Here is a 42,176-nt window from a genome sequence, read left to right as displayed (position 1 = left end):
CCAAACGCCATAACAAATACAGACGGCACTTACACCATTAACAATATCCCAGCAGGAAATTACACAGTTAGGGAAGTACAACAAACAGGTTTCACTCAAACTACACCAGACCCCATTGTTACAGTAGTAGCAGACCAAAATATCTCCAATATCAATTTCGGAAATTTCCAACAGGAGACTGTTGATGCTTTTATTGTTAACAGCATAGGGGATGAAGGAGATGCCAACTTAAATGATGGAGTTCCCCTAACAGCAACGGGTGTAGTTACGCTCAGGTCTGCTATCGAACAAGCAAACTTCTTGCCGGGTGAGAATACAATAGACTTCGACCCGAATATACTATTTGGTCAAACAATTACTCTAAATACTCAACTAGATATTACCAGCGATATTATTATTAATGGGTTAGGGGCAAATAATCTGACTATTAGCGGTAACAATACCAGTCGTGTTTTCAATATTCAAGCACCCCCACCACCAATAATTGACGCTCCAATTTTGAATGCCTTGCAATTAAATACTGTATTGCCAACAGTTACTATTAGCGGTCTAACTATTACTGATGGAGTAGTTGGTAACGAAGGTGGAGGAGGTATCAGAAATATTGAAGGGAATGTGACATTAGCAAATAGTACAGTCACAGGTAATACAGCTATTTCAGGAGGAGGAGTATATACTAGAGGTGGGACTTTAACGATCGGTAATAGTCTCATTTCTAATAACACTGCTAGTTTTGGAGCTGGCATTATTAATAATAATACTTTCGCTTCTGATACTTATGGCAACTCTATTTTAGTTAACACAGGTGTCCTAGAAGTAAATAACACGACCATCAGTAATAACATAGCTACAAATGCTGAACTAAGTGGTGGTGGTATTGATAACGATGGTATTGCTACAGTTAATGACAGTAGTGTTTCTGGAAATACTTCGGGTTTTGATGGTGGCGGTATTTATAATAATGGTACAGCTACAGTTACTAATAGCAGTATTTCTGAGAATGTTGCTAGTCGTTTTGGTGGAAGTATCAATAATGATGGTACAGTTACAGTGACTGACAGTACTATTTCTGGCAACAGTGCAAATGCTAGTGGTGGAAGTATCAATAATGATGGTACAGCTACAGTTACTAACAGTACTATTTCTGGCAACAGTGCAAATGCTAGTGGTGGTGGTATTTATAATAATGGTCGTAATACTTTCTATGATGGGATTAACTTTGTTGGAGCTACTGCCACAATTACTAACAGTACTATTACTCAAAATATTGCTGACAATGATGGCGACAACATTGGGAATGGTGGTAGGATTACTAATGTTGGGACTGTTAATGTTAGCAACAGTATTATTGCTGGAAATTTTGATGCTTCATCAACAATTATTCTGTCGGATGTTTCAGAGAATTTCAACGACACTTTAGTAGGAGTTTTTAATAGCAATGATTCTAACCTGGTTGGCGATCTTCTTGGCAGTAGCGGTTTTGCTCCTAGTGAAGTATTGCAGGTTCCAGTGAGTTCTGTACTCGATCCAAATTTAGTCAATAATGGTGGTTCGACGTTAACCCATGCTTTAATTCAGGATATTAATAACCCTGCCATTGATGGGGGAAATAATGCTAATATTCTGCCTGGGGTACAATTTGACCAACGTGGTAATGGTTTTCCCCGGACTCTTGATGGTGATGGAGATGGTATAGCAGTTGTTGATGTCGGTGCGTTTGAAGCATCTCAGATAGAAACAGAACTATTGGTCAATATTAGCGGTACAAAATTTAACGACCTCGATAATGATGGTAGCTTAGATATTGGCGAACCGAGTTTGCCAGGGGTTACTGTCTATATTGACATCAATAATAATAATTTTCCCGACAACGATGAACCGACAGCAGTAACAGATGCTTTTGGTTTCTATTCCTTTAATAATATTAGTCTATTACCAGATACATATAATATTCGAGATATTCCACCTACTGGTTTTATTCAAGTTGCTCCAATTCCTACTATTACGGTTGATATTGCATCTACAAATTTTCCAAATTTTAATATTGCAAATATTGAGGTCAGTTCTTTCATCGTTAATGATACGAGGGATGCAGGAGACCTTATTCCCGGAAATGGAATAGTTGAAACTGCTCTTGGGGATAATATAGTTACATTGAGAGCAGCAATTGAAGAAGCTAATGCTTTCCCTGGTGAAAATACAATTGAATTCGAGTCTAGTTTATCCGGTCAAACAATTACTCTGTCAAATGCTGAACTAGATATTACTAGCAATATTATTATTAATGGTCTAGGAGCAAATAATCTGACTATTAGCGGTAATAATGCCAGTCGTATTTTTGATCTTCAAGAGTCAACAGTTACTATTAATGATTTAGCGATCGCTGAGGGATTTGTTTTTGGTGACGAAGAAGGAGGAGGTATCAGAAATATTGGTGGTATTGTCACGGTAAATAATAGTACCATCAGAAATAGTCAAGGATTCAATGGTGGTGGTATTTCTAACAAGGACGGTGTACTCACAGTCAACAATAGCACCGTATCTGGTAATAACAGTAGTGGTAATGGTGGTGCTATATCTAGTCAAGGTGGTGCTGATGGCGAACTGACAATTAATAATAGTACAATTTCGGGCAATACAAGTATTGGTTTAGGTGGAGGAATATATATAAATACTCCAGCATCAATTAGCGATATTGTTAGCAACACAATTGTTTTAAATACAGCTATTGACGGAGGTGGTGTGTTTATAGCAGGTGGTGCTACTCGAATTGAGCAAAGTATTATTGTGGGGAATAATAGCAATAATGTATCAGGAAGTTTTTTGGGCATTGAGAATGTTATAGATGTTCCCATTGAGTCGGTACTAGAAACTGCTCTACAAAATAATGGTGGTCCGACGGAAACCCATAACTTAATTCCAGGTAGTCCTGCTATTGATACTGCTCTGGGCAATACTTTTAATCTGGATCAGAGGGGAATTCAACGACCTATTGATGGAGATGGAGATGGTAGTGCTATTGCAGATATTGGTGCAGTTGAAGCATCTCAAATAACACCTGTAGGCAGCATCAGTGGGATAAAATTCAACGACCTTGACAGTGATGGTTTTTTTGATGCAGGGGAACCAGGGTTAGCGGGTGTAACAATTTACCTAGACCTCAATGAAAACCAACAATTCGACCCAGAGGAACCATCTGAAATTACAAATGATACTGGGAATTATAGTTTCAGTAACCTAAACTCTGGTACATATAACGTTCGGGAAGTTGTACCAGAAAATTTCAGACCGACTCTTGCTCCAGAAACACCAATTACTATTACTGCTGCTGGGGAAAATTTCACCAATATTAATTTCGGTAACACTACTAACATTGCCGGAATTTCTATTACTCAAACAGGTGGCATTACTGATGTCGCAGAGGAAGGAACTACGAGTGACACTTATGAAATTGCTCTTAATAGTATTCCTACTGCTCCAGTTGATATGACAATTATTTCGGATGGTCAGACAGTTCTCAGTGATGTTGATGAAACACTAAGCAATACAATTAACCTCACATTTAATGACTTAACTCCTCAAACCGTTACTGTTACAGCAGTAGATAATGAAATAGAAGATCCTGATATTAGCAATATTACCCATACTATTAGCAGTAATGACGAAAACTATAATGGCGCGAATGTACCATTTACTATAGATGACATTCCCAGTAACAATATACTCCCTGTCAATATTATTGATAGCGACATTGAAAATTTAGCTCCAGACGCTATAGATGATACAGCTTTCACTACAGTTAATAACCAGGTAAATATAGATGTCCTAGATAACGATACAGACCCCGAACTCGACCAGATCGATATTATTGATTTTGATGCAACTTCTACAGCAGGTGGTACAGTTACTCTCAGCACCGATGAAAATGAAAATCCCTCCTTATTATTATACTTTCCTCCCGATGGGTTCATAGGTGAAGACACATTTACCTATACGATTAGTGACGGTAATAATAATACAGACATCGCCACCGTTACTATTAATGTTATATCACCAGGAGAACAGCGTCCAATAGCTAACTCTGATACTGCCACGACAACTCAAGGTAACCCTGTAACTATTAATGTTCTCGAAAATGACACTGACCCCCAAGACAGTCCGGTAGAGATTTTGGCAACGACCGACCCAAGCAATGGAGCGATCGCTAATAACAACAATGGTACAATTACCTACACGCCATTACCAGAAGCGATCGGTGAAGATACATTTACCTACACTATTATTGACCCCGAAGGAAATATTTCCGAACCTGCAACGGTAACTGTGGCAGTTGACCCCCTCCCTCCAGGTAGTATCAGTGGCACAATATTCGACGACCTCAATAATAATGAGATTATCGACCCTGGAGAAACTGGACTCAATAATGTCAGTGTAACTCTCAGTGGAATTGAGAACGATATTCCGATCCAACAAACAACTGTTACTGACTCATCAGGTATTTACAATTTCTCTAATTTATTACCAAATATTGAATATACTCTCACAGCAGTTCGTTCTCCCGACCTACCTCTGCAAGAGTTTCCATTTCCTGTAACTATTCCTGCTGGTCAGAGTGCTAGTAATATTAACTTTGCCTACGATGTATCAGACCAACAAATTCCCATCGCCGAAAATGACACCGCCTCTACTACAGCAAATACTCCCATAACTATAGATGTCTTAGCGAACGACACAGGAGAATCTCTCAATATTATTACTGTAGATAATTTCACCACCGCAGGAAATAATGCCACTATCAATAACAACCAAATTATCTATACCCCATTACCAGAGTTCAGTGGGACAGATACTTTTACTTACGAAATTTCAGATGGCAATAATAATACTCCTAACTCTAGCGCTACAGTTACCATTACAGTCACACCAAACCAAGTAGTTCCCATAGCTGAAAATGACACCGCCTCTACTACTGCAAATACTCCCATAACTATAGATGTCTTAGCAAACGATACAGGAGAATTTCTCAATATTATTACTGTAGATAATTTCACCACCGCAGGAAATAATGCCACTATCAATAACAACCAAATTATCTATACCCCATTACCAGAGTTCAGTGGGACAGATACTTTTACTTACGAAATTTCAGATGGCAATAATAATACTCCTAACTCTAGCGCTACAGTTAATGTGACTGTAGACTCCCCACCTTCCGGCAGTATTAGTGGAATTATATTTAACGACACTAACCAAAATGGTTTTCTCGAACTAGGAGAAACAGCATTATCAGGTGTCACAGTTTTTATAGATACCAATCAAAATGGCATTCCTGACCCCAACGAACAAACAGCAGTTACAAACCAGTCTGGTCTATACACTTTATCTAACTTATTACCAAATACTTATACCGTCAGAACCATTACTCCTCAACCTGATGCTACTCTCACAACTCAAGAGTTTTCTGTCACCCTGTCTTCTGGGGAAAACCTCAATAATATTGACTTTGGTTATAGCACTGCCAACCCAGGTATTCTCCAATTTAGCAATCCCACTTTTAGCGTGACAGAAAATGAACCCACTGCTACAGTTACAGTTATTCGTACTGGTGGAAATGATGGAGTAGTTAGTGCCAATATTAACCTTTCCAATGGCACAGCAACTCAGGGTATTGATTATGGCAACCCTGTTCCTGAAACTATTTTCTTTGCAGATGAGCAAACCCAACAAACTATTAATATTCCTATTGTGAATGACAACTCAGTCGAAAATACGGAAACTGTCAATTTAAGTTTAAGTAACGCTACAGGTGGAGCGACTATTGGTCAACCTGCTACTTTAGAAATTATTGATGATGATGAAATTATATCCTCACCACCTCCACCTTTTACTACTAGGGTGTTGGGTTTTGATGGTGAATTTAACAATTTTGATTTTGTGAGGTCTGTTCAAGTTAATCCCCCTCAAGGTCCTGCGAACCTACGATTTTCTCCTAATACTGTAGCTTTAGTAAGCAGGAATCAAGGAGGTCAAGGAAGATTTGATGGTACTACTAACAATAGTACTGTTATTGCCTACGATATACCAGACCGACAATTCGGGTTTGAGTTAGATGCTATTGTCATTGATTTAGCTGAAGTTATCGAGCGGATAGGTGAAATTGAGTTTGGTAATTTTTCGTTGGATTATGCTTCTCCTAACAGAAGTCACAATGTGAGGTTTTTCAATGAAAGTCGTCAAGATATTGGCCAAGGAGCAACTTTAAGTCGGACTATTCCGGTTCCTGGCCAACCAAATAATTTTAGTAACTTTAGCCGTCAAGGTATTTCAATTCCAGAGGATACCCAGTTTATTGCCATTGGCAGTGAATCTACGGAAATTGGAATTGATAATTTGCAGTTTACATTACAACCAAAGGGAGACAGCGATCGCTCCTTTAGTCAAATAAGTCTAGCATCTATGCCTGATACTCAGTTAGTTGGGAACATTACTACCATTGATAGTTTACTAGATAGTATGTTTTTTGCTTCAGCTATCTAGTGGTCAAGAGGGAATTAACGGATGGACTTGAATAAGGAGTCAGGAGTCAGGAGTCAGGAGTCAGGAGTCAGGAGTCAGGAGTCAGGAGTCAGGAGTCAGGAGAAAAGAAGAAAGAGGAGGAGAAGGAGAAAGTTTTTTGATCACTAATTATCCGGACATGATATAATCCCATGTTCCCTAGCATCGGTATTGTATAGCAAAGTTCAATAATGAATAATTAATAATGAATAATTAATAATTACCTCTCCTTGAAAAGAAGAGGATTGACTAATCATGAAAATTTTTATTTATTATCCCCTTATATAGAATCCGGGTAATTAGTTATCGTATTACTGAGGATTAACTATTCTCAACTCCCAAACCTTATAAAATGCAAAATTCAATATTAGCCGTTCATCTCTTCAACGATTACAGTGGTAGCCGGAAAGTACTGGCTAAACAAATACGAGAATGNCATTTTCCAACAAACGTTGGCTTCACTTCTTCATGTTATTTGTACCAGTAACAGGATTGTGGATGAGTTCCATCGGTATAGTAGGTTTAGGATTAAACCTACGAGCTTATGACTTCGTATCCCAAGAGTTACGGGCAGCAGAAGACCCAGAGTTTGAAACATTTTATACCAAAAACATTTTGTTGAACGAGGGTATCCGAGCATGGATGGCACCTCAAGATCAACCACATCAAAACTTTATATTCCCTGAGGAGGTTCTACCACGTGGTAACGCTCTCTAATTCTTCCATGATGGGAGGTCGCGATATCGAGTCCACCGGTTTTGCTTGGTGGTCTGGAAACGCCCGTCTGATCAATCTATCCGGTAAACTACTAGGCGCTCACGTTGCTCACGCAGGTCTAATCGTATTCTGGGCAGGAGCAATGACTTTATTTGAAGTTGCTCACTTTGTCCCAGAAAAGCCAATGTATGAACAAGGCTTAATCCTAATGCCTCACGTTGCTACTCTAGGCTGGGGTATAGGTCCTGGTGGTGAAGTAACTGACATATTTCCATACTTTGTAGTAGGTGTTTTACACCTAATTTCATCTGCTGTTCTTGGTTTAGGCGGTATTTATCATGCCGTTCGTGGTCCAGAAACTCTTGAAGAATATTCTTCTTTCTTTGGATATGACTGGAAAGATAAGAACCAGATGACTAACATCATCGGTTACCACTTAATCCTATTAGGTTGTGGTGCCCTGTTGTTGGTATTTAAGGCCATGTTCTTCGGTGGTGTCTATGATTCTTGGGCACCAGGTGGTGGAGATGTCAGGGTAATTACGAATCCTACTCTCGATCCTGCTGTGATTTTCGGTTATCTGCTCAAAGCACCTTTTGGTGGTGAAGGTTGGATCATCGGTGTTAACAACATGGAAGATATCATCGGCGGTCATATCTGGATTGGTCTGATTTGTATCTTCGGTGGTGTTTGGCACATTCTAACTAAGCCTTTTGGTTGGGCACGTCGTGCTTTCATTTGGTCTGGAGAGGCTTATCTTTCCTACAGTTTAGGCGCTCTATCCTTAATGGGTTTGATTGCTGCGTGTTTCGTATGGTTTAACAACACAGCTTATCCTAGCGAATTCTACGGCCCAACTAACGCTGAAGCTTCTCAAGCTCAGTCTTTTGTATTCTTAGTCCGTGACCAAAAGTTAGGTGCTAACATTGGTTCTGCTCAAGGTCCAACTGGTCTTGGTAAGTACCTAATGCGTTCTCCTACTGGTGAAATCATCTTCGGTGGTGAAACAATGCGTTTTTGGGACTTCCGTGGTCCTTGGTTAGAGCCTCTTCGTGGTCCTAACGGTCTCGACTTAAATAAGTTAAAGAACGATATTCAGCCTTGGCAAGTACGTCGTGCTGCTGAGTACATGACTCATGCTCCTAACGGTTCCATCAACTCCGTAGGTGGAATTATCACTGATATTAACGGGTTCAACTATGTTAACCCTCGTGCTTGGTTAGCTGCAGCTCACTTCATTCTTGGCTTTTTCTTCTTAATTGGTCACTTATGGCACGCGGGACGCGCTCGTGCTGCTGAAGGTGGTTTTGAGAAAGGTCTCGACCGTGAAACAGAGCCAGTACTATCTATGACTAACCTTGACTAATATCTAGTTACTGTAGGTTACTTATAGCTAAATTTATTTAAGAACCTCGCCAAATATCTGGTGAGGTTCTTATTTTTTTATAGAACCCATTTGGGATCTTGGCTCGCTGTAGGGGTTTTTATAGCGCTGTGCGCAGGCAACAGGCAACAGACAACAGCTCATCTGGGGGAATAAATTGCCGATAATATAAGATTTTTAGCTATTTGGCCACTCCTGCAATTTGTAAATATACCAGCGCTCATTGCTATATAGCAGGCAACAGGCAACAGGCAAAAGTGGGAAAAATTTCCCTGTCTAAGGTTTATTACCAGTCTATTTCTTAACCAACCCATTTTTTCCTATAGCAAAGGAGTCAGGAGATCAAGCAATAGAATAGGGGAAAAAGGTAGAAATTTGCCCCCAGATTCACTATCTGCCCACATTCCCCACCCTCTTTATCTAATTACACTGATGCTACCGGATTTGATATGACTTCAGTCTTTCAATATGGCATTAAATTCACCTGCTTCAAACCTTTTTCTGAGTTCCTGACGCTGAATTTTGCCGATCGCTGTTTTCGGAATGGTCTCTTTGGGAACCGGAATTAGGAAATCTGGATTCACCCCAATCTTTTCGACAACGTTGTTCTGAATTTTCTGTATCAGTGCCTTTAAGGAATTATCCTTAGTTTCAGTTGCACTGAAAAAGATTGCTAATCTATCAGTATTGTCTCCAGGTTTTCTGACTCCACAGGCAGCAGTATAAGTAACTTCAACTCCTTTCACTTCTTCCACGGCAGCTTCAATATCGTGGCTATAATAGTTGTTACCACAAATAATAATTACATCTTTCTGTCGCCCGGTAATAGTTAAACGCCCATCCTTAAGAAACCCCAAGTCTCCCGTGTTGAACCATCCATCCTCAGTGAAAGCTTGTTGGTTCGCCTCCTGATTTTGGTAATAACCAGATGTTACCGTTAACCCCTTAACCTGTAATGCACCAATTTCTCCCTCTGCAACTACCTGGTTTTGGTCATCTACAATTCGCAGGTCAACTCCAGGAATGGGCGCTCCAACTTCCACAAATAGATCATCATCTGTGGTTACGGTGATAACATAATTTTTCTCCTGTTGTATTTTCTCAGCTATTTTTTGAGTTATAAATTAGCATATTTTAAGCAAGATGTCAATTAAATGGTGCTAGGTTTGAATTGATAGTAAAAATCGAAAAGTGGAGATTTATTGACAAAATCGGGAAGTATAAATATGGGAAAATCCTAATAGTTAATCTGGGGAAAATGTATTGCTGGGATTTATTTTAGATGTGACATAAATTTGGGATTAGGTAATTGGAAGTTATCATACTGTAGCTTGGGTTCAACGGTAGTGCAACCCCAAAAAAAAATCAAATATCGTGTTGTTTTTATCCTGCGAATAACCGCTCTAAAAATTTTCAACCCAAGCTACTAAATTTCAAGAATTAAGAATTAAGAATTTAGAATTACCTCTTCTTATAAATAAGAGGATTGAATCAAAGGATTTTTTTTCTTCTCTTGGTCTCATGGATATGGCGAGGATAACTTGCCATCCCACCCTTCGGGAAGCTGCGCTTTTTCCTAGGTCATGCTCCGCAAAGATGTCGCGCGGCGTTAACGTAGTTATGCGCCAGCAAAACGACCGCTTTTTTCTCCATGAATGGAGAGGCTTTATACCTGAATTTTTCGGTAAAATCTTGCTTTAAATCTAGCTATAATCAATCGCTCCCACCTTTTAATTGATAGAATTAGGGAAATAAATAAGCTGACTACTGATAGCTGGGTGCCAATTTATGATGAAACAATACCAGAAAATTAAAATCCAAGAATGTCACGAACCACTCATCCCAATTCCCTTAGAAAAATTTGCCATTGAATCACCTCATCCCTATCAAAAATTAGGCGCACCTTATCATTTATCTCGAGCAAATTCACCTTATTTTTTACGTCAAAAAGTATTAGATAGTTTGATAGCAGCTCAAACAAAACTACAACAAAAATATCCCAGTTGGCACATCCAAATATTTGATGCTTATCGCCCCATTGCTGTACAACAATTTATGGTAGATTACACTTTTGTAGAAACAGTAAAAGCTGAAGGTTTAACATTAGATAGTCCGGAGTTGACAGAAGTAAAACGTCAAAAAATTTTAGAGTTAGTTTATCAGTTTTGGGCAGCTCCTAGTCTAGACCCAGCTACCCCACCACCTCATAGTACGGGTGCTGCTGTGGATGTAACTTTAGTGGATGCTAATGGCAAAACTGTTGATATGGGTTCTCCTATTGATGAGTTATCACCCCGTTCTTATCCCAATCATTTTTTTGATAGTAAAAATGAGGAAGATCGGGAGTATCATCAACATCGAAAGTTATTGGCAGAAGTAATGTTATCGGTGGGATTTCAGCAACATCAACAGGAATGGTGGCATTTTTCTCTAGGCGACCAAATGTGGGCTTGGTTGACAAGTCATGAGAATGGTGGAGGTGAGGTTGTGGCAAGGTATGGACGAGTAAATTGAAACAGTTATAGTAGAGGAAAGAAGGAAGAAGGAAAAATCTTGTATTGTCTGAGTTTTAAGCTTTTGATCTGTCCGCGCCCTTTGCTTCGACTGCTATATCAGTTAGCCTCCTGGGTTGAAACTGCGTTAACAGGCGTTATGGTGTAGAATTCAAACCTGCCACCAAGGTGTATCACTAACTTTAAAAATATAGTTGGGATTTTAAAGCCAATGTTAAAAATATCAACTTTTAATTGATGATTGATTAATGATAAATTAAAGACTAATATTTACTCGCGCTTAAAACAACCGTGAAATTTTTTATCCCCTAGTTAAAAATGGGGATTTTCAAATTCTTTAACTTTTCTGGTTAATTAAAGAAAATTTAAAATTATCATAAGCTGTAACATTTTGATAGTGAGAAGTTACAGCTTATATAAAAGTCTTTTCAGAAAAATAACTTGTTTATGAGTTTTGAAAATCAAATATTATCTCCGCTTCGATAGAATAAATTATCGACCTAGCTCGCTCCACAAAGAAGCTGGATGGGGGATAACATTAGATTCAACTTGAGGGCTTTGTTCAGAGGATTGAGTTAGATAAACACGGGTTGCACTATAACTAACAATGAACATAGAAAAAGCTACCAAGAATGTTACCACAACTCGATCTAAACCAGATATATTATCTAAATTCTGAGAGTTTTGAGAGTTCATAGAGCTAAGTCTCCTCAATTACTTACTTTCTCAGTATCTCAGATATTTCTGTATTAACAGATACTTTTAATAAAAATTTATCTTTATGGTTCTGGGAATTGACCAATTTGTAGGGACAAGACAACTTGCTTGGTCAAAGATACTGGAAGGTCTGCGTTATGGGAAATGATTCCGTGACCAACTCCAGTTATTAGTCCTAAGATGGCTGGCAATACTAAAGAAGCGAAGTTATTCATTGATGATTACTAGGAAAATTGCTGCCATAGTATCTCAATTTCACTATGTTTAATTCTGTAACAAAGTTTACTTTTTAATTTATTTTTGTTAAGCAGTCTAGTACAATTTTCCAATCAGACAAATCTCAGGAATTCTGAGTCCCTAAATTAAACCTAAATAATTAATCTAATAGACATCTGGTGAAAAAGATATAGATTTTTTGCAGGAGTAGGCAACAGCTCATCTGGCAACAGGCAACAGGTAAGATATTTTTACGCGCGAAGGCACGAAAAAGGATTTTTTAGGGTTAATTTTTTGTATCCTTAGCCTGTTCTAATTAAGCAGTTTGGAGCGCCACAAAAAATAATTATAACTCTTACACAAGCTGATTTTTTACATCACAACAAAACTCAAAAAGAATTAGCTCAAGAATGGCAAAAGACAATTAGTTCAAAGATGAGTGAAGGAATAAGGGAAAAAGACCCTAGATTTTCTACTGAAGAACAATTGAATGACTTCAAAAAAAGTATATTTTTTATTTTAGTGACATTAGTTCTGAGCTTTGATGTATTTTGGCTACAAAGAATTTGTAAAATTTTCTACCTCAATACTAGAAATCAATTAAAAATTTTAGAAAAGTCGATAAATCTCGATCAATAATTTGCCCAAGCCCAAATAGAAGACTTAAAAACTATTGTATCTCAACTCAACTCAGAGACAAATCAACAGCAAAATCCTTTAATTACTGACTCCAAAAATACGAAGTCAAATATCATCCTCAACTCAGCAATAGCCAATCAAATATTACTGAGTATTCAGCTAAAATTAATTTTACAAATCATACCAAAAATTTCTTTGAGACAACAAAACTTTCTCAAGCAAGAACTAAACATCATAATTTTCATCCGACGCTTACTAAGATGGGTACTTGTGTTTATTTGGGGTTCTAGGCATTTTGAGGGTATTGACGTAATTCCCTTATCTAGACTGACTCTTCCATAAAATGTTTAAGTCCCATTAGGACATAGACTAATCATAAACCTCAGACAGGAAAATGTTTTTTCCCCTATTCCCTATTCCCTGCTATAGCATTGATTATAATTACTTTAACATCAACAAAATTTTGGAGTAGAAGCTGCAATGAAAAGACTCAAAGTAATCTTTTTGGGAATTTATATTTGGGTAGGGATACTGCTGATGCAACCTTATTTAAAGGCTAATTCTACCTCGCCAGAAAATTTTTCTACCTTTAGAGAATGGTGTTTAAATCAAACAAATATTTCTCCCACTTCTCAATATACAGTTAAAATTCTATTGCAAAAAGCCAGAACGAATAACTGTATTGAAGCAGACAAAAAACTTTCTAGTCTTTCTGCTCTCTCCCTCAATAATAATTATATTGTAAATCTTGCTCCTGTATCCAGCCTTAAAAATCTCACAAAACTATCCCTAAATGCTAATCAAATTCAAGAATTATCCCCTCTATCTAACCTTCCTAAGTTAACTCATTTATTTCTCGATAGTAATAAAATTGAAGATATTTATGACTTGTCTGAATTAACTAATTTAACTTATCTAGAACTCAACGATAATAGAATAAAAAATATATCTCCTCTATCTGATTTAACTAAATTAACTAATCTTAGCCTAATTTTTAATCAAATTGAAAATGTATCTTCTCTATCCAATTTAACAACATTAACTGAACTAAATCTCGGAGTTAATCGCGTTACAAATATTAAACCTCTAGCTAATTTAACCAATTTAACTCACCTATATCTTAACGATAATCAGCTCAGAAAAATTGCGCCCTTATCTAACTTAACTAACCTTACTAATTTGTATTTATATCGCAATCAAATTAGTGACATTTCTTCTCTTTCTAACCTCACTAATCTAACTTATCTTAACCTGAGTGATAATTACATTGCTGAAGTTTCCAATCTTTCTAGTTTAAGGAATCTGAAAATTCTGATCCTGGTTTTCAATCAAATTCAAAAAATTGATTCTTTATCCACTTTGACTAACCTTAATTTACTAGATTTAAGTCGCAACAAAATAACAGATATTAATTCCCTCTCAACTTTAATTAAATTAGATGTACTGAATTTGCGAAATAACCCAGTTGCCAGAATTTGCCCCCTCCAACCAGAATCAATTTGTCGTTTCTAAAAGAAGGAAGAAGGAAGAAGGAAGAGGGAAGAGGGAAGAGGGAAGAGGGAAGAGGGAAGAGGGAAGAGGGAAGAGGGAAGAAGAAAGAATCTTGCGTTTCAAGTTTTTTTTGATTTTTTGAACTACTACTTGCAGAGTAAAATTATTAGCTGATTTTCGATCTAACGCCTGTATTTAGGGTTTGCTGAAAAAGTCTTTTAGTAGGGGGTAGGAGACAGGAGACAACCCACCCCTCGCCCCTCCCCCTCCCAGGAGGGGAAGACAGGAGAAAAGGGTCGGGAGCGAGGAGGTAGGAGCTAAGTTTTGTCCCAAGATTGTTCTGCCCAACTATGCGCCTAAAATACTAACTTTTTGAGCCTTTTAGACTGAAACAGGCGCACTTTTTTCGTTCCCAAAAAGGCTAAAATCTTTATATGTAAATGCTTTTATATTTAATCAGCAAGCCCTATTTAAGAGCTTAAAAATAGAGTATAGTTTGGCTTTTAACTGCCAATTTAAAGTATAAACTCCTGAATTGACTAAAAAAATCAAGATATATAATTGGTTAAAGATTACCCTTATATCATGTCCGGTAGCATCGTTTGTGTATAGAATTAGGTTGAAATTGCGGGAAACCCTTCTGCCTCCTGCCTCCTGCCTCCTGCCTTACCTTCTCCAAAGTGTAAGTATTCAACCGGACATGATATTAGATATGAGGAATAATTATGTGACCAACTTGTATAAATAAGCGATACCTTTAAAAGGTATCGCTAAAATCCTTGACTTGCAAGGTTTTTGCTTTTATCAAAATTAAAAATAACTTATTATCTCAATAATAAAAGCGTTTATTATTACAACGCAACTCGACTATCGCCCATCGGTCCAATATTAATTCGCCAGAGCGCGATCGCGACAAAGCATCAACTTTTCTGCTAAAACCCGCACTTGAGGTTCCCGGATAATTGAGAAATGTTCTCCGGGAATCTCGTGGATTTCAATTTCTCCCGCAACAAAATCCCGCCAACCTAAAGTCCGATCGCCCCCTACATCTATTAGCTGCTGGCTGGCATTCAACAGCACAATATTACCTGAATAAGGTCGCGCTTCATAGTTATAAGACGCAATAGCCGTGGCTTGAAAAACTTCAAACAAATTTTCCAAATCCTCAACTCTAACTTCCTCCGGCAAGAGATCGAATATCTTAGCTTGTTCGAGGACATACCCCAATCGCTCCTCTGGCATCAGTTGTTGTAGTTGCTCGCAGGATACGGGTACTTCTTTCCCGCGAGGAGCGCTCATTTCTTCAGCAAATAATCTGGAATAAAAAATATCAGGACCTAGCATCCTTCCTGGCGTGCTATCAATCAAAAGTCTGTGGTGTTCTGGAGCAGAAGATTCTATTAGTGCTAGCAATGCCAGGGTATCCCCTTGTTGGTGTAACTGTTGTGCCATTTCTAAGGCTAAGTGACCACCCACGCAAAAACCAACCAAGTAATAAGGACCGTGAGGTTGAATGGTTTTAATTGCTTGTAGGTGGTGAGTGGCGAGTTCTTTAAGAGTAGTAAAAGGCGATCGCTCTCCATTGAGACCAGGCGCTTGCAAACCATAAATCGGTTGTTCGCTCCCCAAATTGCGGGCTAAATCTAGATAAAATAAGACAGTGCCGCTGCTGGGAGGGATTAAGAATAGAGGCGGTAAATCTCCATCGGACTGCATCTTAACTAGAGGCGAAGTTGACTCATAATCTTTACCCGAACGCAGAGAAATAGCGAGCTGCTCAATAGTCGGACTTTGCAAAAGTGCTGCCAAAGAGAGATTTTTGCCTAACTGTTGTTGCACCCTAGCAATTAAGCCGATCGCTAACAAAGAATGACCGCCGATGTCAAAGAAATTATCTCGGATGCCTATGGGAGAAACTTCCAAAACATCAGACCAGATTTGTGTCAGTTGCAATTCTAGGGTATCGCGGGGTGCAATCAAAGTGGCATCGCTACCGCTGCTAGTCCCCTTCGGTGCAGGGAGTGCCCGCCGGTCAATTTTGCCGTTGGGAGTTAGGGGTAGGGAGTCTAGCATCACAAAAGCCGAAGGCATCATATAGTCCGGCAGCTTTTCCTGGAGAAAAGCGCGCAGTTTAGGTGTTAGTTTCTGCATTTGCTTCCCATACAAGGGGTTATTGACAAAGTCGCTACAATTTTTCTGGGAAGATGGAGAAAAAGATTGATTGGGAACTACATAAGCCACCAGGCGCTTGTTACTCGGTTGGTCTCCGAGAACTATAACTACAGCTTGCTGCACTTCTAGGCGTTTCGCCAGTAGCGCCTCGATTTCTCCTGGTTCGATCCGAAAGCCGCGAATTTTTACCTGGTTGTCGATGCGACTGAGAAGTTCGATGTTGCCGTCCGGGAGATAGCGTGCCTTATCTCCAGTTTTGTACAGACGCGCTCCCTCTTCTTGGCTAAAAGGATTAGCAATAAACTTTTTTGCACTTAACTCCGGACGGTTGAGATAGTCTCTGGCTAAACCGATGCCACCGATATGCAGTTCTCCTGGTACGCCAATGGGAACTGGTTGGAGACGATCGTCGAGAATATAGAGAAGAGTGTTGGCGAAGGGTTTACCGATAGGAACTAGAGACTCAAGGGGTCGCTGGATATTAGCATTTTCAAAATAGCAACTGTCAATAGTTGCTTCGCTGACTCCATAAGAATTCACTAACCGAGTTCCCGAACCGCAGAATTGGCGAAATCGTTGGTATTCTTGCACGGACCAGCTATCCGAACCGATCGCCATTACCTTCATGAAATCTAGGTTTTGCTCGGTGTTCTCCAAATACTCGATTAAGTTTCTCATTACCGCTGGCACAAATTCTGCGTAATTGACTTGCTCTTGGAGCATCAATTGATACAGCTTTTCTGGCTCTAACAAAAAGTCCCTCGGACATAGAACTAATTTGGCTCCCGAGCAAAGGGCGCGAACCCAATCTCCCGTAAAGACATCAAAGGAGAAACTCGCCATTTGCAGATGGCTGCTCTGGGGACGTAGCTGGTAGGCTTGCTCCCAGGAACGATAGGCATTTACCAAACTTTTATGCTCGATTTCCACCCCTTTTGGCTTTCCGGTAGAACCTGAAGTGTAGATGACGTAAGCTAAAGAAGCTGGTTTGGTACGAAGGGCAAGATTTTCCGCGCTATTCTGAGAAATGACCGGCCAATCTTTATCCAAGAAAACAACCTGTCCCTTGCTTTCTGGGAGTCGAGCCACTGACTTTTCGGAAGCTAACAGCAAAGTCACTCCCGAATCTTCTAGCAAATAAGCCAGGCGATCGCGCGGATAGCTCGGGTCTAAGGGTAAATACGCCCCACCCGCTTTGAGAATGCCCAACAATCCCACCAGCATTTCCACCGAGCGCTCTATGCAAATCCCCACTATTACATCTGGACCTACTCCCAGAGATTGCAAATAATAGGCCAATTGATTTGCCTTAGCGTTCAGATCCCGATAGGTAATTTGTTCGTTCCCAAAGACTACCGCGATATTGTCTGTCCTCCGTTTTACCTGCTCTGCAAACAACTGATGAATGCACTTATCTTGGGGATAATCTGTCTGAGTATTGTTCCAGGAAACCAACAATTGATGTCGTTCTTCTGCCGTCAGCATGGGTAAAAACGCAACCCTCTGTTCTGGATTGGCGACAATCGACTCTAGCAAGCATTCTAAATGTCTCGCCCAGCGGCGAATAGTGTTGGCATCAAACAGGTCGGCACTATATTCCCAGATGAAATGGAGAGATTGGTCAAGTTCCTCAATTGCCAAACTCAGATCAAATACCGAACCCTGTTGGTGTACGGCTAAGTATGGCTCGATAGACAGTGCTTTCTCACCTGCTGTGAGTTCGGGTCTCTCAGGTTTGTACCAGCGATGCTTGCGCCAAGTGAAATCGACTTGAATTAGAGGGTGTCGGTTAGCATCTCGACGAGGGTTGAGTCGTTTTACTAATAAGTCGAAGGGATAATCTTGATGAGTCTGTGCCTCCGTTACCGTGTGATGGATGCGGGCGATAAATTCTACGAAGGTGGGGTTATCCGTAAGAGTTGCCCGCAACACGACCTCGTTGTTAAAGTAACCGACAATGCTTTTAAGCTCCTCAGCGCTCCACCTTGCCGCCATTGCGCTTCCTAGCAGGATGTCTTCTTGACCCGATAAGCGATGTAGCAGGACAAAGAAGGCAGCCAGCATAGTCCGGTAAAGACTGAATCCGATATCAGCAGCGAGTTGTAGCAGTTTCTCTCGGAGTCGTTGGTTGAGTTCGACAATATGAAATTCATTCTGACCGCTCAAATCCCTTGGTCGCGCTTTGTCTGTTGGTATATTCAAAATCGGCAAGCAGTCGGCTAGTTTTTTCTGCCAGTAGCGAAAGAGTTGTTCTCCTCGTGCAGACAAGAGCATCTCGGACTGCCAGGACACATAGTCCGCGTATTGCCAGGGAGAATCTGCCAGCAAGTTAGCTATTTTTGCTTCTGGGAGGTTCTCGACGGAAGCCGCGTATAATATCCGGAGTTCTTTGAGCAGCAAGTCAAATGACCACCCATCCCCGGCAATGTGGTGCATGGTTATTAATTGGACAAAGTCTTGGGACGATCGGGCAAACAGATCCAAGCGCATTATCGGACCCGTTTCTAAATTGAAGGGACTCTCTACTGCTGCCATAATTTTGGCCTTTAATTCGTCGGACCCCCACCCAGAAGCATCTGTTACCTCAATCTTGACACTACAGTCTTGACTAACTACTGCAATGGGTTTGCCATCCTGAGTCCTATAGGTAGTTCGCAGGATCGAATGTCGTCTGACCAGCTTTTGCCAAGCCTTTCGCCAAGCCTCTAGGTTTAACTCTCCAGCCAGACGAGTGGTTATAAATATGTTGTAAGCTACGCTTTCTAGATCCTTCTGGTAGATGAACCATAAGGCTTGCTGTCCCCGCGAGAGAGGGGAAGGGAATTGGGAGTTTTCTAGAGATTGGTTCTGCATCAAGATGCCTTTTACGTCTGAAAAATAAATCACAGGCTATTTTACAGCGCTTTTCAGATTGATAAACCACATCGCCACAACCAAAACCCTGTAGGAGCGAATGGCCATTCGCCCCTACTGTGGTCTACCCAAATGAAAACCGCTGTAAGCTATATTCCGCAGGTTAAAATCAAAAAGGGTAGTCCTGTATATGGGTAGTCCTGCTATCCCCTGCTCAAATATTGAATTAAATAATCAGCTATTTTCTCACTACCACCCGGTCTACCCATCCTTTGAATACCATTGCGAATACAAGCTTCTAAATACTCCTTATCTGCCAAAGTTTCTTTTACTTTTTGAGCTGCTTCTTCCAGAGTAAAATTATTAGCTGATTTTCGAGCGATCGCTTGTATTGAATAGCTTAAAAATAGAGTATAGTTTGCCTTTTAACTATCAATTTAAAGTATAAACCTAACTTGATTTTTGAGTTGACTAAAATTTCAAATAAGATATATAATTAGGTAAAGATTACTCTTAAATATCAAGAATAATTATGTGGCCTAAATGTATAAACAATCTATCTCCTATCAAAGGCAACTTTAGGGAAGAAATGCCAAAGTTGTTGAAGGTTGCTTTCAATGAAAAGGGGATATTTAATGAATATGAAATGTTTATACCTATTCGTATAGTTAATATTTTAGGTTGTTGCAGTACAGGGATGTACCTTGACTGTCCTAATATCCCCGACCACCATTTTTCTGGTGCCGAAATAGAAGAAGACAATCCAGACTATGATACAGGAAGATACTACTGGTTTGATTTTGATATTGTAGGAATGGATGGATTATTGTTGCCCCTAAGAATGGTTTTTAATGAAGGTGATGCTGATTGTAATGATGGCTTTTGGGGGGTTGTTTTCGAGCGCAATACAGAAGAGATTATTGCCAATATTATTAGTAGTGGTGATTGCGAAACAACGATAGAAGCAATTTCAAAACAACACATAAATATGTATGAATCTCAGGAAATTTTAATTCCTACAATTTTCGATAGTGATGAGGGTCATGGTCTTTTAGATGATATTATACCTGCTCATAGTACAAAGCTAGAAAAAATTATACGTTTGACGATTCAGTTTTTCTATGAATGGAAGTTATATAACCAATCTATATGAAGAGAAATGATGGTATAAAATTCATAGATGACGATGATGAATTAGAGGATTAACTGAATTGAAAAATTGCCTGCTCGAACAAAATAGTCGGTAGTCTCAATTGAAATGGAAATTCAACTTTAATCTGTTATTATTAGACATCTCCAGAAAAGAGGGAGTAGGGAGTAAGGAGTAGGAGGAAAGGATTGATAATTTCTGTGCAATAATTGATTTGATATTTTATTATTAGAGATGTCTATTGTGTGACTATTTGTATCCTTTTTACTAAGTAGGGCTTGCTGATTAATTCTAAAAGTATTGACTGATATTGGTTTTAGCTTTTTAGAGTTGAAAAAAGTACCAGCTTTTGGGTGGCAAGAGCTGCATAAAGCTAGTATTTTGGGATGATTATGGCAGAAAAATTGAGAGACAAAACGCCCGCTCCTACCTCCTCCTTCATTCCCCTAACTCCTCTCTCCTGTCTCCGACCCCAACAAAAAGACTTTCCATACGCAAACCCTAAGTAAGTAGGTAGGTGAGGAAATTTACAACTATGTCATTGCGACTGGAACGGAGTGGAAGGAAGCAATCTCAAGGGTTTCGACGGCATAAACATTTTGTTACATAGTGACATTTATTTGCGTCTACCTACTTAGTAAAAATTCAGTCAAAGTAATTCAGAGTAAAATCAAATAATTCTATTTTACTATAAAATTTTCCCGAAATATCCTAATTTTAATTATCTTTTTATTTTGGGTTTAATACCAAGCGTGATAAATGTTTGCTACAAATAGGGGGTTGCACATTATGGAATGATGCTGCAAAAAATTGGCTCGAACTTTGACTAAAAAAACCATTAACTAATCATTTTAGTAATTCCCCAATTCCAAATTCAGGCATCCAAAATCTAGAATCATTCGTCACTGTGCAACGCCACAAATAGTTAGGGTATTTCTTAGGAGTCGGGAGTCAGCGAGTCAGAATGAATGGCTTCAATACGATTTTTTAGGTCATAAATTCTCTTTTTTTGTCAAAGGGACATTTCTTGCAAAATCTTTCGGTCGCGTCAGCGGAAGGGAGTTCTATCGCACTTATTATTCGTAATATTCTTTTTTCAAATTGGTATAATACCTCGCTGTCTACACAGTGTTTACAATTGCTTAGGGTTTGAGTCCCCATCCATTTTTTCCTTTTTTTCTTCTTCCTTCTTCCTTTTTTCTTCTTCCTTCTTCCTTCTTCAAGGGGATTTTTTGCTTCCTATTCCCTAGTTAAATATTGCATCAAATAATCAGCTATTTTTTCACTACCACCAGGTCTGCCCATCCTTTGAATACCATTACGAATACAAGCTTCTAAATACTCCTTATCTGCCAAAGTTTCTTTGACTTTTTGAGCTGCTTCTTGCAGAGTAAAACTATTAGCTGGCTGTTTACCAATAACCTTTACTGAACAACCTAAAAGTCTGGTTTGAGCTTCCGCAAATCGATAAGTAAATGAAGGACCTTGACCGGGAATAGTAATCACAGGTTTTCCTAATCCTACTGCTTGTTCAATTGCAGTTCCCGCCATCCCAATTACCAAATTTGATTGTTGTAAAATATCGGCAAAAGCATCCTCATAACAAATTACTTCTATCCCACATTCCTCAGTTAAAAATGTAAATTTGCCTGCTTTATATTGCCAATTTTCAAAATTAGTGATTCCTGCGGAATGCGGTACAAAAGCTTCTAATTCAGACATTAAAATAGGAACAGCAGCTACTCGAAACTGACAAACATTTTCTCCCATAACTTTGACAATTTCTCTGACCAATTTAAGTAGTAAAGATAAATTTATGCCAGCCTCCGGTAAACGAGAACCAGGTAAAATACCAATAGTAAATAATCCTGGTTTAAGCTGTAAATCTTTTCCTGTAGAAATTAAATTATCCATCACAGGCGTACCGACAAATTCTGCCTTTTTAATTCCTTGTCGGTTTAAATCTGTTGCAGTCAAAGCATCTCTAACAAAAACTTTTAAACATCTAGAATTATTCAGTAATTTTGGCAATATTAAACCCAAATTAATTCGACCTTCATAATAACTAGAATCAGCCGAAAGAAATACCACATAAGGTAACTTTGTCCAATAAGCGATCGCTGCGACTACAATATCTCCAGTAGCCATAACTAAATCACAGTTTTTCGCAAATTGCCGAACTATTTGTAACTGTCGCCAAGTTAAACTAATTAATCCCTGTCCCAAGTCTTTAAATAATAATAAAGGGTTCAAATAAAAAAAACCCCCTGATGGCATATTTGCTGTGGGTCCAATAATTGGTATTCCTAAATTTTTATAGTTATTACCAGCACCAACAATAGGCATAGCTGATATAGTTGTATCTGAGCAAATTTTTGTAAAAGCTTTAATAATTTGACAATTATGTGTATCTTCTCCATGACCATTACTTAAAAATAGAATATTTTTTGTTTTCATAATTATTATTGAGATAAATATAGCAATTCCCATACTGGTGAGGTACAAAATTTTAGGTTTGAGGGGATAGGGAAAAGGGAAGGGGGAATAGGGAACAGGAAATAAAAAGATAAAAAGATAACTGTATCTCACTAATTTGAGAAACGCTATATAAATTTTTTAAGTTTTCCCATTGTCAAAATTAAACATAAGAAGGATTCAAGAAGTCAGAAATCACAAGTGTTTTTGTGCAGCATTCGGACCGAAAATCAGAAGTTAAAATTAGTGGGAGGTTGTTACTCACCACTAATTTTCAACCGCTAAAATGAGATTTATAGCGGGGGTCGCGTTATCCTATTTCTCAGTCTAGAAATAGAGAGTATTAACCTAAAATTATTGCGGGAAAACACTTCTGAATTGTGACTTCCTATTTCTGACTTTCCATGTGTCATACTGCACAAACTAGCCCAGAGATAAGGTCAATTTAAAAATATATTTCAACCGCTTTTATCAAAAAAGTAAAGTTCAAAGAAAATCACCTTATATCACTTTATTTATCAAACTTAAAATTGTTAGAAGTAGTACTTATAATTTTCAAATAATTTTCAAATTATGACACATTCAATCAATGTACAACCTAATGCTCATGAATTACCTTCAGAGGAAGAAGAATCTTATGTTGACTATTATTATGACGATCCAGAAGATTTACCTGGAACTCTTGATTTAGAACCTGATGCTCCACCACCAGAAATTGCTCTAATAGATTATACAGAAAATGTAGCTACCAGAATAAAAATAGTAAACCCAGAAGTTTGTATTTCCTACCTAAAATCAGAATCAGTTTCTTGGATTAATGTACTTGGTTTGGGCAATCAAACATCTTGGCAACAGATGGCAAAAGTATTTCAAATACATCCTCTGAGTGTTGGAGATATTGTTAATGTACCACAAAGACCTAAAGTTATACATGAGAAAAATCAACTCATAATTATTACCTGGATTGTCAGAATAAAATCAGATTCAGAACCATTTGACAAAGAGCAAGTCAGTATTATTTTAGGAGAAAAACATTTAATCACAGTCCAAGAAAATCCTAAATATGATTGTCTCGAACCTGTACGAGAAAGAATCAAAAATAATCAAGGAATTATTCGGAAACAAAAAGTAGATTATTTAGCTTACTCTCTAGTAGATACAATTATTGATGGATTTTTTCCTGTATTAGAAGAATATGGAGAATGGATAGAGATATTAGAAGATGAAGTAGTATTTAAACCAGACCGTCATACCATGCAAAAAATCTATAAACTGAGGCGAGAATTATTAACACTACGTCGAGCTATTTGGTCATCAAGAGAAGCAATGAATATTCTGATTCGAGATGGTAGTAATTTAATCAATCCTGATGTATTGGTTTATTTTAGAGACTGTTATGAACATACAATTCAACTCAGAGATATAGTAGAAACTTACAGAGATTTAGCTTCTGATTTAATGGATATTTATTTGTCCTCTGTCAATAATAAAATGAATGAAGTAATGAAGCTACTAACTGTTATTTCATCAATTTTTATTCCTTTAACTTTTATCGCCGGAATTTATGGGATGAATTTTGACCCAGCAGATTCTCCTTGGAATATGCCAGAATTAGATTGGTATTATGGTTATCCTCTTTGCTTAGTAATAATGTTTTCTACTGCTATTAGTTTGATTTACTTCTTTTGGTGAAGAGGATGGTTTGAAAATCTTTCAACTACTATCGAAGCAGAAGATTAGGAGACATTAAGTAAGCATTTCCTACGGAATGCTGCGCAAACAGCGGTCAGCTATCAGCTATGAGCTATAAGTTATTAACTCATTATTTTGACAGGAATAATTAGTCTAGAAGAAGAATGAAAAGTTATTAATGAAATTGGTCATTAGCGAACCTTAGTCGTTGCTTGAATATGTTCAATAGCTGAATGCTCACGACATTAAAGTCTACATTAGCTACTTCAAAATGTAGCATTAAAAATCATAATTCTGAATTCAGGAGTCAGGAGAAAATAAAAGTCTTAACTCACCAATAAGCAACTTTTTAGCATCCCTAATAAATTATTTTAATAGATACCTTATAGTCGCAAAATAGTAGTTATTTATAAAAACAAAATACATTTATACATTAATACTGGATGATATTAAATTTCAGATAGATGATTAATAACAATTGGATAAATGTTTGTTACATAAGGTAGAAGTAAGAAGGAAGGAAGAAGCGGTGCGACTCCGCGTCGGCGACAAACGCAAGGGAATGCACACCACGAGAGGAAAAAGTGGTATATTTGAAAAAAAGGGAAAAATGATAGATATAACTATCTAAAATGAACTATATCGGCTATTTTTAAGCAGATCTGATCGACATCTACCTTTTTCTAGCATTCTTTTTTTAAACTTGTATAATAGACATCTCCAATAATAAAAAATAAAATCAATTATCGCACTCTTATTAATCAATTATTTCCCCCTACTCCCTACTCCCCACTCTCTATTAATTGTTTCTATACTCATCATCAAAATTATCCTGGGTAAAAAATTAACAATAGGTTATTTATTTGCTAATATGTAAATATAGGGATCAAGTAGGTGAGGCAGTTGCGGACTCAATATCTTGGGTCTGAGGAAAGTCCGGGCTCCCAAAAGACCAAGCTTGCTGGATAACGCCCAGTGCGAGCGATCGTGAGGATAGTGCCACAGAAAAATACCGCCATAGAGATCAGATATTATTCAAGTCTCTGAGGTAAGGGTGCAAAGGTGCGGTAAGAGCGCACCAGCAGTATCGTGAGGTACTGGCTAGGTAAACCCCGGCTGGGAGCAAGGTCGGAGGAGCAATGGTTGGTCTTTTTCCAGCTCCGTTTTTAAGTGTACCGCTAGAGGTGTCTGGTAACAGGCGTCCCAGATAGATAACTGCCCTCTTAGCTGATTTCAGGTAAGAGAACAGAACCCGGCTTACTCCCTACTTTTTCCTTATTTTTTATCCTCAAGTAATTAACAATTAACACTGGCTTTGTTGCATGAAAGTAGCGTTCTTAACATGCATTCCGCAGCTATATCCCTATCTTTCGCGATTATTGATTTTCTATTCATCTATTGTCCAATAGTTATTGCTCTGCCGATCAAAGCTAAAAGTATTTACAGGTAAAAGTTTCAGACTTTTTCTGTCAAACATTAATATTCTATTCATCTATTGTCCAATAGTTATTGCTCTGCCGATCAAAGCTAAAAGTATTTACAGGTAAAAGTTTCAGCCTTTTTCTGTCAAACATTAATATTCTATTCATCTATTGTCCAATAGTTATTGCTCTGCCGATCAAAGCTAAAAGTATTTACAGGTAAAAGTTTCAGCCTTTTTCTGTCAAACATTAATATTCTATTCATCTATTGTCCAATAGTTATTGCTCTGCCGATCAAAGCTAAAAGTATTTACAGGGAAAAGTTTCAGCCTTTTTCTGTCAAACATTAGTGTTCTATTCATCTATTGTCCAATAGTTATTGCTCTGCCGATCAAAGCTAAAAGTATTTACAGGTAAAAGTTTCAGCCTTTTTCTGTCAAACATTGATTTTCTATCGATCTATTGTCCAATAGTTACAGCAGTTTCCGCGCATTATGAAGTACATATGCACAAGCAAGTGCGACAGCTATATACTTTCGTGCAACAAAGCCATTAACACTTATAAAAAATAATCAAAAAAAATGCCTGAATATTTAGCCGATCAAACTCCATCAACAGAACAATTAAATACATGGATTGAAGATTTTCATACTAATGGTTTTTTAGTCATTCCCAATGTATTAACACCTAAAAAATGTGAACTTCTTAGAAATGACTTAGATGAAATTTTAAAGAAAACTGAAGAAGAAAAATCTGACAGGTCTAATCCAGTAGCAAAAGCTTACACATCAATCAAAATAATGGAGCGAATGTTTGAGCATTCCCAAGAGAATCTAGACTTGTTTGTCATGGAACCAATTGTTACATTTGCAGAACATTTAATCGGTGGAGCAAATGGAACAGGTTACTCAATCAATGATGGAATTCCTAATGCTAATGTTGTTCATGTTATCCACAATAATTCTTTTAAAGTTCCTCCTCAAACTGATGGATTAGCAAAAAATGCCTGGCATCAAGATGATACACCACACGTTCTTTCTCTTGATGGTAAACCCCTAAACAATATTCGCTTGAATGTTCTAGCATTTACTGTTAATTATTACTTGACTGATGTATTTTATCCAGATAATGGACCAACTCAAGTTATTCCAGGTTCACATCTATTTGGTAAGTTTTGTGATGGCAATATTTTAGGATATGAAGATAAAATTCATAGTTGTCTTGGAGGAATGGGTACCGCAGTTTGTTTTAACAATCAAATTTGGCATAGAGGTTCTAGAAATTCATCTTCTGTTGCCCGGTACATTACACAAATTACTTATGGGAAAAGATTGGTTGGGCATAAATATGCACCATTTATGAATTATCAAATGCCTAGTCATTGTTATCAAGAAGCAGATGAAAGATTGAAGCGAGTTTTGGGATTTCTACCTCATGGTGCTTATGGTTAATCATAGAATTTACTCGGTATTTTCCTTAGTATTAAGGTAAGCATTCAGCCGTCAGCTATCAGCTATCAGCTATTGCTTTTAGTTTAGGATAAAAGCTTTATTAATTGTCTTACTACAAAAGTTGCCTCTCTTGCCCTTAAAATTTATATCAATTTAAACACTTTACCTACTTTTGCATTCTGTGAAGCTCCAATGCAGGTTTTTCCTATCATCTAATTCTTCCATCTATACCTCCTCAGTAGAAAACCACTAACTTTATCATTTTAGAAAGCTCCAAAAACAGCGCGTCAAATGATTTTGGGCTGCATTCTCACAATTTTTGTGATATCATAAAGACTATAATGGGTCGTTCGCACATACGCATGACTTTTTATTCAACTAAATTTTCTTGCTCAGAGACGATAGAACATCCGTTCCGCTTTGCGATCGAGTATTCAGGAATTTTCCCCAGAAGCAATACCAGAAATATCTTCATCTTCTGTAGCTTCCGATAAACATAAAAACTAGGATTTAAATAAAAAATTTACAATAGTTTTGACTACTATCCTGGCTGAAGCTCAGGAGATTCTAATAAGGTTGTTTCAGCACTGGCATTAGCCGAGTCCTTCCGCATTTTTATCTTATTAACTGACCACAGTCTCATCCTGTGGGGCGAAGTCAAAATCGCCCTAGACACTCCACTCAGGTCTAAGCCTAGTGTCATGCTTATTGTTCCAAAACCCAAGAGGTTTATTTGCTTTGATAGTTGATATTTGCTTGTTATACCAACGATTCATTGATTTAATCTGCTGGCCATCAACAATAAAACTTGTACCAACGTTGGAAACGCAAGTTAACCAATAGAGTTGTCGCTAAATAGATAGAAAAAATCGCTCAAATTAAGACACAGTAGTAATTCCAGACGTTTTGCACTGGAAATTGCTAAAATCCTTACATGATAAGGGTTTAGCAGTTTTTTATAGTTATAAAGCGACAAGTCTAATTATTTAACCCAGGGTCAACACCTAATACATTCTGGGAATTAAAATTGACTTTTGGTACTTGTTTTTCATAAATAAATTCCAAATAAAAGCATTGATTGCGAGGTATAGCAATGAGCGCTGGTATATTTACAAATTGTAGTAGGGGCAAAAGAGCTAGAAGTCTTATATGATCGGCAATTTATTCCCCCTGTTCCCAGTTAAGTGTTGCCTGTTCCCTGCGCACAGCGCTATAGTATTCTTAACTGTTTGATGTCGGCAAAATTCAGATTACTTGGCATAAGAATATTAAAGCTATCTAGTCCAAACCACCTCTTACCGAATAATTAAGGTTTAAAGCCTATCCTTTAAAGTAGAAACAAGAAAAAATTTTCATGATTAGTCAATTCTATTCTTTTCAAGGAGAGGTAATTGTTAATTATTAATTATTAATTATTAATTGTTGAACAATATTTCCTAATGAGACTCTAATTAAATTTTTCCTCAGCTTAAGTGCCTGCTTAGGATAAGTGACTGTTGCTAATCCACTTTTTTTCCTATAGTTAGCTATTCTCGGCTTGTTTGCTATTTTTCCAGTTTGATAAGCTTTAACTAATCCATAATAAGATTTAAAAGATTCTGCTACAGTTGTTAATATTTGTTGTGCAGCTTGAGAATGTAAAATTCTATAGTGATTATTGGTTTTATATTCTTTTTATAGGTCAAATTTACCGAGAGCTTTTTGAGCTTTAAAATACAATTTTCTACCATAACAAATCCCCATATTAGTTAATTTGTGAGCTTGTTCACAGAGAAACTTTAATATGTTGATTAATTCTTTGTATTGATTAACTAGGATTTGTTGACAACCGTACATATAATAACTCTTAGAGATGAAAAAGACTGTATCATAGAACAAGAAGGATTTATCCCTCTAGTCTGAACGATTTACTCGTTTTCATCCCTCGGCTGAAGCACAAGGACTTTCAACGAAAGCTGTTCGGTAAACATCAAAATTAAGCAATGCAAATAGCAGAAAAACCAACTTCACAAACTCCAGAACAACCTCTTATTATTGCTGATAAAAAATTTAGTTCCCGTCTAATGACAGGTACAGGCAAGTATCTCAGCATAGAAAAAATGCAGCAAAGTATAGAAGCTAGTGGATGTGAAATCGTAACTGTGGCAGTACGACGGGTGCAAACTCAAGCTCCTGGCCATGAAGGTTTGGCAGAAGCTATAGACTGGACAAAAATCTGGATGTTGCCAAATACCGCAGGTTGTCAAACTGCTGAAGATGCTGTGAGAGTTGCCAGACTGGGACGAGAAATGGCTAAATTATTGGGTCAAGAAGATAATAATTTTGTCAAGCTCGAAGTTATTCCCGATCCTAAGTATTTACTCCCAGACCCTATCGGTACACTACAAGCAGCAGAACAATTAATTAAAGAGGGTTTTGCTGTTTTACCTTACATTAATGCTGACCCACTATTAGCCAAAAGACTTGAAGAAGCTGGTTGTGTCACAGTTATGCCCCTGGGTTCTCCTATAGGTTCTGGCCAGGGAATCCAAAATGCAGCTAATATTCAAATAATAATTGACAATATTAAGGTTCCCGTGGTAATTGATGCAGGAATTGGTACTCCCAGTGAAGCAACTCAAGCAATGGAAATGGGAGCAGATGCCTTACTAATTAATTCAGCGATCGCTCTAGCTAAAAATCCATCAGTGATGGCCAAAGCAATGGGAATGGCGACAGAAGCGGGACGTTTGGCCTATTTAGCAGGAAGGATACCCAAAAAAGATTATGCGATCGCCTCTTCACCATTGACTGGAAGGATTAATTCGGCTCAAAGCTAGTAATAATTTCCTATATTCACCAAATTTATGTTAAGCTAGGTAAACATAAAAAAAAAATAAAGGATCTAATCATGCCATATACAACAGAAGAAGGTGGACGTCTAAATAATTTTGCTGCAGAGCCAAAAATGTATCAAGCGGACGCTCCAGATCAAAAACAACAAATGAACTATTTAGTTTTAGGAACTCTAGGAGCTGTATTAGTAGGTAGTTTAGTATTTGTTGCTTTTTCTGTTTCTGCTTAAACTTTAAGTAAAAATTATTTAAAGACTCAACCAGGTTCTTGAATTTTCAAGAGTCTGGTTTTCATTTTAATAAACTACGAGTCAATTAAATTAACAGTAGCTTCTACAATAGCGAGACGAGAAGATGCATAATTTTCTTTTCTCTTGGTTAATTCGATATAGCTAAAAACCCCGAAGAATGCAGAGTCGCTCCGAAGATCGACCACTTTTTATTCCTTTAAAAAGGGAGGTTTGATACCTGATTTTTTTGGTTAGAAGAGATAAGTATTACAAAAATTCTGATAATTAGGCTTGATTTTTCTCAAAATCATGAGTAAAGTCCTTAAAATACTCAAATTATTTGTAACATTATTTTTTCAAATTGGTAAAACTCCCCAGAAAAATTATTCCTGACTGAGCTTTAGGAAGTTGAAAAATTTAGCATCAACGATCATCAAAGTACAGTTATAAAAATCTGTTGATTGAGTAATATTAAATCCGGTAGTATCAGTATTATAGCAATTCCTATGTTTTGAGGTACAAAATTCATTTGTTTGAGGGAATAGAGAATAGTAATTCGGGAAACAAAGAATAGAAAAGAAAAAAAAACAACTCTATATCACTAATTTTATAAACACTATATTAAACTGTGAAGGAACAAGAGTAAATATTCTAGGAGCTTGCCATGATTGTAGGATAAAACGGCAGTTTGCCTACCAATAATTATAATAAAGGCAACCAGATCATTATGATTCAACCAGATTTTATCTAAAAAAAAAGACAAGACAGATAATAGAAACCTGGAAAGTTATTGAAAACTTGATAAATTTTGACTTCGCTAAACTCAGAAAAAGATTTTTATTGCTTTGATTTATCCATTAGTAACTTTTAATCAATAGAAATTTTAAATTTTAACCCTATTTATTGCTTTTTTCCTTCATACCTAATAATCTCTGATTTTTTATATTTTATATAGCAATATGATTTTAGTTGTGAGATATTGGAACCTTTATAGGGAACAGGAAACAGGGAACACATAAGAAGAAAAAACTTATCATATGAATATAATAATTGCTATATTCTATACTTTTAAGGAAAATCTCAATTCTCACAACTGATTCCTAATTGCTATAGTTATAAAATTAATACCAAGTTCATAAGAAATTGCATAGAATAATATATTAATCAGAATTGAGTTTAGATCGAAATAGATAAGTTAATAAATTTCATAATTCTGTGCCATCTCACATAAAATTGGTATAACACCCAATACCTACTACCTACCACAGCCATTTCGAGGGATTTTTTCTAGATTATCTTTCTGTTCTATGGTCAGATCAACTTGATCTGGCCGACCTCTTCCCATAATACGATCCTCCATTGCTGACTAGATTTAATCCACTATTTTAGCTGTGGAGCCTCCAGAAAACCTATTTTTGACTGTCTATTTTTTAGCGATCGCTTGTTTTTGATTGTCTATTTTTAGCGATCGCTTATCAGTCCAATAGTCACTTTTGGCTGGGGATTCTAATGCACCATTTTAGCTGTGTCGGTCCAGTAGTAGCGCGTCAAGCTTGAAATAGTGTTTTAGGAAAATTCTCCAAACCTTAGTCAGAGCAAGAATTATACTCAAAAATTTAATGCACCATTTTCAGCTTGACACGACAGTAGTAGCGCGTCAAGCTTGAAATAGTGTTTTAGGAAAATTCTCCAAACCTTAGTCAGAGCAAGAATTATACTCAAAAATTTAATGCACCATTTTCAGCTTGACACGACAGTAGTAGCGCGTCAAGCTTGAAATAGTGTTTTAGGAAAATTCTCCAAACCTTAGTCAGAGCAAGAATTATACTCAAAAATTTAATACACCATTTTCAGCTTGACACGACAGTAGTGGACTGTTTCACCTAAAATAGTGCATTAGCCTTTTTGATAATCACCCCATCACCCCGTTATTACATTCCCCCACCACCCCATTTTCTAATGCACATTTTTAGATGAAACAGTCCAGTAGGGTGTGTTAGCGCTAGATTACCCACCGACACCCTATTAATAGTGCCTTTGCGTAAGTCCTGTTTTTATTAGCTAAAGTTAATGTTTAGATGCTATTCAAATTATAGCAATGAGTGCTGGCATCTTTACATACTACTACTGTCTTTATATGTAGCATAAATCTACTATATGACCGACATTAACGAAAATTTCCGGTCTTATTTAATTTGCGTTCTTTATCCACTAATGAAAACTACACCGTCTCCGCTGCCGTAGTCTGCACCGCAGGTTGCGGTTGAAACTGGAACATCGAATAAACCACATTCCGACGAATATCCGTCATCATATCCAAAAACAACTCATAACCCTCACTCTTATACTCAATCAACGGATCTTTCTGACCATAACCCCGCAAACCAACAGACTCCCGCAACGCATCCATCTGCTGCAAATGCTCCCGCCACAAAGTATCAATCTGCTGCAAAATAAAGAACCTTTCTGCATCCCGCATCAAACCACCACGAATCTGATTTACCTGCGCTTCCTTAATATCATAAGCATTCCTCACCTGCTCGTGCATAAAAGTCTTAATATCATCCATCGACAAATCAAACAACTGCTCCGGAGTTAAATCTGCCAACAGATACACAAACTCCTTCACCTTACTTACCAACTTATCCAACTCCCACTCTTCCGAAGGCAACTCAGGATTAATATACGCCTCCACAATATCATCCATAGTTTGCTCCGCATATTTAATCACCTGTTCCTTCAAATCCCTACCTTCCAATACCCGTCGGCGTTCCGCATAAATTGCCCGACGTTGATTATTCATCACCTCATCATACTCAAACACCTGCTTCCGCATATCATAATAATATGTTTCCACCTTCTTCTGAGCACCTTCCAACGAACGAGTCAATAACCCAGACTCAATTGGCATATCTTCCTCAACCCCAAACGCTTGCATCATTCCAGCAACACGATCGCCACCAAAAATCCGTAATAAATTATCGTCTAAACTCAAGAAAAATCTAGTCGAACCAGGGTCTCCTTGTCGCCCCGCTCTACCTCGCAACTGATTATCAATACGCCTTGATTCATGGCGCTCAGTACCGATAACGTGCAACCCACCCAGGTTTATTACATTATCATGTTCCTTCTCCGTATAGCCTTCATATTCTTTGCGAATTAAATTGTACACCTCCCGTAACTTTTGAATTACCGGGTCTTGAGTAGGAGCTTTTTCCGCAGCGATCGCCACTTTATCTTCCACCACCAACTCAGGTAGCGCTCTCTCTCCCCACTCTTGCACCGCAAAACTTACCGTCTCCTTCAACATCTTTTCAGTTTGTGGCGACAACTTTACTGGAAAAATTTCTGGCGACACTTTCCAAGTTTTCACCTTCTTCTGTTCGCCAAAACCTTTAGCTGAATTTTGCTTTTTAGCTCCTGGTACCCGCATCATACCCATACCATCGTCTTCTTCCGGTTTAACAACCCTCGGCATCAGATACTCCCGTACTTTCAGTCTCGCCATATACTCAGCATTTCCACCCAAAATAATATCAGTACCTCGACCTGCCATATTAGTAGCAATAGTAACCGTACCCTTACCCCCTGCTTGTGCCACAATTTCTGACTCTCGCTCCACATTTTCTGGTTTAGCATTCAGCAACTGGTGAGGAATTTTCAGTTGAGCAAGTAACCTAGACAGTAACTCTGATTTTTCCACACTGGTTGTACCGACCAAAACTGGGCGACCTGCGGTGTGCATTTCCGCACATTCATTAGCGATCGCTTGCCATTTCCCTTTTTCTGTTTTATAAACCACATCTGATAAATCTGCTCTACCAGTTGGTCTATTAGTCGGAACAATTGTCACTTGCAGATTATAAATCTTCTCAAATTCCGTTTCCTCTGTTTTTGCCGTTCCCGTCATCCCCGATAATTTCGGATAAAGTAAGAAGAAATTTTGATAAGTAATAGTTGCCAATGTTTGAGTTTCTGGCTGAATATCCACCCTTTCTTTAGCTTCGATCGCCTGATGCAAACCATCACTCCAACGTCGTCCTGGCATTACTCTTCCTGTAAATTCATCAACAATAACTACTTCCTCATCACGAACAATATAGTTAACATCTTTGATAAATAATTCTTTTGCCTTCAAAGCATTAAACACAAAATGTGCCCAAGGATCTTCTGGGTTATATAAATCTTGTACTCCCAATAACTGTTCTGCTTGAGCAAAACCCTCATCGCTCAACAACACATTACGAGCTTTTTCATCTACTTCATAATGTTCTTTTTCTTTATCCAAAGCTGCTGCAATTTCTGCTGCTTTAATATACTTTTCACTAGGTCTTTCTACCTGCCCAGAAATAATCAGAGGAGTCCGTGCTTCATCTACTAATACAGAGTCAACTTCGTCAATGGTACAAAAATTAAATGGACGTTGTACTACCTCATCCATGCTAGTCGCCATATTATCGCGCAAGTAGTCAAATCCAACTTCACTGTTAGTAGCATAAGTAATATCGCAGGCATAATTTTTTTTCCGTTCTTCTGGATTCATTCCCTGTTGAATTAACCCCACAGTTAAACCCAGGAACCTATGCACTTGTCCCATCCATTCCGCATCTCGTCTGGCTAAGTAGTCGTTAACCGTAATTACATGGACGCCTTTGCCTGCTAGGCCATTTAAGTATGCTGGCAGGGTCGATACAAGAGTTTTACCCTCTCCTGTTTTCATTTCTGCGATTTGGCCTTGATGCAAAATGATGCCCCCCAAAAGTTGGACATCAAAGTGTCGCATACCTAGCACTCGCTTTCCTGCTTCTCGGACTACAGCAAAAGCTTCAGGTAGAATTTCTTCTAATATTTCTTTTTCTTCGTCCTTAGATGTTGCTTTTTCTAGAGCTTGTCTAAATTCTCCTGTTTTTGCCCTTAGTTGTTCATCTGAAAGTTGTTGAATATCTTCTTCGAGAATATTAATCTCTGTCACCCAAGGTTGAAATTTCTTGAGTTTCCGTGCGTTGGGGTCTCCGAGAAGTTTTTTGAACATAGTTGTTATCTAAGTTAAATTCCAATGATGAATTACCAAAATGGTTATTTTGCTTACCATTTTTTATAATTTTTGTCAAAATATATTTTTGGTTGTTAAAAAATGGGTATGAATTATTTTATATTTTATTTCGCGCCAGTGGCTTTGATATTATTTTTCAACAATTCCTAATTCCATTATTGAATTCAAAAGTCAAAAGTCAAAAGTCAAAAGTCATCCATGACTTACTTTGAGGATTTTATAGATATCTAAGGGAATAGCAGAAAATAAATTATCCCAATTTTTGTACTTAGATCGTTAACTAGCTACTATCTACTCCCTTTTTCCCCTCCTGGGAGGGGTTAGGGGTGGGTTCCTACTCCCTTACTTTCACAGCTAATGGGATAATTTTTTATTTGGAAGTCCCTAATATCAAATCCGTTGAATTGGACATCAAAAAATTATTCAATCGTCATAACTACGCTCATCTTTGTGATTCCCTCTTATCCTGACTCCTGACTCCTTTAATATCGCTCCCTCCTACAATTAAACGACAAGCTAGAAGTTGGGTATTTAATACCAATTCACTTAAAAAATGTCATAAATAGTAGGTAACTGATAAAGTAAAATAATAAGCTAAAATTGCTGTATCGTAGACGTTTGAAGTACCTAAAATATGACTTCTGAATTCAAACTTCTAACTTTTGACTTTTGACTTTTGACTTTTGACTTTATTCAGGCCATTCTGAATTTAGGGTCCGAAAGTCAAATTTTGCAGCGCTAGGATGACAAGAAACACAACCCTTAATATTCACATTTTGAGGAAGTTCTACTCTGGGATGAAGTGCTTTAAAATAACGAGAACTAGAAATTCTGTAAGGTATTCTCTCCTCTTGCTGTGATTTTACACGAGAAGATACTTGTAGGTAATTCCAAATAAGTTGACGAGGTGGATCTACAAGAGTAGGGATTTGTACACCGTAGTGTTGATAATCTTCTAGAATTACTTTCCAACTTTCTGTGGGAAGGACTTGAGGTGGTACTGGAATATGACAAGTAGTACAATTCTCTAAATATAATGACAGTCCTAATTGGTGACGTTTGGGAACCACATCAACATTACTCATTAGTTGAGGCTCAATTTGTGAAATATTTGTTGCAGTAGAAACTTTTGCCATCACCAAACCACAACTTGTACTCAATAAAAATATTAGTAGTAAAAGAAAAAAAACAGATGGTCGTCGTCTACCTCTATTTCTGAGATTAGATATTGGCATGAATATAATCTCTAGTGTTAATACTTAATTATTTTTTGTTAGTTTAACTAGCTATCAGGCTAAAAAGGTAGTGCATAGATAATGGTATCTAGAAGCTTGGGTTGTTCATTCCCTTTCCGTTCCGGAATGCTCCGCTTTCCGCACAAAGCTGACCGCTGAACTGCTGAGGTGCTAAACGTTTTCTAAAGAATCGGAATTGTCATACCTTCTTTTGCTACTAACCCATTGGGAAATACTGACTGGAGAGCAACTTGAACTTCATCCAATAAATTATCATGATGAGAAGGGTCGTGTTGAAACATAACTACTTGTTTGACTCCTGCTTTTTTTGCTATTTCCACACCTACTTGCCAAGTAGAATGTCCCCAACCAATTTTAGGAGATTCAGGATTATAGTATTCTTCATTTGTGTAGGTAGCATCATAAATCAGTAAATCAGCTTTACGAGCTAGATGAAGTACATTTTCATCAAAACGATCTTCATAATGTTCTGTATCTGGACAATAAACTACAGTTTTATCCTGCCAACAAACTCGATATCCAATAGCAAAATTTGGATGATTTAGAGGAGCTGTTTCAATCTCAATATCATCAACCTTAATTACATCTCCAGTGCTAAAGTCATCAAACTTCATCTCAGAACCCATTACCTGTAAAGGAATAGGAAAGTTAGGATTGACCATTTGATCGGCTAAACATTCCTTAATTGTAGTCCCATCAGGTGCGATTGCTCCATGTATGTGAAACTTATTGACAGGCATAAATGCAGGGATAAAAAATGGGAATCCTTGAATATGGTCCCAGTGAGTATGACTAAAGAATATATGAGCTTCCACTGGCATTTGCTTCATTAGGTTTAGACCCAATACTCTTAAACCTGTACCTCCATCAAAAATTAAACGTTTTTCCCCTACGCGCATTTCTACACAGGAGGTATTACCACCATAGCGAACTGTACTACTACCAGGGGTAGGTATACTACCTCGTACACCCCAGAATTCAACTACAAACTTGGTTTGCAAGGAGGCTGAGTGAATATCTATCTTCTCAGATTGTGATATTGGGGGTGAAGGCTCTGAAGACTGCATATTTCTGTGTTTCAGACTTGCGGTTAATACGAATCTGTTAAGAAATTCTTAACTGTCAATTGAGATTATTCTAGCAAAATCAGGTACTAATAATTGCTAGTATATCTTTAAAAAGATAATTTAGTTTAGTATAGAAAGCTATACTTTAAATCTAAAAATTTTTATTGTTTAGTTTGAAAGAGGTTATAGTTAAGTCTTGATATATCTTAGGATCTAGTAAAATCTCTGTATAACTAAACTATTTTAAATAGCGAATTAGTAAATAAATATTTATTCAAAAAACTATAACTTTTCAATTTGGAGAACTGGGGGTTGATAATTCAGTTAATTTTGATAATTTAACCAAAAACAAATATAAGCATTCAGCCGTCAGCTATGAGCTATTGATTTTGAGTCCCCGTAAAAGCAACCTTTGAAATTGAGAAATAATAAAATTTACTGTCAAAGTCCCCTGACTAAACCTTAGAACTAATTATTCATTACTAATTACTGTTAACGTAGTTCTGACCCAGGAGACTAACTGACTGCTAATAGCTGTTTACGCAGCATTCAGTAGGAAATGCTTACAAACAAATACTAAAATCTGTCGAAACGTTATAATTGTTTTTCCCTGTTGTTGTACCTTAGGTAAAAATCCGATAAATTTATACTTTAAGAAAATCACAAACTCTTATCAAAATCATCAGTGTGAAGTCAAAATAATTGTTATGAAATATGAGTAATTGTCAATTCCAAAATCGGAAAAATTAGATTTGGTTCAACTTAAAGACAAAGTATTAACATCAGGGTAATTTCATTCTAGATTTTGACAATGAATTTATTGATTTTCAGACAGCGAAGATAAATAAATTTCCTAAACCTGTAAATAACGTGGTTTCGTCAATACATAAAATGGCACAGTTGAGAATGAAAAAGCTCTGGTATTAACATGACTTTCCGTTCATGTTTCAGTCTCTAGGGTTAAACATATTCTGAGAGTAGAAAAAACGGCACAGGAGCTAGCAAACTATTATCCTATAAACTAGGATTAAAGATCAACTAGCAGCATTGATGCACGATTTTGCTAAATATTTTTCTCCCCTATTATTTATTACAAATTTCTAAGTCGGAGGGTTTAGAAATAGATTTAGTATCAGAAGTCTCTTCTCATTTGCTTCATGCTAATGTAAGTACGATTGTGGCCAAAAAAAGTTTGGTATCAAGGATAGGGAGATTTTAGCATCAATAACTAATCATACATGAGTAGAGCCAGCTATGAATCAGCTAAGTTGCATAATTTTCCTCGCAGATACTTTAGAACCAGGTAAAGGTGACAATGCAGAGTTACAGCATTTGAGACAACTTAGTAAGGAAAATCTCTTCCAAGCAGTTTGGTTAACCTGTGATTATACTATAAAGCACTTGCTAGGGACTAATTGTTTGATTCACCCAAAAATTATATTAACAAGAAATTGGTTCCTGAAAAAGGCCAAAAAACCCGAGGATGAACAAAAAATGAAGCAGCAATAAAATCAATCAGATTATGACTAATACAAAGGCTAAAAATTAGTCAACAGAAATATCCAATACAATAAATATAAGGAAACAGATAATTTAATGTCAAATTACCCCCATATTCAGTCCTTGTCAACCGAATTAAGTCAGACAAATTCAGAATCCGATGGAACCTTAGAATTGACCTCGATGATAGTTAACGCAGCATTAGACCGTAAAGGAGATAACATTGTTGTGATTAAAGTATCAGAAGTATCTTATTTAGCAGACTACTTCATAATTATCACAGGTTACTCTAATGTTCAAGTCAGAGCTATATCTCAGGCGATCGCCCAAAAGGTGGAACAAGATAGAGAACTTTATCCTCTAGGAGTAGAAGGCCAAAGGGAAAGTTCTTGGATATTAATGGATTATGGTGATGTCATAGTTCACATATTGAAGCCCGAAGAACGAGAATTCTACAATTTAGAAGCATTTTGGAGTCATGCAGAAAGAGTAGATATTTTATCATTGCTCAATTAGGAGCAGGCTGTCAATATGAACTACTTATTTGATTGGTATAAAATATATGTGAGGAAAAATTGATATGACTAGACAGATAATATCTAGCTCTCCAGTTCCGCCAGAACAACAACCAGTCAACGAATATGAAGAACTCAAAAATTCCTGGTTATTTTGTTGGGTAACATTAGAAAGACCTCAGTATATAAAGAAGTTAGTCTGGGTTTGGCTCTGGAGTTGGTTAGTATCAGGCCCAGTAGCAGCAGCAAGTTTTTTTCCAGAGAAATATCCGATCGAGTTTTTACTGAGTGGGTCAGCAGGTGCAAGCTTTATTCTAATTTTGGTATTATTGCGACTTTATTTAGGTTGGAATTATATACGATCACGTCTTGCTAGTACTACTGTTTTTTATGAAGAGTCTGGTTGGTATGATGGACAAACATGGCTGAAAACATCAGAGGAAATTACAAAGGATAGGTTAATAGTTAACTATCAAGTTCAACCGCTTATCAAAAGATTACGCAAAACTTTTTATAGTTTGGTGTTAATAATTTGTCTCGGTGGAATAATCTGGGTTTCGATCTAAAATTAACCCAAAATAGTTACAAAAAATCATAGTAATTTTGATTTAGGTAGTCAAGTAATTACAGTTATTTTTACCTGACTCATTCTCAGATTATATGCTTAACTATTTGTCTAAAATATCTGCTAAATTACACTATTCTATACAATAATCTCATACGGAATTGTACTTAAATAGTTTATATTTAGAAACTGTTTGTAAACAAAAGATTAAATAGGGTATGTGACAGCACCCTTACCACTGATGGAATAATGCTCGGTTTTACACCTCACGCACCGGGTGCTGTGGGATAGTGCGTTACGTGAAACTAACGCACCCTACGTGATTTAATATTAATTTAACAAAGACTCTCTTCAGACGATTATCTTAGCTGACATGACTAAAAATACTCGTACTTTTAAGGAAGAAATATTGATGAGCATAACTTAGTTTAGTATAAGAGAATCAGTTGAGACTTATTAAGATTAAATTGTCAAAAATACAGTTAAATTAATGTACTTGATGAATACTCAACTTGCCCAAAACAATAAATAAAAATGACAAGGGGAAAAAGAACACAAACTTCGCAACTAGAAGTCAGACTACTCCGAGAAGGTATCCTTGAATCAATTCACCAAGTTCAGGCCACTGTGTGCGACCATAGAGGTCGGGTTTTGTCCGTGGCCGGAGGTGCAGATACTGCCACATTTGTCCGTTCAGCTCTCAAACCATTTCAAGCTTTAGCAGTTACTACTACAGGCACCCTAGAACGTTATGACTTAACTGACTTAGACTTGGCCATTATCTGTAGTTCCCATCAAGGTACAATAGAGCAAGCAAGACAGGTATTTAACGTTTTATGGCGTTGTGATATTGACCCATCAAAACTCCAATGTCCAACTCCTGCCAATAAAAATAGTCCTTTGCAATATAACTGTTCTGGTAAGCATGCAGGTATGCTGGCTGTTTGTCAGCAAAGAAATTGGCCGATGGAGTCTTACCTGCAAATGAAGCATCCAGTTCAACAGTTGATTATTAGCAAAGTAGCTGAGTTACTGGCAATGCCCGCAGCAGAATTTATTGGCGCTCGTGATGACTGTGGTGCTCCAACTTATCTCCTGCAACTGAGTCAAATGGCAACCTTATACGCCAAACTGGCTTCAGGTGATAGTTTGGATCTAGAACGAATTGTCAGAGCGATGACCTATCATCCAGAAATGGTAGGGGGAGAAGGAAGTTTTGATACAGAGTTGATGCGCTTGACGGCAGGAGAAATTGTTAGTAAGTCTGGGGCCGAAGGAGTGCAATGTATTGGTCGGGTAGGTGAAGGGATGGGTTTGGCCATTAAAGTTAATGATGGTGCTAAACGAGCGAAATATGCAGTGGCTATTCACTTGTTAACTCAGATGGGTTGGATAAGTCCAACTATTGCTGAGACTCTAGGGGAAAATTATATTTCTCTCAGTAATGTCAAGCGTTTGGAAGTAATTGGAGAAATGTGTATGGTATAGTTCAACAATTAATAATTAATAATTACCTCTCCTTGAAAACGGATAGGATTGACTAATAATGAAAATTTTTTCTTGTTTCTCCTTTATAAGGAGAGGCTTTAAACCTTAATTATTCGGTGATTGGACAGCCCTGAAAAAAATTTTGAAAATATTTTGAGTAAGGGGTTGCAATTTTTATGAGGTTATGGTTATATTAATAAAAGACGACGCGGGATAGAGCAG

The 42,176-nt window shown here is 37.5% G+C and carries 23 protein-coding genes, 1 other RNA gene and 1 pseudogene; 17 read left to right on the top strand and 8 right to left on the bottom strand.

What is annotated here, in order from left to right:
- From F6K18_RS08260 to psbC, 4 genes and pseudogenes are all read left to right on the top strand, one after another.
- Window positions 1-6,537, top strand: a 6,537-nt coding sequence (locus F6K18_RS08260; RefSeq protein ID WP_287520022.1) for an Ig-like domain-containing protein, incomplete at its 5' end; no start/stop codon positions are given.
- Window positions 6,538-6,558: 21 nt separating this feature from the next.
- The gene (locus tag F6K18_RS08255; RefSeq protein WP_287520020.1) at window positions 6,559-6,684 is read left to right on the top strand and encodes a hypothetical protein; all 126 of its coding nucleotides are present in this window, start codon (window positions 6,559-6,561) and stop codon (window positions 6,682-6,684) included.
- Window positions 6,685-6,987: 303 nt separating this feature from the next.
- Window positions 6,988-7,272 (top strand): annotated as a pseudogene (locus tag F6K18_RS08250) (photosystem II D2 protein (photosystem q(a) protein)); the annotation flags it as partial.
- Window positions 7,256-8,638: a photosystem II reaction center protein CP43 gene (gene psbC / locus F6K18_RS08245; protein WP_287520019.1), complete on the top strand. Its 1,383-nt coding sequence runs from the start codon at window positions 7,256-7,258 to the stop codon at window positions 8,636-8,638. The pseudogene F6K18_RS08250 and the gene psbC, both read left to right, overlap by 17 nt.
- A 473-nt stretch (window positions 8,639-9,111) precedes the next feature.
- Here the strand turns inward: psbC and F6K18_RS08240 are convergent, their stop codons facing one another.
- On the bottom strand, window positions 9,112-9,729 hold the full coding sequence (locus tag F6K18_RS08240) for an AMP-binding protein (protein ID WP_287520292.1): 618 nt from the start codon (window positions 9,727-9,729) through the stop codon (window positions 9,112-9,114).
- Window positions 9,730-10,447: 718 nt separating this feature from the next.
- Between F6K18_RS08240 and F6K18_RS08235 the strand changes: the two genes are divergently transcribed.
- Window positions 10,448-11,170 (top strand): M15 family metallopeptidase, encoded by a 723-nt coding sequence (locus tag F6K18_RS08235; protein ID WP_287520290.1) that lies wholly within the window; start codon window positions 10,448-10,450, stop codon window positions 11,168-11,170.
- Window positions 11,171-11,661: 491 nt separating this feature from the next.
- Here the strand turns inward: F6K18_RS08235 and F6K18_RS08230 are convergent, their stop codons facing one another.
- Entirely contained in the window at window positions 11,662-11,865 is a 204-nt protein-coding gene (locus tag F6K18_RS08230) for a hypothetical protein (protein WP_287240216.1), read from the bottom strand.
- Between the two features lie 83 nt (window positions 11,866-11,948).
- Window positions 11,949-12,101, bottom strand: coding sequence for a hypothetical protein (locus F6K18_RS08225; protein ID WP_287520017.1), 153 nt, complete (start codon window positions 12,099-12,101; stop codon window positions 11,949-11,951).
- Window positions 12,102-12,537: 436 nt separating this feature from the next.
- Between F6K18_RS08225 and F6K18_RS08220 the strand changes: the two genes are divergently transcribed.
- Complete coding sequence (locus F6K18_RS08220) at window positions 12,538-12,741, top strand: hypothetical protein (RefSeq protein WP_287520015.1); 204 nt, start codon at window positions 12,538-12,540, stop codon at window positions 12,739-12,741.
- Between the two features lie 480 nt (window positions 12,742-13,221).
- Entirely contained in the window at window positions 13,222-14,253 is a 1,032-nt protein-coding gene (locus F6K18_RS08215; RefSeq protein ID WP_287520013.1) for a leucine-rich repeat domain-containing protein, read from the top strand.
- Between the two features lie 867 nt (window positions 14,254-15,120).
- On the opposite strand, the gene F6K18_RS08210 is transcribed toward F6K18_RS08215, so the two are convergent.
- On the bottom strand, window positions 15,121-19,257 hold the full coding sequence (locus F6K18_RS08210; RefSeq protein WP_287520012.1) for an amino acid adenylation domain-containing protein: 4,137 nt from the start codon (window positions 19,255-19,257) through the stop codon (window positions 15,121-15,123).
- 532 nt (window positions 19,258-19,789) lie between these two features.
- Between F6K18_RS08210 and F6K18_RS08205 the strand changes: the two genes are divergently transcribed.
- Window positions 19,790-20,410 (top strand): hypothetical protein, encoded by a 621-nt coding sequence (locus tag F6K18_RS08205; RefSeq protein ID WP_287520011.1) that lies wholly within the window; start codon window positions 19,790-19,792, stop codon window positions 20,408-20,410.
- Window positions 20,411-21,646: 1,236 nt separating this feature from the next.
- Here F6K18_RS08205 and F6K18_RS08200 read toward each other — a convergent pair.
- A complete protein-coding gene (locus F6K18_RS08200; RefSeq protein ID WP_287520010.1) occupies window positions 21,647-22,864 on the bottom strand; it encodes a lipid-A-disaccharide synthase-related protein in 1,218 nt (405 codons plus the stop codon).
- A 591-nt stretch (window positions 22,865-23,455) separates the two neighbouring features.
- Here F6K18_RS08200 and corA point away from each other — a divergent pair.
- The 6 genes from corA to psb34 all read left to right on the top strand — a co-directional run bounded on the left by corA (window position 23,456) and on the right by psb34 (window position 30,510).
- Window positions 23,456-24,574, top strand: coding sequence for a magnesium/cobalt transporter CorA (gene corA, locus F6K18_RS08195; protein WP_287520009.1), 1,119 nt, complete (start codon window positions 23,456-23,458; stop codon window positions 24,572-24,574).
- 478 nt (window positions 24,575-25,052) lie between these two features.
- The gene (locus tag F6K18_RS08190; protein ID WP_287520008.1) at window positions 25,053-25,205 is read left to right on the top strand and encodes a hypothetical protein; all 153 of its coding nucleotides are present in this window, start codon (window positions 25,053-25,055) and stop codon (window positions 25,203-25,205) included.
- 256 nt (window positions 25,206-25,461) lie between these two features.
- An RNA gene (rnpB, locus tag F6K18_RS08185) (RNase P RNA component class A) lies at window positions 25,462-25,849 on the top strand.
- 727 nt (window positions 25,850-26,576) lie between these two features.
- Window positions 26,577-27,446 carry a phytanoyl-CoA dioxygenase family protein gene (locus F6K18_RS08180; protein WP_287520007.1) on the top strand — a complete coding sequence of 290 codons (870 nt, stop codon included), beginning with the start codon at window positions 26,577-26,579 and terminating at the stop codon, window positions 27,444-27,446.
- A 1,982-nt stretch (window positions 27,447-29,428) separates the two neighbouring features.
- The gene (locus tag F6K18_RS08170) at window positions 29,429-30,265 is read left to right on the top strand and encodes a thiazole synthase (protein ID WP_287520006.1); all 837 of its coding nucleotides are present in this window, start codon (window positions 29,429-29,431) and stop codon (window positions 30,263-30,265) included.
- Between the two features lie 71 nt (window positions 30,266-30,336).
- A complete protein-coding gene (gene psb34, locus F6K18_RS08165) occupies window positions 30,337-30,510 on the top strand; it encodes a photosystem II assembly protein Psb34 (protein WP_124145780.1) in 174 nt (57 codons plus the stop codon).
- Window positions 30,511-32,731: 2,221 nt separating this feature from the next.
- On the opposite strand, the gene secA is transcribed toward psb34, so the two are convergent.
- From secA to F6K18_RS08150, 3 genes are all read right to left on the bottom strand, one after another.
- The gene (gene secA / locus F6K18_RS08160; RefSeq protein ID WP_287520005.1) at window positions 32,732-35,542 is read right to left on the bottom strand and encodes a preprotein translocase subunit SecA; all 2,811 of its coding nucleotides are present in this window, start codon (window positions 35,540-35,542) and stop codon (window positions 32,732-32,734) included.
- A gap of 710 nt (window positions 35,543-36,252) precedes the next feature.
- The gene (locus tag F6K18_RS08155) at window positions 36,253-36,798 is read right to left on the bottom strand and encodes a diheme cytochrome C (protein WP_287520004.1); all 546 of its coding nucleotides are present in this window, start codon (window positions 36,796-36,798) and stop codon (window positions 36,253-36,255) included.
- A 182-nt stretch (window positions 36,799-36,980) separates the two neighbouring features.
- Window positions 36,981-37,886: an MBL fold metallo-hydrolase gene (locus tag F6K18_RS08150; protein WP_287520003.1), complete on the bottom strand. Its 906-nt coding sequence runs from the start codon at window positions 37,884-37,886 to the stop codon at window positions 36,981-36,983.
- 1,596 nt (window positions 37,887-39,482) lie between these two features.
- On the opposite strand from F6K18_RS08150, the gene rsfS reads away from it, so the two are divergent.
- The 3 genes from rsfS (at window position 39,483) to F6K18_RS08130 (ending at window position 41,954) form a co-directional block, all read left to right on the top strand.
- Window positions 39,483-39,902, top strand: a complete 420-nt coding sequence (gene rsfS, locus F6K18_RS08140; protein ID WP_287520002.1) for a ribosome silencing factor — start codon at window positions 39,483-39,485, stop codon at window positions 39,900-39,902.
- Window positions 39,903-39,966: 64 nt separating this feature from the next.
- Window positions 39,967-40,467: a CGLD27 family protein gene (locus F6K18_RS08135; protein ID WP_287520001.1), complete on the top strand. Its 501-nt coding sequence runs from the start codon at window positions 39,967-39,969 to the stop codon at window positions 40,465-40,467.
- Between the two features lie 533 nt (window positions 40,468-41,000).
- Window positions 41,001-41,954, top strand: a complete 954-nt coding sequence (locus F6K18_RS08130; RefSeq protein ID WP_287520000.1) for an asparaginase — start codon at window positions 41,001-41,003, stop codon at window positions 41,952-41,954.
- The last annotated feature ends 222 nt before the right edge of the window (window positions 41,955-42,176 follow it).

The organism is Okeania sp. SIO2C2 (genome assembly GCF_010692625.1).
GTDB lineage: Bacteria > Cyanobacteriota > Cyanobacteriia > Cyanobacteriales > Microcoleaceae > Okeania > Okeania hirsuta.
Note: the sequence above shows the minus strand (reverse complement) of the source record. Positions and strands in the feature narration are given on the sequence as shown.

Excerpts from the sequence above, each read along its gene's own strand:
- F6K18_RS08255 (WP_287520020.1), top strand. The coding sequence starts at position 6,559 with ATGGACTTGAATAAGGAGTCAGGAGTCAGGAGTCAGGAGTCAGGAGTC.
- F6K18_RS08235 (WP_287520290.1), top strand. The coding sequence starts at position 10,448 with ATGAAACAATACCAGAAAATTAAAATCCAAGAATGTCACGAACCACTC.
- F6K18_RS08230 (WP_287240216.1), bottom strand. The coding sequence starts at position 11,865 with ATGAACTCTCAAAACTCTCAGAATTTAGATAATATATCTGGTTTAGAT.
- F6K18_RS08225 (WP_287520017.1), bottom strand. The coding sequence starts at position 12,101 with ATGAATAACTTCGCTTCTTTAGTATTGCCAGCCATCTTAGGACTAATA.
- F6K18_RS08220 (WP_287520015.1), top strand. The coding sequence starts at position 12,538 with ATGAGTGAAGGAATAAGGGAAAAAGACCCTAGATTTTCTACTGAAGAA.
- F6K18_RS08215 (WP_287520013.1), top strand. The coding sequence starts at position 13,222 with ATGAAAAGACTCAAAGTAATCTTTTTGGGAATTTATATTTGGGTAGGG.
- F6K18_RS08210 (WP_287520012.1), bottom strand. The coding sequence starts at position 19,257 with ATGCAGAACCAATCTCTAGAAAACTCCCAATTCCCTTCCCCTCTCTCG.
- F6K18_RS08205 (WP_287520011.1), top strand. The coding sequence starts at position 19,790 with ATGTGGCCTAAATGTATAAACAATCTATCTCCTATCAAAGGCAACTTT.
- F6K18_RS08200 (WP_287520010.1), bottom strand. The coding sequence starts at position 22,864 with ATGAAAACAAAAAATATTCTATTTTTAAGTAATGGTCATGGAGAAGAT.
- corA (WP_287520009.1), top strand. The coding sequence starts at position 23,456 with ATGACACATTCAATCAATGTACAACCTAATGCTCATGAATTACCTTCA.
- F6K18_RS08180 (WP_287520007.1), top strand. The coding sequence starts at position 26,577 with ATGCCTGAATATTTAGCCGATCAAACTCCATCAACAGAACAATTAAAT.
- F6K18_RS08170 (WP_287520006.1), top strand. The coding sequence starts at position 29,429 with ATGCAAATAGCAGAAAAACCAACTTCACAAACTCCAGAACAACCTCTT.
- psb34 (WP_124145780.1), top strand. The coding sequence starts at position 30,337 with ATGCCATATACAACAGAAGAAGGTGGACGTCTAAATAATTTTGCTGCA.
- secA (WP_287520005.1), bottom strand. The coding sequence starts at position 35,542 with ATGTTCAAAAAACTTCTCGGAGACCCCAACGCACGGAAACTCAAGAAA.
- F6K18_RS08155 (WP_287520004.1), bottom strand. The coding sequence starts at position 36,798 with ATGCCAATATCTAATCTCAGAAATAGAGGTAGACGACGACCATCTGTT.
- F6K18_RS08150 (WP_287520003.1), bottom strand. The coding sequence starts at position 37,886 with ATGCAGTCTTCAGAGCCTTCACCCCCAATATCACAATCTGAGAAGATA.
- rsfS (WP_287520002.1), top strand. The coding sequence starts at position 39,483 with ATGTCAAATTACCCCCATATTCAGTCCTTGTCAACCGAATTAAGTCAG.
- F6K18_RS08135 (WP_287520001.1), top strand. The coding sequence starts at position 39,967 with ATGACTAGACAGATAATATCTAGCTCTCCAGTTCCGCCAGAACAACAA.
- F6K18_RS08130 (WP_287520000.1), top strand. The coding sequence starts at position 41,001 with ATGACAAGGGGAAAAAGAACACAAACTTCGCAACTAGAAGTCAGACTA.